Annotated in this window: 62 protein-coding genes and 1 other RNA gene (2 of these 63 only partly in view); 29 read left to right on the top strand and 34 right to left on the bottom strand. The window is 36.4% G+C overall.

Annotation, left to right across the window (positions count from 1 at the left end; translation table 11 throughout):
- Nucleotides 1–875 carry the 3' portion of a methionyl-tRNA formyltransferase gene (gene fmt, locus SOI84_RS01460; protein WP_320674635.1) on the top strand. Its footprint begins 124 nt before the window's first position, so the window shows 875 of its 999 coding nt (coding positions 125–999); its start codon lies off the left edge, out of view; it ends in the stop codon at nucleotides 873–875.
- A gap of 22 nt (nucleotides 876–897) precedes the next feature.
- Here fmt and SOI84_RS01455 read toward each other — a convergent pair whose 3' ends face one another.
- Nucleotides 898–1614 (bottom strand): DUF475 domain-containing protein, encoded by a 717-nt coding sequence (locus SOI84_RS01455; RefSeq protein WP_320674634.1) that lies wholly within the window; start codon nucleotides 1612–1614, stop codon nucleotides 898–900.
- Nucleotides 1615–1713: 99 nt separating this feature from the next.
- On the opposite strand from SOI84_RS01455, the gene SOI84_RS01450 reads away from it, so the two are divergent.
- Nucleotides 1714–2430, top strand: a complete 717-nt coding sequence (locus tag SOI84_RS01450) for a hypothetical protein (RefSeq protein WP_320674633.1) — start codon at nucleotides 1714–1716, stop codon at nucleotides 2428–2430.
- A 123-nt stretch (nucleotides 2431–2553) separates the two neighbouring features.
- Nucleotides 2554–6132, top strand: coding sequence for a transcription-repair coupling factor (mfd, locus tag SOI84_RS01445; protein WP_320674632.1), 3579 nt, complete (start codon nucleotides 2554–2556; stop codon nucleotides 6130–6132).
- 167 nt (nucleotides 6133–6299) lie between these two features.
- On the opposite strand, the gene SOI84_RS01440 is transcribed toward mfd, so the two are convergent.
- The 3 genes from SOI84_RS01440 to SOI84_RS01430 form a co-directional block, all read right to left on the bottom strand.
- Nucleotides 6300–6608 carry a thioredoxin family protein gene (locus SOI84_RS01440; RefSeq protein ID WP_320674631.1) on the bottom strand — a complete coding sequence of 103 codons (309 nt, stop codon included), beginning with the start codon at nucleotides 6606–6608 and terminating at the stop codon, nucleotides 6300–6302.
- A gap of 398 nt (nucleotides 6609–7006) precedes the next feature.
- Nucleotides 7007–8131: an aminoglycoside phosphotransferase family protein gene (locus SOI84_RS01435; RefSeq protein WP_320674630.1), complete on the bottom strand. Its 1125-nt coding sequence runs from the start codon at nucleotides 8129–8131 to the stop codon at nucleotides 7007–7009.
- 49 nt (nucleotides 8132–8180) lie between these two features.
- Nucleotides 8181–9698: a hypothetical protein gene (locus SOI84_RS01430; protein WP_320674629.1), complete on the bottom strand. Its 1518-nt coding sequence runs from the start codon at nucleotides 9696–9698 to the stop codon at nucleotides 8181–8183.
- Nucleotides 9699–9924: 226 nt separating this feature from the next.
- Here SOI84_RS01430 and stpA point away from each other — a divergent pair, with 226 nt between their 5' ends.
- Both stpA and arsS read left to right on the top strand, forming a co-directional pair.
- Nucleotides 9925–11106 carry a glucosylglycerol 3-phosphatase gene (gene stpA / locus SOI84_RS01425; protein WP_320674628.1) on the top strand — a complete coding sequence of 394 codons (1182 nt, stop codon included), beginning with the start codon at nucleotides 9925–9927 and terminating at the stop codon, nucleotides 11104–11106.
- Between the two features lie 79 nt (nucleotides 11107–11185).
- Nucleotides 11186–12133 carry an arsenosugar biosynthesis radical SAM (seleno)protein ArsS gene (gene arsS / locus SOI84_RS01420; RefSeq protein WP_320674627.1) on the top strand — a complete coding sequence of 316 codons (948 nt, stop codon included), beginning with the start codon at nucleotides 11186–11188 and terminating at the stop codon, nucleotides 12131–12133.
- A 34-nt stretch (nucleotides 12134–12167) separates the two neighbouring features.
- Here arsS and SOI84_RS01415 read toward each other — a convergent pair whose 3' ends face one another.
- Nucleotides 12168–12632, bottom strand: coding sequence for a Fur family transcriptional regulator (locus SOI84_RS01415; RefSeq protein WP_320675309.1), 465 nt, complete (start codon nucleotides 12630–12632; stop codon nucleotides 12168–12170).
- A gap of 256 nt (nucleotides 12633–12888) precedes the next feature.
- On the opposite strand from SOI84_RS01415, the gene SOI84_RS01410 reads away from it, so the two are divergent.
- Entirely contained in the window at nucleotides 12889–13461 is a 573-nt protein-coding gene (locus SOI84_RS01410; protein WP_320674626.1) for an isochorismatase family protein, read from the top strand.
- A 1-nt stretch (nucleotide 13462) separates the two neighbouring features.
- Entirely contained in the window at nucleotides 13463–14527 is a 1065-nt protein-coding gene (locus SOI84_RS01405; RefSeq protein WP_320674625.1) for a mechanosensitive ion channel family protein, read from the top strand.
- A 13-nt stretch (nucleotides 14528–14540) separates the two neighbouring features.
- On the opposite strand, the gene SOI84_RS01400 is transcribed toward SOI84_RS01405, so the two are convergent.
- Entirely contained in the window at nucleotides 14541–15566 is a 1026-nt protein-coding gene (locus SOI84_RS01400; protein ID WP_320674624.1) for an SDR family NAD(P)-dependent oxidoreductase, read from the bottom strand.
- Nucleotides 15567–15758: 192 nt separating this feature from the next.
- On the opposite strand from SOI84_RS01400, the gene SOI84_RS01395 reads away from it, so the two are divergent.
- Nucleotides 15759–15962: a hypothetical protein gene (locus SOI84_RS01395; RefSeq protein ID WP_320674623.1), complete on the top strand. Its 204-nt coding sequence runs from the start codon at nucleotides 15759–15761 to the stop codon at nucleotides 15960–15962.
- Nucleotides 15963–15982: 20 nt separating this feature from the next.
- On the opposite strand, the gene SOI84_RS01390 is transcribed toward SOI84_RS01395, so the two are convergent.
- The 4 genes from SOI84_RS01390 to SOI84_RS01375 all read right to left on the bottom strand — a co-directional run bounded on the left by SOI84_RS01390 (nucleotide 15983) and on the right by SOI84_RS01375 (nucleotide 19356).
- Nucleotides 15983–17455: a DUF2079 domain-containing protein gene (locus tag SOI84_RS01390; RefSeq protein WP_320674622.1), complete on the bottom strand. Its 1473-nt coding sequence runs from the start codon at nucleotides 17453–17455 to the stop codon at nucleotides 15983–15985.
- A gap of 443 nt (nucleotides 17456–17898) precedes the next feature.
- On the bottom strand, nucleotides 17899–18366 hold the full coding sequence (locus SOI84_RS01385; RefSeq protein WP_320674621.1) for an MAPEG family protein: 468 nt from the start codon (nucleotides 18364–18366) through the stop codon (nucleotides 17899–17901).
- Between the two features lie 145 nt (nucleotides 18367–18511).
- Nucleotides 18512–18991 (bottom strand): hypothetical protein, encoded by a 480-nt coding sequence (locus SOI84_RS01380; RefSeq protein WP_320674620.1) that lies wholly within the window; start codon nucleotides 18989–18991, stop codon nucleotides 18512–18514.
- A gap of 227 nt (nucleotides 18992–19218) precedes the next feature.
- Complete coding sequence (locus SOI84_RS01375) at nucleotides 19219–19356, bottom strand: hypothetical protein (protein WP_320674618.1); 138 nt, start codon at nucleotides 19354–19356, stop codon at nucleotides 19219–19221.
- A 904-nt stretch (nucleotides 19357–20260) separates the two neighbouring features.
- Between SOI84_RS01375 and SOI84_RS01370 the strand changes: the two genes are divergently transcribed.
- From SOI84_RS01370 to SOI84_RS01360, 3 genes are all read left to right on the top strand, one after another.
- Nucleotides 20261–20644 carry an alpha-2-macroglobulin gene (locus SOI84_RS01370; protein WP_320674616.1) on the top strand — a complete coding sequence of 128 codons (384 nt, stop codon included), beginning with the start codon at nucleotides 20261–20263 and terminating at the stop codon, nucleotides 20642–20644.
- 143 nt (nucleotides 20645–20787) lie between these two features.
- Nucleotides 20788–21129 carry a DUF1499 domain-containing protein gene (locus tag SOI84_RS01365; RefSeq protein WP_320674615.1) on the top strand — a complete coding sequence of 114 codons (342 nt, stop codon included), beginning with the start codon at nucleotides 20788–20790 and terminating at the stop codon, nucleotides 21127–21129.
- Nucleotides 21130–21321: 192 nt separating this feature from the next.
- Complete coding sequence (locus SOI84_RS01360) at nucleotides 21322–21537, top strand: hypothetical protein (RefSeq protein WP_320674614.1); 216 nt, start codon at nucleotides 21322–21324, stop codon at nucleotides 21535–21537.
- A gap of 69 nt (nucleotides 21538–21606) precedes the next feature.
- Here the strand turns inward: SOI84_RS01360 and SOI84_RS01355 are convergent, their stop codons facing one another.
- Complete coding sequence (locus tag SOI84_RS01355; RefSeq protein ID WP_320674613.1) at nucleotides 21607–21861, bottom strand: DUF3104 domain-containing protein; 255 nt, start codon at nucleotides 21859–21861, stop codon at nucleotides 21607–21609.
- Nucleotides 21862–21965: 104 nt separating this feature from the next.
- On the opposite strand from SOI84_RS01355, the gene SOI84_RS01350 reads away from it, so the two are divergent.
- On the top strand, nucleotides 21966–22160 hold the full coding sequence (locus SOI84_RS01350; RefSeq protein WP_320674612.1) for a hypothetical protein: 195 nt from the start codon (nucleotides 21966–21968) through the stop codon (nucleotides 22158–22160).
- A 443-nt stretch (nucleotides 22161–22603) separates the two neighbouring features.
- Nucleotides 22604–22900 (top strand): hypothetical protein, encoded by a 297-nt coding sequence (locus tag SOI84_RS01345; RefSeq protein ID WP_320674611.1) that lies wholly within the window; start codon nucleotides 22604–22606, stop codon nucleotides 22898–22900.
- Between the two features lie 288 nt (nucleotides 22901–23188).
- On the opposite strand, the gene SOI84_RS01340 is transcribed toward SOI84_RS01345, so the two are convergent.
- Nucleotides 23189–23392 carry a hypothetical protein gene (locus tag SOI84_RS01340; RefSeq protein ID WP_320674610.1) on the bottom strand — a complete coding sequence of 68 codons (204 nt, stop codon included), beginning with the start codon at nucleotides 23390–23392 and terminating at the stop codon, nucleotides 23189–23191.
- Between the two features lie 199 nt (nucleotides 23393–23591).
- On the opposite strand from SOI84_RS01340, the gene SOI84_RS01335 reads away from it, so the two are divergent.
- Together SOI84_RS01335 and acsF are read left to right on the top strand one after the other, a co-directional pair.
- The gene (locus SOI84_RS01335) at nucleotides 23592–23792 is read left to right on the top strand and encodes a hypothetical protein (protein WP_320674609.1); all 201 of its coding nucleotides are present in this window, start codon (nucleotides 23592–23594) and stop codon (nucleotides 23790–23792) included.
- Between the two features lie 369 nt (nucleotides 23793–24161).
- Nucleotides 24162–25205 (top strand): magnesium-protoporphyrin IX monomethyl ester (oxidative) cyclase, encoded by a 1044-nt coding sequence (acsF, locus tag SOI84_RS01330; protein WP_320674608.1) that lies wholly within the window; start codon nucleotides 24162–24164, stop codon nucleotides 25203–25205.
- Nucleotides 25206–25306: 101 nt separating this feature from the next.
- On the opposite strand, the gene SOI84_RS01325 is transcribed toward acsF, so the two are convergent.
- Both SOI84_RS01325 and SOI84_RS01320 read right to left on the bottom strand, forming a co-directional pair.
- Nucleotides 25307–25672 carry a 2Fe-2S iron-sulfur cluster-binding protein gene (locus SOI84_RS01325; RefSeq protein ID WP_320674607.1) on the bottom strand — a complete coding sequence of 122 codons (366 nt, stop codon included), beginning with the start codon at nucleotides 25670–25672 and terminating at the stop codon, nucleotides 25307–25309.
- A gap of 25 nt (nucleotides 25673–25697) precedes the next feature.
- Nucleotides 25698–26027 carry a hypothetical protein gene (locus SOI84_RS01320; protein ID WP_320674606.1) on the bottom strand — a complete coding sequence of 110 codons (330 nt, stop codon included), beginning with the start codon at nucleotides 26025–26027 and terminating at the stop codon, nucleotides 25698–25700.
- A gap of 467 nt (nucleotides 26028–26494) precedes the next feature.
- Here SOI84_RS01320 and SOI84_RS01315 point away from each other — a divergent pair, with 467 nt between their 5' ends.
- The 3 genes from SOI84_RS01315 to SOI84_RS01305 all read left to right on the top strand — a co-directional run bounded on the left by SOI84_RS01315 (nucleotide 26495) and on the right by SOI84_RS01305 (nucleotide 27123).
- Nucleotides 26495–26638, top strand: a complete 144-nt coding sequence (locus SOI84_RS01315; RefSeq protein ID WP_320675308.1) for a high light inducible protein — start codon at nucleotides 26495–26497, stop codon at nucleotides 26636–26638.
- Between the two features lie 11 nt (nucleotides 26639–26649).
- Nucleotides 26650–26853, top strand: coding sequence for a chlorophyll a/b-binding protein (locus SOI84_RS01310; protein ID WP_320674605.1), 204 nt, complete (start codon nucleotides 26650–26652; stop codon nucleotides 26851–26853).
- Nucleotides 26854–27015: 162 nt separating this feature from the next.
- Nucleotides 27016–27123, top strand: coding sequence for a chlorophyll a/b-binding protein (locus tag SOI84_RS01305; RefSeq protein WP_414153602.1), 108 nt, complete (start codon nucleotides 27016–27018; stop codon nucleotides 27121–27123).
- A gap of 540 nt (nucleotides 27124–27663) precedes the next feature.
- On the opposite strand, the gene SOI84_RS01300 is transcribed toward SOI84_RS01305, so the two are convergent.
- From SOI84_RS01300 to SOI84_RS01290, 3 genes are all read right to left on the bottom strand, one after another.
- Nucleotides 27664–27879 (bottom strand): hypothetical protein, encoded by a 216-nt coding sequence (locus SOI84_RS01300; protein ID WP_320674604.1) that lies wholly within the window; start codon nucleotides 27877–27879, stop codon nucleotides 27664–27666.
- A gap of 524 nt (nucleotides 27880–28403) precedes the next feature.
- Nucleotides 28404–28586: non-coding RNA, 6S RNA (gene ssrS, locus SOI84_RS01295), on the bottom strand.
- A 5-nt stretch (nucleotides 28587–28591) separates the two neighbouring features.
- Nucleotides 28592–29794 (bottom strand): 5-(carboxyamino)imidazole ribonucleotide synthase, encoded by a 1203-nt coding sequence (locus tag SOI84_RS01290; RefSeq protein ID WP_320674603.1) that lies wholly within the window; start codon nucleotides 29792–29794, stop codon nucleotides 28592–28594.
- Nucleotides 29795–30079: 285 nt separating this feature from the next.
- On the opposite strand from SOI84_RS01290, the gene aroB reads away from it, so the two are divergent.
- Nucleotides 30080–31198 carry a 3-dehydroquinate synthase gene (gene aroB / locus SOI84_RS01285; protein ID WP_320674602.1) on the top strand — a complete coding sequence of 373 codons (1119 nt, stop codon included), beginning with the start codon at nucleotides 30080–30082 and terminating at the stop codon, nucleotides 31196–31198.
- Here aroB and SOI84_RS01280 read toward each other — a convergent pair.
- The gene (locus SOI84_RS01280) at nucleotides 31178–32311 is read right to left on the bottom strand and encodes a class I SAM-dependent methyltransferase (RefSeq protein ID WP_320674601.1); all 1134 of its coding nucleotides are present in this window, start codon (nucleotides 32309–32311) and stop codon (nucleotides 31178–31180) included. The two genes, aroB and SOI84_RS01280, sit on opposite strands and share 21 nt — an antisense overlap.
- 118 nt (nucleotides 32312–32429) lie before the next feature.
- Here SOI84_RS01280 and SOI84_RS01275 point away from each other — a divergent pair, with 118 nt between their 5' ends.
- Nucleotides 32430–33227: a TPM domain-containing protein gene (locus tag SOI84_RS01275; protein ID WP_320674600.1), complete on the top strand. Its 798-nt coding sequence runs from the start codon at nucleotides 32430–32432 to the stop codon at nucleotides 33225–33227.
- A 111-nt stretch (nucleotides 33228–33338) separates the two neighbouring features.
- Here SOI84_RS01275 and SOI84_RS01270 read toward each other — a convergent pair whose 3' ends face one another.
- Nucleotides 33339–34169 carry a TIGR04168 family protein gene (locus SOI84_RS01270; RefSeq protein WP_320675491.1) on the bottom strand — a complete coding sequence of 277 codons (831 nt, stop codon included), beginning with the start codon at nucleotides 34167–34169 and terminating at the stop codon, nucleotides 33339–33341.
- Nucleotides 34170–34236: 67 nt separating this feature from the next.
- On the opposite strand from SOI84_RS01270, the gene nadA reads away from it, so the two are divergent.
- Nucleotides 34237–35205: a quinolinate synthase NadA gene (nadA, locus tag SOI84_RS01265; RefSeq protein WP_320674599.1), complete on the top strand. Its 969-nt coding sequence runs from the start codon at nucleotides 34237–34239 to the stop codon at nucleotides 35203–35205.
- A gap of 8 nt (nucleotides 35206–35213) precedes the next feature.
- Here the strand turns inward: nadA and SOI84_RS01260 are convergent, their stop codons facing one another.
- From SOI84_RS01260 to SOI84_RS01245, 4 genes are read right to left on the bottom strand one after another with little or no spacing between them, the layout of a single operon-like run.
- Entirely contained in the window at nucleotides 35214–36566 is a 1353-nt protein-coding gene (locus SOI84_RS01260; protein WP_320674598.1) for a S41 family peptidase, read from the bottom strand.
- 31 nt (nucleotides 36567–36597) lie between these two features.
- Entirely contained in the window at nucleotides 36598–37824 is a 1227-nt protein-coding gene (ispG, locus tag SOI84_RS01255; RefSeq protein WP_320674597.1) for a (E)-4-hydroxy-3-methylbut-2-enyl-diphosphate synthase, read from the bottom strand.
- On the bottom strand, nucleotides 37821–38435 hold the full coding sequence (locus SOI84_RS01250) for a uracil-DNA glycosylase (RefSeq protein ID WP_320674596.1): 615 nt from the start codon (nucleotides 38433–38435) through the stop codon (nucleotides 37821–37823). Before SOI84_RS01250 ends, ispG begins: the two co-directional genes overlap by 4 nt.
- Before the next feature lie 27 nt (nucleotides 38436–38462).
- A complete protein-coding gene (locus tag SOI84_RS01245) occupies nucleotides 38463–38861 on the bottom strand; it encodes a VOC family protein (RefSeq protein WP_320674595.1) in 399 nt (132 codons plus the stop codon).
- Nucleotides 38862–38949: 88 nt separating this feature from the next.
- On the opposite strand from SOI84_RS01245, the gene SOI84_RS01240 reads away from it, so the two are divergent.
- The 5 genes from SOI84_RS01240 to SOI84_RS01220 are packed head-to-tail and all read left to right on the top strand — an operon-like array spanning nucleotide 38950 to nucleotide 44055.
- Nucleotides 38950–40128: a pyridoxal phosphate-dependent aminotransferase gene (locus tag SOI84_RS01240; RefSeq protein ID WP_320674594.1), complete on the top strand. Its 1179-nt coding sequence runs from the start codon at nucleotides 38950–38952 to the stop codon at nucleotides 40126–40128.
- 12 nt (nucleotides 40129–40140) lie between these two features.
- Nucleotides 40141–41049, top strand: coding sequence for a putative selenate ABC transporter substrate-binding protein (locus tag SOI84_RS01235; protein WP_320674593.1), 909 nt, complete (start codon nucleotides 40141–40143; stop codon nucleotides 41047–41049).
- Nucleotides 41046–41792 (top strand): ATP-binding cassette domain-containing protein, encoded by a 747-nt coding sequence (locus SOI84_RS01230; RefSeq protein WP_320674592.1) that lies wholly within the window; start codon nucleotides 41046–41048, stop codon nucleotides 41790–41792. The genes SOI84_RS01235 and SOI84_RS01230 overlap by 4 nt, the downstream gene beginning before the upstream one ends.
- On the top strand, nucleotides 41793–43343 hold the full coding sequence (locus SOI84_RS01225; RefSeq protein WP_320674591.1) for a PhnE/PtxC family ABC transporter permease: 1551 nt from the start codon (nucleotides 41793–41795) through the stop codon (nucleotides 43341–43343).
- Nucleotides 43344–43380: 37 nt separating this feature from the next.
- Nucleotides 43381–44055 (top strand): GDSL-type esterase/lipase family protein, encoded by a 675-nt coding sequence (locus SOI84_RS01220; protein WP_320674590.1) that lies wholly within the window; start codon nucleotides 43381–43383, stop codon nucleotides 44053–44055.
- Between the two features lie 8 nt (nucleotides 44056–44063).
- Here SOI84_RS01220 and SOI84_RS01215 read toward each other — a convergent pair whose 3' ends face one another.
- Genes SOI84_RS01215 through SOI84_RS01205 form a run of 3 tightly spaced genes read right to left on the bottom strand, consistent with a single transcriptional unit; the run spans nucleotide 44064 to nucleotide 46072 of the window.
- A complete protein-coding gene (locus tag SOI84_RS01215; protein ID WP_320674589.1) occupies nucleotides 44064–44807 on the bottom strand; it encodes a TIGR00297 family protein in 744 nt (247 codons plus the stop codon).
- A 47-nt stretch (nucleotides 44808–44854) separates the two neighbouring features.
- The gene (locus SOI84_RS01210) at nucleotides 44855–45619 is read right to left on the bottom strand and encodes a 16S rRNA (uracil(1498)-N(3))-methyltransferase (RefSeq protein WP_320674588.1); all 765 of its coding nucleotides are present in this window, start codon (nucleotides 45617–45619) and stop codon (nucleotides 44855–44857) included.
- 9 nt (nucleotides 45620–45628) lie between these two features.
- A complete protein-coding gene (locus SOI84_RS01205) occupies nucleotides 45629–46072 on the bottom strand; it encodes a DUF3531 family protein (protein ID WP_320674587.1) in 444 nt (147 codons plus the stop codon).
- 110 nt (nucleotides 46073–46182) lie between these two features.
- Here SOI84_RS01205 and SOI84_RS01200 point away from each other — a divergent pair, with 110 nt between their 5' ends.
- Together SOI84_RS01200 and hslO are read left to right on the top strand one after the other, a co-directional pair.
- Nucleotides 46183–46821 (top strand): ABC transporter ATP-binding protein, encoded by a 639-nt coding sequence (locus SOI84_RS01200; RefSeq protein ID WP_320674585.1) that lies wholly within the window; start codon nucleotides 46183–46185, stop codon nucleotides 46819–46821.
- Nucleotides 46822–46834: 13 nt separating this feature from the next.
- Complete coding sequence (hslO, locus tag SOI84_RS01195; protein ID WP_320674584.1) at nucleotides 46835–47740, top strand: Hsp33 family molecular chaperone HslO; 906 nt, start codon at nucleotides 46835–46837, stop codon at nucleotides 47738–47740.
- A gap of 25 nt (nucleotides 47741–47765) precedes the next feature.
- Here the strand turns inward: hslO and SOI84_RS01190 are convergent, their stop codons facing one another.
- The 3 genes from SOI84_RS01190 to SOI84_RS01180 form a co-directional block, all read right to left on the bottom strand.
- Nucleotides 47766–48461, bottom strand: coding sequence for a CPP1-like family protein (locus SOI84_RS01190; RefSeq protein WP_320674583.1), 696 nt, complete (start codon nucleotides 48459–48461; stop codon nucleotides 47766–47768).
- Between the two features lie 110 nt (nucleotides 48462–48571).
- Complete coding sequence (locus SOI84_RS01185) at nucleotides 48572–50179, bottom strand: peptide chain release factor 3 (protein ID WP_320675490.1); 1608 nt, start codon at nucleotides 50177–50179, stop codon at nucleotides 48572–48574.
- A gap of 99 nt (nucleotides 50180–50278) precedes the next feature.
- On the bottom strand, nucleotides 50279–50968 hold the full coding sequence (locus SOI84_RS01180) for a class I SAM-dependent methyltransferase (protein WP_320674582.1): 690 nt from the start codon (nucleotides 50966–50968) through the stop codon (nucleotides 50279–50281).
- A 116-nt stretch (nucleotides 50969–51084) separates the two neighbouring features.
- On the opposite strand from SOI84_RS01180, the gene nrdJ reads away from it, so the two are divergent.
- A complete protein-coding gene (gene nrdJ / locus SOI84_RS01175; RefSeq protein WP_414153601.1) occupies nucleotides 51085–53424 on the top strand; it encodes a ribonucleoside-triphosphate reductase, adenosylcobalamin-dependent in 2340 nt (779 codons plus the stop codon).
- Between the two features lie 122 nt (nucleotides 53425–53546).
- Here nrdJ and SOI84_RS01170 read toward each other — a convergent pair whose 3' ends face one another.
- The 5 genes from SOI84_RS01170 to SOI84_RS01150 form a co-directional block, all read right to left on the bottom strand.
- The gene (locus tag SOI84_RS01170; protein WP_320674581.1) at nucleotides 53547–53996 is read right to left on the bottom strand and encodes a hypothetical protein; all 450 of its coding nucleotides are present in this window, start codon (nucleotides 53994–53996) and stop codon (nucleotides 53547–53549) included.
- Between the two features lie 84 nt (nucleotides 53997–54080).
- A complete protein-coding gene (locus tag SOI84_RS01165; protein WP_320674580.1) occupies nucleotides 54081–54455 on the bottom strand; it encodes a hypothetical protein in 375 nt (124 codons plus the stop codon).
- A gap of 228 nt (nucleotides 54456–54683) precedes the next feature.
- Nucleotides 54684–55070, bottom strand: coding sequence for a hypothetical protein (locus SOI84_RS01160; protein WP_320674579.1), 387 nt, complete (start codon nucleotides 55068–55070; stop codon nucleotides 54684–54686).
- 197 nt (nucleotides 55071–55267) lie between these two features.
- A complete protein-coding gene (locus SOI84_RS01155; RefSeq protein ID WP_320674577.1) occupies nucleotides 55268–55897 on the bottom strand; it encodes a DUF4335 domain-containing protein in 630 nt (209 codons plus the stop codon).
- Between the two features lie 2 nt (nucleotides 55898–55899).
- Nucleotides 55900–56343 carry the 3' portion of a DUF3038 domain-containing protein gene (locus tag SOI84_RS01150; protein ID WP_414153640.1) on the bottom strand. 138 nt of this gene lie beyond the right edge of the window, so only the last 444 of its 582 coding nucleotides appear in the window; its start codon lies beyond the right edge, outside the window; its stop codon occupies nucleotides 55900–55902.

The raw sequence follows: 56343 nt of genomic DNA, 5'->3' as shown, positions 1-56343 counted from the left end.
GTAAAATTTCATCTCCTATAAAGATCGAAGCTGTCAAAAACGAGATTCAAGTCTTTACTCCTTCATCAATTACAAAGGATCTGACTATACAAAAGGAACTGCAGGCATTAGCAGCAGATCTATATGTGGTTGTTGCATATGGTCAAATTCTTCCGGCTAATGTGTTGGCATTTCCAAAGTATGGCTGCTGGAATGGTCATGCTTCATTATTACCTAATTGGAGAGGAGCAGGCCCAATACAATGGGCGATTATAAAAGGCGATAAACGAACAGGCGTCGCAATAATCGCTATGGAAGAAAGCTTAGATACAGGACCTATTTTAATTCAAAAAGAAATAACTATTCAACCTAATGAAAACTATTCTCAATTATCTAAAAGGATGAGTAAACTAAACTCTGAACTTATGCTCGAAGCTATTGAGAAAATAGAAAATTCCATTAATAATACCCAAAATGAAAATTATCTTTCCCTGATAGAATTGACACCCCAAGGCGATCTCGGAGAAGAGCCGTCTTATGCAAGAATGATAAATAAGCAAGATTACTTGATTAGTTGGGATTCAAGTGCCATTGATATACATAGACTAGTTATGGGGCTCTATCCAAATGCATATACAATTTGGAAAGGCAAAAGACTTAAGGTGTTGACAACAATTTTGTTCGACTCCAACTCAAATTATCAGATTGATTCAAAGGAACAATACGGTACAATTGTTAAAGTAGATAATCAACAAGGAATAAAAGTTTTGACTGGAAATGGTGAGTTGTGGATTACAAAAGCCCAATTAGAAGGCAAGAATACATTATCTAACAACGAATTAATACAACAATTAAAAGGTATGGAGCTTAAATTATTTGGAAAATTTGGAAAATAACAATTTGAAATTTCTGGAAGCTCTAGCCTTCTGTAATATTTTTCTTGGAAAAACCCCAAACGAATAATGTAGCTATGAGAATCATCATCTGCCATTCTGAAAGAATATACTGTGGGGTTAGTAATTGAACTATTTGTTTTAACCCAACAATTCCAACAGCTATGTAACCAGCTAATTCAAGGTGACTATATTCTTCTAACCATTTAATAAATAGGCCAGAAGTAAATCTCAATGCAATTACTCCTATTATTGCCCCAGTAACAACTAGTACAATCTGATCACTTATTGCAACTGCCGCTGTCACACTGTCAATCGAGAATGCAAGGTCAGTCAACGCTAAGAAAAAAATGGTTTTGAGCAGACTCTCTGATTTAGCTTGATTGGTGTTTTCATCATTCTCTATGGTCCCTATAGGACTTTGTTTATTTAAACTTGAAATAAATAATGATAAAAGATAAATTCCAGAAATAAGTTTGATAAACCAGTATTTTATAACCAATTGGGCTGCCAGAATCAACATTATCCTCAACAACAAAGCAATAACTATTCCTATATCTAAAGCACGTTTTTGAAGTTCGGGTGATCGTTGAACTTTAGCTATTACAGCAAGGGCTACCGCGTTGTCTGCTGACAGAACAAGCTCCAGAGATATTATTATGGGTAGTAATGGAGCTAACTCTGCCCAGCGATCAACCCCATCCAGAATAGGGATTAGCGAATGCAGGGACGCTGAGTCCATTTATTATAAAAAGGTTTATTTCCGTTAAGAGCGCATGAATTACGCAAATAAGGAAACAAAGGACAATTTAGGTTAGAAAGAGAAGGAGCAAAAACAAGAATGATCATCCAGTCAGAAATTTGCCACATTGACACTGATACAAGAGTGGTAAAGGTTACTGCAACAAAAAACGATATCTTGCTAGGCAGTGCTCTTGGGGAAGGCTCAAATATCGAGATTGCAGAGGATCACGCAATCTCAAGGTTGCTAGCAAGATTAAAATCAAGCCTTAAACCACCTCTAAGTGATTTAAATCCCACAAATATGAAATTTAATTCGTCAAAAGCTAACAACGATCAATTGGATAAAAGACCAGCTCACAAAAATACAGTTAAAGAGACCAAATTTAATTCTTCTAATAAACCTCTTACTACGGATAAAACACTTAAAGAACCAATCAACTGGAGCGAAGAACTTAGTAAAATAGAAATTGAGATCAAACGTTTATCATGGGACAAGGAGAAAGAAGATGCATTTTTAGAAAAAAACTACAATTATAAAAGTCGCAGTAGAATTACAAACTATAAAGACCTAATAAGATATTTAGATGATTTACAATCTATTAAAATAACCAAAGATATACATCCAAATGAACCTCAACCCAGTAAGGAGGAAATTATAGATGAGTCTGACAAATTGATAAATCAACTTCAATGGAACGAAGAGAAAGGCAGAGCATATCTTAAAGAAAAAATGAATACAAATTCAAGACACACCCTGTCAATTAGTCAATTATTAGAATTTAATAAATTACTACGATTACAGATTAGTGAGTAAAGGCTTTACTTCTATTATATCATCATTAAAAATAACCTTCTCTAAACCTTCTAAAATCCTGATATTAATGTATAGTGATCAATACCTTCAACTCTAAATTCCTTTAAAAATTTATATCTCGAAATGGGCATAACATCATTAGTCAATCATCTTACAAAGGTTGGATTAACAAGTGAGTTAATACAACGAATTGATCGAGAAGATCGGCTTATTATTAGAGGTGGGTCACGAGCAGTAAGAGCTGTTACAGTGAGCGCTATAGCAGAAAAGATAGTATGTCCAGTTTTTATCGTCTTACCAACCATGGAGGATGCAACGCGTTGGTCAGCTTTAATGAACACAATGAACATACAAACTTCAATGTTATATCCCACAAGTGAGGGTAGCCCATATGATGATTTTGACACGATAAATGAAATTGTATGGGGTCAAATGCAGGTTTTAGGAAATCTAATAAGCTTACATGATAATAGCAATAGTATTATAATAACAACCGAGCGAGCGTTACAACCACATCTTCCTCCAAAAAAAGACTTTATTCAATCTTGTCTCAATATTAATAAAAATCTTTCATTGGATATTCAATCCTTAAAGCAAAGATTTCTAGACCTTGGATATGAACGATGTGAAAATACCGATCAAGAAGGTACATGGAGTAAAAGAGGAGATATTATTGATGTTTACCCTGTTAACAGCGAGTTGCCAATACGAGTTGAATACTTTGGTGATGAAGTTGAACGAGTACGCGAATTTGATCCCCTAACCCAGAAATCTTTAGATGATGTTGACTCTATAATAATCACTCCAAAAGGGACAAATTATTTAATAGCAAACATAGTCAAGCAATCCTCTAATTCACGACTAAATCAAATCATAGATAACCAAACTATCGAAAGCTTACAAGATGGACAGATGCCAAAAGGTCTTGGTAAATACATAGGTTATGCATGGAAGAAGCCTTCATCCCTACTAGATTATCTTCCTGATAACACAAGAATTATAATTGATGAACCTAACCAATGTATGGCTCATTCCAAAAGCTGGTTAGACCACGTTAACGGACATATACAAGAACTCTCATCTCGCACCAAATCACAAGTTAATGACTCTTCCAAAAAGCTCCACTTCAATCTACATAAAACTTTCGAAAGCTGTTTGAAAGATGTATCTAAATTTCCTGGTTTTGATACAGCAGAATTATTAGAAAAAGACAATAGATCGAACTCTTTTGATTTGTCAGCAAAACCAATACCCTCTTATCCTAACCAATTTGGAAGACTCTCTGAAACTATTAGTTTATTAAAGCAAGATAATACAAATATATGGTTGTTATCTGCTCAACCTAGTAGGACAGTAACGTTACTAGAAGAGCATGGCTGTTCCTCAAGTTTTATACCAAATACTAATGACTTTTACTCTATAGATTATTTATTAAAGGATTATACTCCTGTAGCATTAAAGCATGGAGGTATTCAGGACCTAGAAGGTTTTATTTTACCTGCATGGAGAATAGCAGTTATAACTGATAAGGAGATATTTGGTCAGACAACCCTTAACCATACAGGGTATATCCGTAAAAGAAAAAGGGCTCAAAGTAAACAGGTAGATCCCTATAAAATGTCACCTGGCGATTATATAGTTCATCGAAACCATGGAATTGGTAAATTTCTAAAAATAGGTAAATTATCAATTGGTGGTGAGGCTAGAGATTATCTAATAATTCAATATTTAGATGGGACTTTAAGTGTTGCAGCCGATCAATTGGGTTCACTAGGAAAATATAGAGCAACAAATGATAAAGAACCAAAACTTAATAAAATGGGTGGCACTACCTGGAACTCAATTAAGGAAAAAGCAAGAAAATCAATTCAAAAGGTTGCAATTGATCTAATCAAACTTTATGCAGAAAGGGAAAAAGTCAAAGGTTTAGCTTTCCCTCCAGATGGTCCTTGGCAACGCGAATTAGAGGACTCATTTCCGTATGAACCAACTTCAGATCAAATTAAAGCCGTCAGCGAAGTTAAAAAGGATATGGAAATGGAAAAACCCATGGATAGGCTCGTCTGTGGCGATGTGGGATATGGAAAAACCGAAGTAGCAATTAGGGCCATCTTCAAGGCCATTACTTCAGGTAAACAAGTTGCACTACTTACACCTACTACAGTTCTAGCTCAGCAACATTGGAGAACAATTGCCGAGCGATTTGCTCCATATCCAATAAAAGTTGCATTGCTAAGCAGGTTTAGAACTCTGAATGAAAAAAAACGAGTAATGACAGGATTAAAAGTCGGTGATATCGATGTTGTAATAGGAACCCATCAAATACTTCATAAGAATATTGAGTTTAAATCTCTTGGATTACTAGTAGTTGATGAAGAACAAAGGTTTGGGGTAAAACAAAAAGAAGCAATAAAAATAATACGTAAGAATATTGATGTTTTAACACTATCCGCAACTCCTATCCCCCGAACACTCTATATGAGTCTCTCTGGCGTAAGAGAAATGAGTTTAATTACAACTCCACCTCCGTTGAGAATGGCTATAAAAACACATCTCTCTCCAATAGATAGTGAAGTTATTCGAAGTGCAATAAGACAGGAAATAGATCGAGGTGGACAGATTTTCTATGTAGTACCTCGAGTGGAAGGTATAGCCGAAGTAGCGGAAAAACTTTCAAAAATGATCAGTACAATGAAAATAATTGTCGCTCATGGGCAAATGCAACAAGGTGAGCTAGAGAATGCGATGGTGGCATTCAATAATGGTGAAGCAGATTTGATGTTATGCACAACAATTATTGAAAGCGGCTTGGATATTCCGAGAGTAAATACAATTATTATAGAAGACTCACATAAGTTTGGTTTGTCTCAACTTTATCAATTAAGAGGAAGGGTTGGTAGAAGTGGTATTCAGGCTCATGCATGGTTGCTGTACCCTAATTCATCTCTACTTACGCCAAAGGCACGTCAGAGACTTAAAGCAATTCAGGAGTTCTCTCAACTAGGTAGCGGATATCAATTAGCTATGAGAGATATGGAAATAAGAGGAGTCGGAAATATCTTAGGGTTAGCACAAAGTGGACAAATGGAAGCTATTGGATTTGACCTTTACATGGAATTACTCCAGGAGACTATGGCTGAACTAAAAGGTCATGACATTCCTAAAGTTGAGGATACCCAAATCGATTTGAAAATAACGGCTTTTATCCCATCCGATTGGATTGCGGATAATGATCAAAAATTATCAGCTTATAAAGCAATATCGGAATGTAGAAGTAAGGAAGATCTACTCGAATTGGCAAGATCCTGGTCTGATAGATACGGTGCATTACCGATTTCAGTGTTATCATTGTTAGATATGATGGAGTTAAAAATACTTGCTAAAGCATGTGGAATACAAAGAATAAAGCCCTCTGAAGCAAATATAATAATGGAATCCCATATGAATGAGGCTACCTGCAAAAGTCTTAAAAAGAACTTACCAGAACATATTCAAGGAAGATTTGTGTTTACAAAAGGGAAGATAATCAATGCTATAATAGTTAGGGGAATTGGTAGATTGGACGCGAATCAGCAAATTGAACAGTTAAAAGAATGGATACACATAATTTATCTAGGGATTCCACAAGAAGATAATGTAAGTTTAAAACAACTTGAGGAAAACCAGATTAAACGTAATATGAATGTTCTTTCTATTAATTAAATAGATTATTAATTACGAAGATAAGAAAAAGTTATATTAAATAATTAAATGCAATTATTGATCATAGTTAGATGCTAGAAAATATCGGCATGGACTTAAATTACCTAAAAGTTACTCCTTATATGTAATCACTAAATGAACAGGTTAGTAAGTATTTACTAGGGTATTCATGAAATAATTTGCTTCAACATTTCCCTGAATTGTCCTTTAGGATGTCCACCCTTAATCTCACCAATAATAGAAAAATCAGAATCGAGATCTTTTACTAATAAGTAGGTTGGCCAACCCATGCCTTCCTTATTTGGGTATTTAGCAAGTAAAACTTTTCGATATTTTCTATAAGTTTGGGTATCCTGAAGCATGACACTTATGAAGTTTAGACCTAATTCTTCAATGACCTTTGAGTCATAGTGACTCATGCGATGGCATGTACCACATTCTTCAGAACTAAACTTTAGAACCTGGATTTGTGTCATGAGTGCTTATAATTTTTTAAACATTAAAAGATTTATTTTCAATTGTCAAGATCTTATGAATCTAGCGATAGAAGGCATGTGCATTTAAGAATGTGTATTCTAGTGGAAAATAAACTGACTTTCTGTAATACTATAGATCATCGAAATCTAATTATGGCAAGACGGAGAAGAAGAAAAATCGCTCTTAATAATCCCCTGGAAACAAGGATTGCTAAATACATCTTAGATACCGATATCAAAGTTCTTTGGGACTCATACGCTGTTAATATAATAAAAATAATTGCCATGCTTTGTCTTTTATCAATATCTATATCATTGTGTGGTATTAATTCTAACCTCAATCGCAACCTAGAAGTATATATTCAAGAGACTCAATAACTTTAACATAATATATGGTTCTATATATACCTAAGAATATTCTTGTTAATCTCACTTAAATTAGCATTAATCGTTAATAGAGTATTAAACTGAACTTCAGATCTCTTAAGGTTCTGTGTATTATATTCTATACTAAAAACTTTATTACCTATTAAATAATCCGTTAAAAATCTAATTCCAAGCTCATAAATAATTATTCTCATAAATAATGAGATGTTTAACATATCATATTTCGTTAGGATAAATTTCCTTCGTTTAAAATACCCTCTAAGGAAAGCATCAAATAATGACATGTCGAAAAAATTTAAAGTTAAATTTTTCGCATCTTCACCATGTGGATTACAGATTGATCGAATACAATCTGCTATATCTATTAGCGCAGGTCCATAATAAAATGTGTCTAAATCTATAATTGCGGAAACTTCATCGGTTTTTAAATCAAAAAGAAAATTGCTAACTTTAGGATCCCCATGAATAGCCATATAGGTTAGTTTGTTGCTATTTAATGTTTCATCCAACTCTGTAATTAATTCTTGATTGTCGATTATAGTTCGATTTGCCCGAAGAACTCTATCTCTAATGCTAAAATTTAGGTTATCAAACGAAACTGAATTAAATAATTTATAGTAAGTCTTTAAATATTGTTTAGTGTTATGGAAATCTTTTATTGGTTTCAGAAGCTTATTTTTGGGTAAATCACAAAAGACACCGTGAAAGCTATGGAGCGAATATCCAACAGAATAGGCCTGCTCAACTGTATGGATTATTTCCAATGAATAGGAATCCTGAATATAGTGAAATAGACGCCAAAAGATTGCTTCTACCTGACAAAGTGATTTAGAACCATTCGAGTTTATGTATGTAGGTATACAAAATGAGATTTGGTTATATGGCATTGAAATTACCTTGTAATTAAAGTGTTTAATTGCTTCATTCAAATTCGACATCAAATCATAGGGTCTGTGAAATACTTCCGAGTTTATTTGTTGAAGAACATATTTATTTCTAGTGTCACCGAAATCTATTTCTATAAGGTAAGTTCCATTTATGTTTCCAGACCTAATTTTATCAATTGATAGTATACGATAGCTTTTTTTTAAAAAGAAAGTTCTTATTATCTCGGCGAATTCGACGTTGTTTTTCATAACTTATCAATATTCTAAAAATTAGAGGCTGTCATTTCTAATTGTATATTTAATTCAATGTTTCTTCTATACATTCAATAGCTTTCAAATGTGGAGCAATTATATTAGACGAGTTACTTTGATTTAGTTCAGTCAATTCTTTTGCATCGCTTTGAATTAACTGATTAGTCTTTACAGCCTGGATAATTAACTCTAAGGATTCTTTTTGATCTATTGTATAAAGAGCTTCGCCATACGCTTTACTAAAGTTTGGTCTAACTGATTCTTGACAGAAGTTGCTAAGTTCTCTACTCTTTGTAAGAACATCATAAATCAGTGGCTTTATCTCAGGCTTTCCAAAGATAGAGAGGTATAGTAAATTAATCATAGACGAATCATGGAGTTCTATTCCATATCGAGTGAATATCTTTGGCCATAATCTCAAGGCTTTTAAACCTTCTAATCCTCCCTTTTGTAAACCTTCAGCTTCACACCAAGCTTCAAACTCCGAGAGGGATATTGGTAATCTTTTAAGGGATAGTATATATTTAGAGAGAATTTGACCTGCTTGAAAATTCCGAGTTGGTTGTCCGGATACTGGTAAGTCCATACTTCCTCTAACATCTGCAACCATTGCGGTAAGTTGGGCGAATGTATGATCCCTAACCATCTCACTTTCTGCCTCTCTTTGTAATGAAGCCTGAATTCGATGGACCCCATACCCCAATTCTGTTAATGGTATTGGTTGGTTATTATAAAACTGATTGCGTTCTTTTCTTGTCATAGATACTGTTGCTGCCTGGTCTAAGCACTGGTTCAAAAGAAGAGTAAGAACTGAAGGCAATATGCCTGTATTATTACAATGATATTGATATGCAAATCCAGCAAATATGGACGAAATATTCTTAGCTGCCTTAATATACTGTCCTTCAATATTATGAACTCCTGGTGAAACCTGAATGTTAGGTGACAATTTATCCAACATTCGAGCCCCTATTAACGCCATAAGAGAATTGGGATGGCAAAAGTTTGCAGTAAAACTATCTAATGGATTCCGTAATGAGCCATGCCTATGAAACCCTGAGAAAAAAGCAAGGTTTTGAAATTTCTCAGCAAGAACATAAGATTCTTTCGTTTTGTCATCGTATGCAAAGGAACCTGCTAAACAACCTAGAAGAACATCCTCTCTACCTAATTTCGTTCGAAAATAGCAAGCTTCTTTAATGTCCTTCTCTACATGATTGCTATTACTACTCAGAATGACTAACTCGCAATTCTCAATAAGATACTCGAGATTATTCGTTATCACTTTTTTTCCTAAATTATGTTGAGATCTACTCTGCACAACTTTTAAATGGTTTTCATCCATACCTTTGATATTATTGGGAGTAAACCCCCCGAGCAACGATCTACCTTTTCTAGGGGCAAGAAGTAAGTTATTTGCGTTAGTCTGCATTGCAGAGTTATAGGCCAAAGATCCGGCGTAAGGTCCTATACTGTAAAAACCTATTTTAGCTTTATCTAGTTGTTTAATCCGTTTTGAGATTGATTCATTTGTATGACTGTATGTAAAAAAACTGTTCTTCATTTGAATAAAGTTAAGGTTTACGGTGGAGAGTGTAAGGATTGTTTTGTTCGTCAATCATGATCCAAGATGATCTATGCAACGGAAAATTCTTTAAATTCCCAAAATTTGTGATTGACCGAGTTTAGTCATCATGATAAATCAATTTTAATATAATTTGAAAGTTCTTGCCATCTGAATTTTATATTCCTTACATACTATGGTATAAGGTACTAATGCTTGTAGTTACATGAAGGAAAACGATCTCCTACAAATATTGAAATCACAAAAAGACCTCCTAATTATTCAGGACATAGACGGAGTATGCATACCATTGGTCAGAGATCCAATGAATCGATCAATCAATATAAATTACGTAAAGGCAGCAAAAAGGCTGCATAATAAATTTTTCGTATTAACTAATGGAGAACATGAAGGGGAAAGAGGTGTTAATAGATTAGTTGAGCAAGCCTTGATTAATTATCCCGACGAAGTTATAGGTTATTACCTTCCAGGTCTAGCAGCAGGGGGAATTCAATATCAAGATAATTATGGGAATCTCACCATTGATGGTGTAAGTGATAATGAAATTATATTTTTAAAATCAGTTCCTAGTAGACTTTTTAATAAGTTTCTCGCCAGATTAAAGGTTATCTTTCCAAGTTATCCCATAAATCTACTAGAGAATTATTCTCGCCAATCAATTATTAATATGCAACTTTCCCCTACGATTAATTTAAATTATATTTTTAATCTTGAGAAAGATAACCTTGATGTTATGAAAAAATTACAGTTATCCATTGTAGATACGATGGAGGAGATCCTAAAAGAAGCCTCCAAGCAAGGTTTATCAAATTCCTTTTTTACCCATTTGGCTCCTAATCTTGGTAAAAAGGGAAAAAAAGAAATTATTAAATCTTCAACCAGAAATGATGTTGGAACTACAGATATACAATTTATGATCAAGGGTTCTTTAAAAGAAGCGGGACTTCTAGTACTTATAAATAAATATATTGAATCTACAAAAGGCAAAAGTCATTTTGGATCAAAATTTAACGTTAGAGATATACCTGAGGAATACAATGAAATATTATATCTAGCAAACCAAATCCCGACAGAAGATATTCCTTTTTTAGTTGGCATTGGAGATACAGTAACATCAAACCTTAACGAAGATGGAACCAATTATCTTAGAGGCGGTAGTGATCGAGGTTTCCTAACCTTAATAAAGGATATCGGCACGCTAAATAATCAACGTAGTCATGCATATCTTGTAGATAGTAGCTTTGGGGAAGTCGATAGACCTAGTTTTATTAAAGATAAACTTAAAGGCATAACTGATGAGAAAGATCGATTAAAATTTGATTTTTTATTTGACCAGGGACCGGCACAATACATAAATTGGTTTATAAAACTGTCACAGAATATTTAAGAATATTTGCACTCCTTTAATTACCATGTATATTGCATCATAATGATTTCCAATTAATAAAATACCTCTTTAAGTTACCATGATATCAAAGCCTACTATCTTCCCCAATATATATAGGGAAAAGCTTGAAACGCTACAAGTCAATCTTGGTTATAAATGTAATCAAGCATGTAAACATTGCCACGTTGATGCTAGTCCCACAAGGACTGAAATGATGTCGGACAAATTGATTAATAAAATACCTTTAGTTTTAGAGAGATTTAACTTTAAGTCCCTTGACTTAACCGGTGGTGCACCAGAACTACACAAGGGATTTAGAGAGTTAGTCAAAAATGCCTATAAATTGAATGTGGAAATCATTGATAGGTGTAACTTGACCATACTTACAGAGAGTGGTCAGGAAGATCTCTCAGACTTTTTAGCACTAAATAAAGTAAGGGTTGTTGCCTCGTTACCATGCTACCAAAAAGAAAATGTTGACAAACAAAGAGGCTTTGGCGTATATGATAGAAGTATAAAGGGATTAAAGCTTTTAAATACTAAAGGTTATGGAATTAATAATACAGGTTTAATCCTTGATTTAGTATACAATCCACAGGGTATAAACTTACCACCAGATCAATCTTCATTACAGGAGGCTTATAAATATGAACTGTATAAAGATCATGGTATCCAATTTAATAACTTGCTCACGATAACTAATATGCCTATTAAACGTTTTGCAAATCAACTGAAAACCAACCAACAATTTGAAGTTTATCAAAATCTCTTAATTGATTCTTATAATCCGAATAATATTCAACACCTCATGTGTAAAACAATGCTTAGCGTTGACTGGAAAGGTAATTTATATGATTGTGACTTTAACCAACAATTAGGCTTAAAGCTTAACTATCAAGCTAAGAACATAGACGATCTTCTTAAGACTGAGGATAAGTTAATAAATAGCCCAATAAATGTAGCTAGTCATTGTTTTGGATGCACAGCAGGTTCAGGGTCAAGTTGTGGAGGTGCATTGCAAGGATAATCCTTAGATTATTAGCTAATTAGCGTTACCCATTTCACTTGCTTTGGCAAACAGGACATAATGCTCTTACATTTAATGTAGATTCTATTAGTTTAAAACCTATACTTTTTGCAGCATCATGACCTGCCTTTAGGACTGATTCACTCTCAAATTCCTCTGTTCTACCGCAACCAATGCATACTAAGTGATGATGATCTGGATGGTCATTACTTGCTAATTCAAATCGATGGCCACCTTCAGAAAGCTCAAGCTCGTGTAGAAATCCCATTTCAACAAGGAGCCTAAGAGTTCTATAAATTGTAGCTAGAGAAACTTTCTCCTTTGCATCGAGCAGTTGATGGTGCACTTCCTCTGCACTTAAATGAATTCCTGCTCCTATTCTTTCAAAAAGATTTAAAACTCGCTTACGTTGTGGTGTAAGGCGTCTGCCTCCTTGATGAAGGCCTATTTCTAGTGGACCAACTGTCGGCCCTAATCTAGCTCTTGTAGACCGAAGCATTGTGAGCTTGCTTTTCTCAATAGTAGCGACTAATGAGACTATAGCCACCATTGCTTAGATTATTGAAATGTATTCTCTAAGTCATTCTATTAACCATAGCTTATTGACTTTAGATGCTATTTATAATTAATTATACTTTAATCAATACAACTATTAGGACATTAGCCAATTTATCCTCCTTCTACTTTAGCAGGTTTCTACAAAGTTAGACAACTTGGTAGATGAATTTCTGCTATAATAAAATATTTAAAACCAAATGAGTTGTTGTATCCGAATTAAAGGTAGTGACGAATGTGTTCTTTTGGTAATTGATGTCCAGGAGAAGTTAGTCAATGTAATTAATGATTCTAATATATTAATATGGAACATCAAAAGATTAATAAATGGTTTTACCCTTCTAAATATTCCTATACAACATACAGAGCAAGCTCCCGATAAATTGGGAAAAACAATCAATCAAATATCACCTATAATGGTAAAAGATGCTCTTAAAAAGACTAAATTCAGTGCAGTAGACTCTATGTTATTAAAGATATTATCTAATTACAAGACAAAAAATATTGTGGTTTGCGGAATTGAAGCACATATATGTGTTTTACAAACAGTTCTTGATTTAATTGAACAGGATTTCAATGTGTTCGTTGTGGCTGATGCCATAGCAAGTAGGAATAATGTAGACAAAGAATTTGCTTTAACGCGTGCCATGTCACAAGGAGCCTCCTTAACGACAACAGAAAGTATACTTTTTGAAATTTGTAACAACTCAATTAGACCGGAATTCAAAGAATTGAGTACAATTATAAAAGAAATACCCTCAAGCAAAAATTGAAATGGAGTTTGTAGCAACTTTTCTATCCAACATACTGAAAGAAGGAACCATCTATAAAACAATACTTACCTCGATCCTTTCTCTTATAGTTGGTGCTCTAATTACATTAATAGTCTCCTCTTTAGCAAAAAAAAGCTTCCTACGTCTAGCAACAAAAACAAAAAGCACAACAGATGATTTTATAGTTAATGTAATATTAGGTTCTATTAAGCCCTTAGGTCTCATACTTACAATTTCTTTTTCATGGGTACTTTTACCAATTAACGATGAAATTGATTACTTTTTTCTAGGAATCACAAAACTATTAGTTCTCTTTGTAGTTGTTAGGTTAGTTAACAGGATTTCGCTAAGGCTCTTAAAAACATGGTCCCACAAAGTTAATGATGATGCAATTGGAGCAATGATAGAGTCAATAGCTCCGATGGTCAGAGCTTCTGTCTGGTTAATAGGAACAATATTCTATTTGCAGAATATGGGAGTACAAATGGCAGCAGTATGGGCTTTGCTTAGTGCTGGTGGAATTGGAGCTGGTTTAGCTCTTAAAGAACCCGTTCAAGAATTTTTTGAATATATAACTATCTTACTTGATAAACCATTCCAAAAAGGGCAATTTATTCATGTAGATAATGTCTGGGCTTCGGTAGAGAGGGTTGGGGTCAGGTCTACCAGGTTGAGAAGTTTAAGTGGAGAAACTATTGTCATGAGTAATAGCAAACTCACTAGTAGCACAATTAGCAATTATGCAGAGATGAAGAGAAGAAGGCTTGTACATAAAATAGGCTTAGTCTATGGAACTACACATGAATTAGTTTCTCAAATACCAATTATAGTTGAATCAATCATTAACAGAGTACCAGACGCCGATTACGATAGATGTAGCTTCATTGGATTTGGAGATTTTAGTCTTGACTTTGAGATCGTATACTTCGTTCCTACGGGGAATTATAAAAGAGCAATGACTGCCCAGCAGAATATAAATATTGAGATAATGAAGGAGTTCAAATCTAGGTCAATTGAATTTGCATTTCCAACCAATACGATCCATATAAACAAACAACTGGAGTAATAGTTATTCTTATCTAAAGCTTAAAATTTGCTATTGGAAGATCATATTCTCTAACTATTCTAAGAGATTCTTTCCACAGATAGTCTCTTAAGTTTTTATCTTCTGCTTCTGTTGAAACAGATGATTGGGAAAATTTGTTTTTCTGGTGCATCAAACCTACTGAATTATTATAATAAGAAAATCCTTTTTTATTGTATAAAGTTGAGGTGGCTAGAGAATACAATAGAAAGCCTGCACCTTCAGGGGTTTCGGTGATTCGTAGAATGTCCCTTGCTACAAAGGCAAATACCCGTTGGCCAAATTCATTGTTTTGCCGACTATATCTAAAGAAACCCGCTCGGGATCGTGGAATAACTAAGCCTGGTGCCCAACACAAAATTGGAATAGGACTGTCTATGTCTTCTAGATAGTCAGATAGTTTCTTTGCAAATAGTAAATTGCATAACTTGCTATCTTTATATGATTTATCCGCGTTAAAAGTAGGAGAACCATCAAGCATAATTATATTTTGATTTGTCATACCAACAAGTCGTCCTAAGGTTGCCCCTTTACCTATACGACCACCTGGTGATAATGGATTATGAACTTCTGAAGAGGTTATAACAACCCTTGGTTCTCCCGAATTCAAAACCAGCTTTAAGAGTGAAAGTGTTAGAGCAAAGTGCGACAAATGATTAACAGAAAAAGTAAGTTCATGTCCCTGAGCGGAAAACAATGGATATGGTGACCCTGTATATTGGAGTCCAGCATTAAGAATTAATGTATCTATAGACTTTTCTCTTCCTATAATACGTTTACTAAAGCAAGAGACTTGGTTTAGATCAGAAAGATCCATTATTTCGAACTCTACATTTGAAATGTCATTAGAATTAAGGCTTCGCTTTAGTAATTTCTTGACATTGTCTTTTGTCTTATCGTCTCTACATGGCAAGATTACCCTGTTACCGAACTTTAAAAGATTAATTGCAGCCTGTAAACCAATTCCAGATGAACCTCCTGTAATAACAACGGTCCTTGACTTATTATGATCAGAATCCATAACAAAATTTTTACATTGTTTTTGCGAGTATATTAGTTAATTAACATACTCTATCTTACGAGTTAATCCTACTTAAGCAGTCAATTTATTTATCACTCTAATATATATATATTCATAACTACATAGAGGAAGACAAAAAAACATGTTTAGTATATATTAGATATTAGCTATGGACGTTTAATGGGCCTGCCAATGAGTGAAAAGAAAGCTGTTGTGAAAACACAGCTTTCTAAACTTCGAAAGGAGCTTAGGGACATGCATGCGGCAGTCACTGAGGAACAAATAATGCCAAATCCTGCCGAAGTCAAAAATGCAATGACGAAGATGGAGGAATTGCTTGAACTAATAGAACCAAAAAAAAACAAGTCAAAATCTAAAGCCAAGAAAAAGACCTGATTACCAAGCAAATCACCATATTACTGATTCTCATAAATAGAGCAAACTCTAAAATACTTTAAGTTACTTACACATTCTTTTTGCTCATCGGGAATAGAGTCAATAATACTGTTCATCTCATCAAACCTATTCTCATTTGGGTTTAGTATCGGGAAGACCAGATAATCGTATTGAGTAAGTGGGTTATAGTTACTGTCTTCTATATTATGAATTAGTTTTCTTGCAGAGAAATGAGCAGCGTGATGATCACTAGTAAGTACAGATGAATCAGAAGGTATTAATTGCTTTATTCTATTAAATTCCAATGCAGCATTCCAACGTGGAAAATATCTATGTTGATAATATCCAATTCTTGAATACCCAATAAAAGCAACAATTGTCAGAATAATCGTTAAATAGTATGCTCTTAATAAATTTGACGAGTTATGTCGAAAATCAGATTTTAAGCAATCAATACAAGCAACTATAATAAAAGGGAGAATTCCAATAGAATACTGGGAGTAAAGTTCCCTCTGAGTTCCAGTATTAGAAATTAAATTAATAAAAAAGAATGGAATAGTACCATACATTGCTGGTAAGGATTTCTTGTTAATTAACGCACTAAAAGGTAAAATTAGGCCAATTATATAAAGCAAGATTGTATCAGGTGGGGCCTCTTCAAATATCTTCCAGGGGGTAAAGAGTAAGGAATTTATTATTGCTATATTTTCGGACCCTAGGTAACCTAATCTACTTTGAATATAATCGCCGCCTGCGGAAGAGAAAGAAGCTGCAAGAAACCACCAGCCAATTGATATCAGCATAATTATAAATGCTACTCTTTTCCTTTCAATAAAAAATGAATATATTGCTAGTCCAGCACCAAAAAGGCATTGAGATTTTTTTGCGAATAAGGATATAAACAAAAGAAGAAATAATCTTATATATCTCCCTTCCCTTATATAAACTAGAGCAAGTAACATAAAAGGAGTTACGAGTACCTCAGGGTGAAAGTTTGCTATATTTACTAAAAAGATTATGGGACTAAATGCAGTAGCAATCGTCAACGAAATACGAAGCTTTTTTGGAATCCCATATTTTTCACACAAATAACTAGAAATCGCGGGAATTGCACCTAACGATGCAGATTGGAGCCCCAGTAAAGTATAGGTAGACGGTAAGAGTTTATAAATTATCCCAATTGGTAGTAGCAATAGGGAAAAGTGATCTTGCAAAGGGGTTATCCCTCTAAGACTGCTTATGCCATTTATATCTCCATTTGATATCAACCATGAAAACTGCTCAAAGATGCCTAAGTCCCAAGCTGAACTGCCAAGAAGAAAATGTTTGAGGGAAGAAAATATAAACAAAATACAGCTCGTTATTAGCCATATGCCTATAGGAAATTCAGCCATAGATTTCCATCTTTTACTTTTTACAACCTTATCACAAGCATTTTCAATAAACTCTAGCCTAACAATTAATTCAATAATCACTACATCTATATTCTTCAACCCTAGACAAAAATCCTTCAACTAGGAAATGTTGTAAACTTCTAAATGAAAAGAAATTTTCCTTAAGTAATATTATTTCGACAAAGGCACATTAACCTATTCAACCACTGGACAATCTCCATATGCTGGATATGATTATATAGTTCTATTTTAAAATTCAAGTGAAGCTAAAAGCCTGCTCTTTAATCCTTGCATCTGGTTTATTGCTTTCTTTGACTTCCATAGTGCCCAACGCCAACGCAAGCGATGGACCAAAGGGTTTCCCAATACTACAGAAAGGCAAAATTTTCAATGGCTATACACGTGGTCTTGGATTTGGCAAAGATCATTGTTGGGAACTTATCTACGGAGAAAAGTGTACAGTTAAATAAACTTCTAATATTTTTCTAAATATATTGCTTAAAATTTAAAGTCTAATAAATAATAGGGAATTATTACTACAACTAATAATTCCCATATTTTAATATCCATCTTAATCCCTCTGTATATATTATTCCAGTACATATCATTCCACTTCCCCAAAACAATGCTCTCCCTATTGGAACATTTAATAGATAAAAAATTATATATAACAATCTAAAAATAGGGTATAAAATAGCAGCCTTTACAGAGATTCCAGTTAATTTATTCCCTATCATCAACTCTGTGATCAACGCCATTAGAATTGCTGGCGCATGAAGTGTAAATGATTCAAAACTATTCTTATGTGCCCAAGTAGCACGCTTCCCCCACTTTGGCATTTGATTAAACAATGTTCGAGGTGTTCTAATATCCCTAATCAAATCAAGTGAATTCCTATATCTAGCTATTGCCAAAGGTATGATTGTTATAAACACCAATACAGCAGATGCTATCAATGAGTAAGTGAATGGATTATGTTGTATAACCAGAAAAATTTTATTAATACCCATATGAACTACTCTTTAAAAATATAAAAAATGATCATTCTTATAAGGTCTAGGAAGTACTACTAAATGAATGGCCACATGTAATCTTTTTCATAATAATTTTTCAGTTCTCACATTTGTTTTCATTGTTGGGGCCATACAACTGGCCCTAATTGTCATTAAAGGGGTCAACCTCATAGGGCTTTTTCTCTGAATCACCAGTGGTAGCATCTACTTCTGTGGCTGAATTGACTTGAGAAGTAGAAGTTGGATTTGGTTTCATTTCACAAACTTCAGTAACTGCGGTTTCGGTCGGTGAATCAACAATTTGATCAACAGAACTTGTTTGGAGGGACGGTGCAGCTTTTGTTGTCTGGTCAATGGTAGTAGGGGTCTCTGTCTTAGGCGTCTCTGTCTTAGGCGTCTCTGTCTTAGGCGTCTCTTCCTGGCTTTCACTAGAACTTATATCATCAATCAAATCCTTTAAAGCACTAAAAAGCTTTTTTAGGTTTCCAAATAGCTCTTTTAAATTCTGAAAAATAGTTTTGAGAATTAACTTTATTTCCTCTGCCTTTGGATTTTTACTAGTCCAAAGAATTACAGAGCCAACCCCTGAAACGATAATAAGAAGGAGAAGTAGAACAGCCATGGAAGAACTTTATACACCTCTTCAAAGATCCACCCAAAAACCAGCAAAATCAAGTGCGGAGAACGCTAAAGCGGCAGCAAAATAGGTATAAATGCTCATAAAAGAATTCTTGGTTGGTTTTTGCTTCTTAGAGGGGAAACAAAAGTGTGGGCTGAGTAAAAGATCAAAGATGTGACCCTTAAGCTTTCTTCCAACAAAACATAAGGCTTTCTACCAAATAATGTTTATTAGGCGGCCTTCGACGGCATTTGCCTAGCTTGGTCCTCTTCAAGGGCTACTCGTACAGCTTCGGCAAGAGGTGCATTGCCTTTGGCCTTAGAGGTTGCCAGGGCCTCTACTAATCGTAATTTTTGAATTTGATCCATTGAAAACGTCCGTTTTCGTTTCTGAAAGAAATCAAGACACACATATCTAGCGCATGGTTGCGGATATTGCTAGTAGTTGTTGGATTTTTATGAAGAAAAAGCCAAGGAATGTCGATATAGGAAGAGTTCTGAATAAAAGCCTTGGGTTCATCCACCACTTGGCTATCACAAAGCATATTTCCTAATCCCCAGTTAACTTTTACCAGATTGTTAACCGGGAGTTGATATATAGAAGGGGAGAGATCCCTTTAATATAATTGAATCTCGCAAACCTTTAATGATCGGAATATTACCAATCTACTTTTAAAATATTATAAAGTTACAGTTCCCTAATTTCGCAATCTACTGCACCCATACTCCCTCTACCTCCCTAAATACGTTAGAAAAAAGTGCAATACCAACAAAAAGTAAATGACAAGATTAATAGTGGAATCATTAATAAGCTCTACTCCAGTGTGGTTAGGTGACCTTATTGAAAACCAGAATGTCAGGCGCAATTTAATTGATAAAGATCGCAAACAACTCATACTGTATTTCTAAGCCTGTTCATGTTCATACCAAACCAGGTCTGACAAATTCCATTAGAGGAGAGTTCCAATGGGTGCTATGCCCACAAAAGACTTTATCTCTTATTGCAGGAGATATTTTGTTACATCCTATTGTGATATTCTTTCATTCACGAAAGTATAGAATATAAGGGGCAGTTATCCTAGTTAAAAATTCTGGATTGAAGGCCTGTTGCTAACACAATACACAACAAGCACTGCTATTAAGCAAATACATGGCAGAAATCCAGGTATAAAGTTGACAACATATTTTTAGTTCCACATTATTTATAAGAACTGATTCAATACAGGTTAGTATTCCACATACTACTCTACCCTCTAACCAAAGATTATTTAGCATGAATTACTTGAAGAAGCCTTTATATACCTTTCTTGCCCTATCATCTCTTCTAAGTAGTTGTACACTTTTAAATAAATATGAAAGTTTTTTTGATTTTGATAATGTAGAGACAAAAGTCACCCAACAAGAAATAGTATATATTTATTGCGATGAAGGCGACATTCAAGAATATGTTGATGATGGCTGGAAGATTATTGATTCAGAAACAGAAGAAGTTCCCTGTAGCTGGAAAGTTGAAAGATCAAGGCCGGGTTGTAAACTTGAAGACAAAGGATGCAAAATAAGCGTTCCAGATAAGATTGGAAAGCAAGTAAAATATATTCTCGAAAAAGAAACTATAGTTCCTAAAGAAAAAGAAGACGGAAACCAAGAAATTCAATAACAGATCACTCAATCAATACCCCAATTAATCCAACTAATCAAAACAAATATATTATTGTTCCAAAATAAAAGTAGCATCCCCTCAACCCCACACTTATATTAAACTTACTGATAAAATCTTATTACTTACCGCCACTGATCTCTATGGCTTATGTTCAAAAGGATTCTTTATCTCCTTGCATACAAACAAGTAACTGTGTACTTGACGAATGGGAATTCAAGAAAGTTGATGATGCATTCTTAAACCTAAAAACTATTATTAAAGATCTTCCAAGATGTTCCATTTTAAAAAGTTCAGATAATTACATGCATGCTGTCGTAAGAAGTCTTATCTTTAGGTTCCCAGATGACCTGGAAATTCTAAGGATACCAACTAAAGCTAGGATACAGATCCGTTCTTCATCCCGGATAGGAGTATCAGACCTTGGTGTCAACAGGCAAAGAGTTGATTATCTTTATACACAACTTCAGAAATCTGGTTTTTAGACTTAATTTGATTCTACAAATCACTGAAAATATTTATCTTGTTCAAATTTGACTATTAACGGTATATAGAAAAGACTATTAACATCCTCTCCCCCCCCCCATCAAACATCTGCTACACCCCTGTGATTATGTTACATACCTTGCAAAATATCATAAACAAAGGATCATTATACCTAGAAGTTCAATCATTACATGGACGACAAAAACTGGAAAGAAGAATACAAAGCCTGGAAGACCCTCAGCACTTCACAAATATTGCTTCTTGAGCATGGAGCAAAAAGCCTTTCTCAATCCTGGTTGCTTAATGAAATGTGGTGTGAATGGAAAGGAATAAAAAAACTCAAGGAGACAGAGCTCCCCTCCCTTAACACACCTTGTAGAGACCTCAACAAAGATCCCTGGGAATAGACAAAATAAAATGCCCTTCTATAACCAATCATTTTAAAAGCACTAGAAATATCTTATCTTTCAAATCACCTAATCTTTTGGCCTAAGTATCCCTTTAACCAGATCAGCATTAATGGTCTGAATCATCCCTGTGTCCACATTAACCACCTGAAAAAGGCTGTTAACAGAAGGGTCTCGTGCACCTCCGACGATATGGATAACATAACCTAACCACCAACTATCTTGACTTCCCTCCTTAATAGGCAAACCTTCTTCGACGACAATGATGTCACCAAGTTCAACAACAAGGAAATCAGGAGTAGAACCAGAAGAGACAAAAGCCATTCCCCCTTTTTAGTATAAATGTACTACCATCATAATCGTTTTACGTCTTTCTGAATAAGTAATCCCGCTCATGCAGAAACTCATTAAGTGCGCTTGTGTATGGGATGAATAAAAGATCTCCTCCAATGCTAAAAGCACTGTTCGCCGGAATGCTAGAAGTCTCAAGTGCCTACTATGGGGACTCAATAGGTCTTGCTCCCATCGCTCTAGCAACCCCAAAGCTAAAAAAACAAGACTTCTGGAATCAAGAATGCCAACAGCATCCAACAAGAATTGCCTGTCTAAATTACGAATCTTAAAAACACATCGCGCCCTACAGAATTAGTCATACCAAGCATGCGAATACAAACACAACAGTACGTCCATTAACACGAAGCGACTAAAGAAGTAGTTTTTTTACTATGTATTCCTGTTAGGTGAAGCTTGCTGAGAGCGGGGTTGTTCTGGCTCCTATCAAATCCACATACAGGAACCCTTGTAATGCAGATAATCCAACTGTGCCTAGCAGCAAAAAAGGACCTTCCTCAAGGAAAATCAATTTTCAAGATCTAGAAAAGATGGATTCAGTTTATTTAGTAATAATTAAGCAAGTAGAAGAATAGGTCTCTCTTCTGAAATATCAAGGGAGACAGCGAAAAGCTATTCAAGCAAACTTTCGAAGGGGGCCAAGCTTCGTTGAAGAATCACACAACATGAAGTCATGCTCTTTCGCAGATAACATGAAGTCTGGTTCGCAAGACTCATGACAATTTCCAAAAAAGAAAACCTAAGACTAATGTTAGGGAATCTAATATTAGCAATTTGGTTAGCAACAGTTCCTACAGCGATAACTTATGGAGTCTTTGGCCTACATGGGCTAAATATATGTCGGGAATTAAACAAAGAAATACCTGTTACCTCAAAACACGAAGTTAAAGACTTGTGCCAACGTAAAGCCTGGGAAACAACACAAAGCTATATAGCATTAATAGGCTTCTTTATAACTTTGCCAACATGGTATTGGTTTTATTACAATATGAGAATGAAGCGAATGAATTAAATCAAAACTTGAGTAACGGCATAAACAAAGGCTAGTCGAAGTAAATTTAATTATATATTAGTAGATTCCTGTGTATAATCATTCATGAGATAAACGTACTGATATTAGCAATTACTTTATAAAGACTATAAACAATAGGGAAACGATAATGTAAAGATATTCGTGGAAATATAGAAATAATCTGGATTGCCCACATGTAAACAAAGAGCTCCCATAATGGTCAGCGAAGGAAAGTCAACTAAACACAATCCGACAATCTGCTTGATTGACTGATTTATGTCTTTATCCTTAGTCGTCAAACTGAGGTTTTGGCTTTTTCTTCGTCTTTCCAGCAAGTAGTTGATACAAGGCTTCCAGAGAAGCATGTACCTCCTTCAACTCTGTAACCTCTGGCAGTAAGCCATCGTCTTTAAGCATCTGGTCTAAATCCCGAAGTTCTCGGCGAATATGCCGCAAATGAGAGCAGACCTCTTCTCTCTTACTGGTTGACATTACTCAATGACTGTCAATTTAGAAAAGATTACTAAATCATGCGAAAGAACAAGAACTGCAATCAACAGGCTAATGACCTCAACTCTTCGACATAAAGGCCTAGCAAAGCCTTTAGCTCTTTATGGGTATGTATCGCTAGTCACTGCAAACACAAACATACTTCGATAAATTGTGTGGATAACAACGAATTCCTTTATCGATGTCATATGAGCCTGGGAGTACCGAATGCCGGCTTCTGATCGAAGCCAAAGAAAATCTTCTTAACGCTATGAAGGCAATAAAGAATTTGGAGAATATGGACTCAGTTCAGAAAAAATTGATGGCTGTCTACAATGAACTTGAAGGTATGCACGAACTTCGACGAAAAAAGGAAAATTCCACTTTATCAGTAGATAGTTAAAGTAGTTTATGCTTTATACAGGGAACTAAGGACATCCTGATGATTTCTATTTTGGAGTGAGGGTTTGTCTCATTCCTATGATGAAATACCAATCTAAGAAGAAAATAAATAAAGGCATTTAGAATGCCTTACGAAGCACTGATACCAATTAAATACCTTGTAACCACAAAGCTTAAAGGGAGCTTTACAAGCTAAGAGCCACCACCTCCCTTAGTTCTGAAATCAGAATAAACTTTTTTAGTTAAAGGGGACTTTCAAAAAGAAGCAAACATCTCACAGCAGCGTGGGCATAAATTATGTAGCTAGTTATTGAAATGCTCAATAAACAGACCTAAGGGCATAGAATCAGAGATCGGATAGAGAAAAGCAATGACAGCAACTGCTTCTAGTGCCCCTCCTACTTTGGGAAGGAACGAGCTGCCCCCTCATCTAGACGAGAACCTTCTAACACCTCGTTTCTATACAACAGAATTTGATAAAGCTGCAAAGACCAATCTCGAAATAGCCCGATCAGACTTTGAGGCTATGTTCAAAGAGATGGAGGCTGACTACAATCTCAAACATTTTGACAGGAAAGCCTCGCTAGAACGTCTTAACGAACTTTCCCCGGAAGACAAATCAGTCTATGAAAGCTATTTAGTACGTTCAGTAGTCTCTGAATTCTCTGGTTTCCTTCTATTTAAGGAGATTTCAAACAGATTCAAAAAAGCTGGTCAAAAAGAATTAGGTCAATTTTTCCAGTTCTTAGCTAGAGATGAAGCAAGGCATGCTGGATTCCTTGGTAGAGCACTCAAAGCAGAGGGAATCAATATTGACCTGCCCAACCTCCCTAAGAAAAGGGCTGCAACATTTTTCCCTCTAAGTTGGGTTCTTTACTCATTATATCTATCTGAAAAAATTGGATATTGGAGATATATTTTGATCAACCGACACCTCAAAGCAAACCCGGACAAGGCATGTGCCCCTCTATTCGACTTTTTTGAGCCTTGGTGCCAAGATGAAAATCGGCATGGAGACTGTATAAATATGATGATGAGGTGCTGGCCAGGAATGACTAAAGGCATTAGAGGAAAAATACTAAGTCGTTTCTTCCTCTGGACAGTATTTCTTACTCATACTCTTACTGTCTGCGAGAGAGGAGAATTTTATGAGTTATTAGACATTGACCCTGTTCTATTTGATGAAGAAGTAATCAAACAAACAAATAACACTTCCAAGAATGCCTTCCCATGGGTATACAACTTTGAAGACGGAAGGTTTCTAGAAATGCGGTTGAAAATCCTTGAATCATTTAGGAACTGGAGAAAAAGTTCAGGTCTCTCTAAACCAGTTGCAATGGCAAAGTTTGTCTCTTTAATCTTAAGACAGTTTGCTCTTCCAATGGAAAAAACCTCAGCCGTTAGATATGGATAAATTTAGTTGAAGAAGTGTTTAATATATATCACTATCTATATTTAAAGTGAAGTTTTTTTGAAGAAAGATTACTAAGTTAATGAAATTAACAACAGAATGGTTTACATATCAAATGGATTACCTTTTTTGGACTTAATTTCTCTAAATTGCTTACCAAATTGCATTTCATAGACCTCATCTTCGTCTTGAGTTTCGACCTCAAGGGGGCCATAGGCTTTTGCTACACATAGCAAACCGTAACCACGGTCGCACATTTGAGAAGACAATCCAATCCCAGAAGTAGGGTCCATCTCCCCCTTCAAAATTCGAACAGCGCAGGTAGTACAACAACCATTTCTACAAGAGAAAGGAAGGGTTTCACCTTTGGATTCGAAATAACGAAGAATTTCTTCGCCATCAGGGACTTCAAGGACTATGGTTCGACCTTCCTGTCGATGATGGACTGTGATTTTGTGTCGAAGTGTCATATCAACATTAGTGGCAAGAAAATTTCTACTTACAAGCTATATCTCTAGTGATTGGAGGAGGCGGTAATTCAGTTGCTAGAGCGCGTAGCTTTTCTATGTCCAGCTGAGCGTTGAAACATTCACCTCCTAGACGTAATTTCAGCCAATTTATCGCGGTCAACTCGGTAGCCACAACCCCTTCGACATCTTTGACCGAAAGTTGGAATTGCTTAACCAACTCAGGAGAGAGATACCAAAAAGCGACGTCGTCTCCTTGACGATTTCTTCTCTCTTTAACAGTCTCCCTTAACTGGCCATTAGCACTTAATTGGCCTACAGGCGCTATTAGCACATAGACAACATCTGGCTCTGACATGGAAAAGCCTTGAGCGGGATAAAACTACATTAAACCCTAGTCCAGCAAGGAACTTTAAAAGGCTACGCTATGGGTTATATGAACTCTGTTAAATACAAGTCAATAGAAATAACGACAGAGTTAACGATATCTTTAACAAAATTCACCGGCTGAAAGGCAACTTCTAAATATGTATCGGTTCAAAATTAGCGATTAAAAAGGTAACCAAAGGAGTTATTTTGTAGATTAAACCTTACAAAGTGGGGCTAATAAGGAAGTTAATTCTGCAATTGGCAAGTCATTTGTAGAAATATAAGCCCAAATATAAATTAAAACTCGTTGCAATAAGAGGTAATAAAGGGGTATTTGATATGTATTTAGAAAATATCTTTGAAAACATGTCACGCTTCTCAATAAAGTGCGTTACAGTTCTTTACAGGCCGGATCAGTTCAGGCCATTCACATTAATCACCAAAAAGAGGTTAAAAGTGCAAGTCTCTAAAAATCAACCTAAGGTCGAGGAGCAAAAAATCATTGCCGAGCGTGTCAACGGCTGGGCAGCAATGATGGGTTTCTGGGCTGCTGTTGGAGCTTATCTAACAACAGGACAAATCATTCCAGGGGTGGTTTAGTAACTACTGCTATGAACTCATCACCATATATAACAACTGAAGAAGGTGGGAGACAAAACATGTTCGCGATTGAATCGCGTCCCTACCAGGATCCCAACTACTCCGGTTATGCGAAAGAAGCAGAAATTGCCAATTCCCGTTGGGCAATGATCGGTTTTGTTGCAGCATTAGGTGCATATGCAACTACAGGTCAGATACTTCCTGGAATTTTTTAATTAACAAATTCCAGGAAGATTACTGATTCCAGTAAAAAACAAAAAGAGCCAATTAAAGCTGACAAATCATTGTCAGGTCATTAGCTCTACAGGGCAGTCAAATGATTACTAAAAGGTAATTGAATGATTTGTCTAAATCTATTCACAAAAATCTCTAACAAAATGAACGAAAACGCTGAAATTCAAAATGGCCGTTTCGCCATGATAGGAATCGTAGCTGCTCTAGGAACCTATGCCTTAACAGGGCAAATTCTTCCAGGCATTTTCTAGGAACACTAATCAAATAATTTCCCCATAAATATTATGGGGAAATTATTTTCTCCCCCAAAAAAAAATGGAACTAAATCCTTTCAAACCAATTAAGCAGCTTGTTAACAAGCTATACAAGAAAAAAGGTTAATCAGGTTATAGAACATATAAATGATTAACCAATCGAAAGTACAAAGCTTAATTAATGAAATAAGATTCTATTGAATATAAGCAAAAACTGCTTATATTCAATATTTCTATATTTTTTATTCTTACTATTAGAGCAAAATTTTAATGAATAACAAGAAACAACAAATTCAAATCAAGACATCTCAGCTTTCACTGCCACAGCAAAATGATCAGAAGTTTGTAGTTGTGACAAGTATGATAATAGGTTTAAATATTATGCTTATGTATTACGTAAGTATTTATTGGCTAAATCCTCAATTTCACATATATATATCTGGAAAGCCACTTTAAGAAATGAGTAAATTAATTTAACAAAATTGTGATTAACCTATTAATTAATACTAATAATCTATTAACTTAATAAATATATGACTAACCTATCGTCAACTGTTCATATGCGGCATAGTGTTTCATTTGTTTATCTAGTGAAATAAGGGATAATTTAATAGAATCTAGTTCTCTCTCTAAATTTGAACGTCTCGCCTGTAACAAAAGAAACCTTCGTTTCATCTCACTTCTCCGTCGATCTCGAAATGTATCATGAGACCTCTCATCATGTGGATGTGATGCTGATGTTTTTGTAAACATAGGTTTTGGGGCTTCCATAAAACTAACCTGTTGTCGTTAAAGGGAAAAGCATGGGAAAGAATAGATCAATAAAAATAGATTACTAATCCGGTCTACCTACAAAAGTCGACATCTGTAAATCAGTGTTAACACGGGAGTGTTTATGCGCAGGTCATAATGCTCTTTTATTTAAGTGATATTCTTGCTTATTACTAAGTATTTAAACTATCCTAAGAACTTATAGGATAAATCTAAGGTAGAAAAATGCTATTATATATTGAGTAGAAACGCAATCAACTTATACAATGAAATTAGTACCTATGCCTTTAACCTAGTAAATCAATTAGTTTATTAAAATTAATTTGTTCGGAATTAAGTGATGAATTTAACTAATCATTCGCACTATTTCGCACTATTCTGTCTTCTTAAGCATTGAATATACTTAAATACTATTCCGTATAGACACATAATTTGATTGATAAAAATTTAAATGACACTAGGTCCGAACTTGGGAGGATTGTTCCTTGCCGCAGCTCTTATGGACCTAGTGGACCGCTGTGCCATGTGACCCCAGCAGCATCGACCTGGAGAAACCAGAAGAGGTCGCAAAGTGGAGCTTCGTTTCCGATGCAAGATCGGTCTACGTCACTGTCACGACAGAAACCTCAAGTCGAAAGAGAGTCAGATCAGAGCACTAGAAAAGGCCATCACCAACACAACAGCCTTTGCTAATTTAGAGGGAATTCATATTTAATGGTGGCCATATAGATCGGATTGCCTGGATTGCACTTTCAGCTTCTCGTCGACGAGACATTGAATCTTTCCCCTGTAACAACACAGTGACATGACCGAGCTTCCTGGCAAATATTTCCTTTTCCTTGCCATACCAATGAAGAAAGGAATTGTCCAATGCCTCTAATTCCAAAAGACGTTGTTTTAAAGGTTTGAAATTTCCTTTTGGTAAACCTAATAAATTAACCATCAGAGCTCCAGGATGAACTAGCTCTGGATTGGGTGGGACTAAGTCCGCTGAGATGCATAGTTGTTGATCAAATTGGCTGCTATTACAGGCTTCTATGGAAAAATGGCCAGAGTTATGGGTGCGTGGAGCAATTTCATTAACAAGCAATCCTTTCGATCCGTAGAAAAACTCAATCCCTAATACACCCACATAATCAAGTTCTGTTAATAAGGAACAAGCAATGTTATAGGCAAGTACCTCAACTGAGTGGTTAACTTCAGCAGGAGCTAGAACCCAATCACAAACTTGATTTGTCTGATGGGTTTCAACTAAAGGGAAAGTCCGTATTGTCCCCGCTCTATCTCGACTACAGACAAGAGCTAACTCATTTTCATAAGGAACCCAGCTTTCTAAAAACCAATGGTTTTGATTTACAGAACGTAGGAGAGTTTCTAAATCATTCGAATCTTCTATGACCCTGGTTCCTTTCCCGTCATATCCTCCCTTAGTAGCCTTTGCCATAACAGGATATGTCCAGCCTGGGGGAAGTTCTATTGGGTGATCTATGATCGAAGCAAGACTGGTCCATTTTGGCCCTGGAATATTTAACTTCTGAAGTAATAAACGCTGCGAAATCTTGTCTATTAAAGGCTCAATTGCCGTTAAGGCAGGGTAAAAAGTTGCACCTTCTTGTTCCAATGAGCGCAATTTTCGAACATTTATCCATTCGTTTTCAAAAGTCACTCCTTTGCAATGTTTTACCAAATCTCGAGTAGCAACAGCATCAATAGGGTTCGCCAGAACTAGTTTTGTGGCCTTAGCGGTAGCAGGATCTTCTATAGATCCAGTTTGAACAACCACATTGACATCACGAATAATCGCTGCTTCAACAAGCATTTGAGCTAGTTGGCCACCGCCAATTACTCCAATAAGAGTTTTATGAATTGAAGGGGTCGAGATCGATAAGCTACTCATGTATAAAGAAAGTATGCCGAATAGAAGAACGACAAGCCAGTCATATTTATAAATATTTGAAAGGCAGTAGGGCTAGGAAAGTGAAGAAATCTCAAATAGAGATAAATGGAGATAGGGAAATAAAATAGTACTAAATATGCTTTGATCAACCAATTATAGGTTCTACTAGCCTGACAAAGCTGCTGTATATATCCAAACGAATACCAATAAAGCATTAAGCTAAAGTATAAGTACAACCTAAAATTCTTTAAAAGTTAGAAAAACCTCGATCATCATTGCGAATTCATGACAAAAACAGGCAACCGTATCAATGTTCCATTGAGTGATCGATCATATGAAGTCGTCATTGGTGAGCCTGGTTTAGAGGGGCTTGGAGAAGAAGTCAAAAAAGCAGGATTTAAATCTGATACAAAAATCCTAATAGTCTCTAATACAGATATTTCGGAGCATTATGGACAATTATGTATACAAACACTTAAAAAGAGTAACTTTAATCCAAAACTAATTCTTGTAGATTCCGGTGAAAAGAATAAAACATTAGAAAGCATTACTATGATCCATAATGCAGCATATGAGCATCAACTAGAGAGAGATTCTCTAATGATTGCACTAGGTGGGGGGATAGTTGGAGATATGACAGGGTTTGCAGCAGCTACATGGTTAAGAGGCGTAGCATTTATACAAGTACCAACAACCTTACTTGCAATGGTTGATGCATCAATTGGCGGTAAGACTGGGGTTAATCATCCAGGCGGTAAAAATCTTATAGGAGCTTTTCATCAACCTAAACTAGTTTTAATAGATCCAATGACATTAAAGACACTTCCCTCAAGAGAATTTAGAGCTGGAATGGCGGAAGTTGTCAAATATGGCGTCATTTACGACTCTGTTCTATTTTCAAAATTAGAGCAATTTAAATTCATAAATGAATTCTCAGACCTCAGCAATATACAGATAGAAGATATTCTCAAAAGGTCTGCCAATGCAAAGGTAAATGTAGTCGTTTCAGATGAGTTAGAGGCTGGTCAAAGGGCAATTTTGAATTACGGCCATACTTTTGGTCATGCTATTGAGAAAATATGTGGGTATGGAAATTTCCTGCATGGAGAAGCTATTGCAATTGGGATGGTAGCTGCAGGAACACTTGCAATTCAGAAAAATTGTTGGACACAAGCGGAGGCAAATCGGCAATTAACATTGCTAAAAAACCTTGGCCTGCCAACATCTTGGCCAGAAATCAATTTCAATGAATTTTGGAAATCACTATTAAGTGATAAGAAAGTCAAAGAGGGGAGGATTCGATTTATCCTTCCAAAAGGTTTAGGTGGTGCTCAGATAAGGGATGATGTAAGTAAAGATGAGATAATGTTATGTATCAAAAAATTAAGCAATAGGTTCTTCTAAGAACAGGGTTCGAACACCAGATCTGATGTCACTAGTTTGATTATATAGACTTTTTTGAAAGGCAAACCAGTAAAAAGAACCAAGACCGGAGGGACAAACTAATCTTAAAAGTTCTTCTCTCTTAGAGAGGGCTATCTTTAAGTCTTTGTTTGAAAATTTCTGAAGTGAATATAATTTATCTGCCAGACCTAACGCCAGTAGCGCTTCTCCTTGCTTCACGTGTCCAAGAAAATCCCAACCACTACGCTGAGCAAATCCCAAGAGAGTCTCTATACATAAATGTGCTGTGAGATCGCAAAATCCAGGATCAACTAGAAAATCCTCGTTTGCTGTTTGCTTTTTATATGCTAATAGTGTTCCAGAAGTACGTTCTGGAGAATAATAATGTTTAGCTTCAAGGCAATAGTCAACAACTAATAATAAACCCTGTTTAATCGATTGGAACGCCATTGAGAACCAATTTTCAAGTTCACAATGCCATTCACTACACCAACCTTCTGGCACATTTTCAGGTGGAATTGTAATCCCAAAAAACTTTTTAGCATCTATAAGTTGTGCAGATAATGTAGGTGGGATTGGAAGTTTTGTAAGGGCTAAAGAGATTTGATTATTATCGTTATGCAAGCAAACACCCTGCCTCCAAAGACTACCATTTGACCATATAAATCTTTCTACAGGTAGAGCATCCAGCATCTCATGAGCAATCAGAATTCCAGTTATAGGATTTTGGTAAATTTCCTGAAATGTTCTCCAGTGAATAGGAATATCTATAACAGATGCAAGTTTTTCTTTTTGATTGGATATCATAGAGATATTATATTCAATTAATACAACCTCAAGCCTTAGTAGAATAGATGGGTATATTAGTCTCAATTCTGAAATCATATCGGCCAATAGGGTGCCTTCTCCAGGACCAATCTCTACAAGAGTAATTCGTTCATTCTCACCAAGATGCTCTTCAATTTGTTTAAACCAGTCCACTATTTGAATTGTTAATAATTTAGCAAATTCCGAACCTAGGGATGGTGAAGTAACGAAATCTCCTTGTTTTCCTATTCGTAGTTTTGAAGATCCATATGCCCCATGCTCAGGATCATTAAGTGCATGGGACATATAATCTCTAAATGGAATATTACCTCCCGCCTGAGAAATCTTCTTGTTCAACCAATTTGGGCAACTATTCACAGAAGGTCAGATAATCAGACAGAATACAATAGAGAAAGATAATCTTATGCGTGTCGAGCAGAGGCAAAGATGCTTTACAGCATTGCTTTGCCTAATCCTATCGTTGATCCTAAGCCAGGCCGCTTTCGCCTATGACAACCCTGATTTACTACCAGACCATCAAACATCTGTGATAGATCTTGCTCGAGTCCTTACAGAGCAACAAAGAACTACATTAGATAACTCACTGCAAGAATACGAGAATGAAACCGGTTGGAAATTAAGGGTATTGACTCAATTCGAGAAAACACCTGGACTAGCGGTAAGGGATTTTTGGCAACTAGACGAGCGAAGCGTACTTGTAATAGCTGATCCAAGGGGGGGTAACCTTCTGAATTTCAACGTAGGCGATGCTTTATTTGCGTTAATGCCAAGATTATTTTGGGTTGAATTACAAACAAGGTATGGTAATCAATATTATGTGAGAGATAATGGAGAAGATGGCTCTGTCTTGGGAGCTATTAATGCCATAGAGACATGCCTCGACCGTGGTGGATGTCAGCTGGTTCCAGGATTACCCAAAGAGCAATCTCTATGGTCTTTAGTAACATCAATACTTGGAGGTCTTATAGCCGGCTTTGCCGCCTTTCCTAAAAAAGAAGGTGCTATTATTTCTTGGGGATGGTTAGCATTATTTTCCCCTTTATGGATAATGCTCTTTGGTATATTTGGTATAGCTCCAGTAATAACAAGGACAACTGAATTACTACCCGTTGCGAGAAATTGCTTAGGGTTTATAGGATCAATAATAGCTGCCTATTTAGTAGCACAAGCTATCCTAACCCCCAAAACTAATAGTGAATGAAGATATTTTATATACAAACAACCTAAAACCTCAATTTAGCCCTATCGAAGATAGATATCCAAATATTAAAAACAGAAATTCAGAAATCACATAAAACAGGAGGAAATATAATTAACCTATCTTTTTATCAAGCAAAGTCTCTTGATAAACAATCCTTCCATTACTAGCAATCCAAAGGTGTGCTGCAAATATTACTTTCCCTTCAAGAATATCAACCTGAGAAAAACAACTTAAGATGTTTCCATCTCTATCTTTAACTCGACGAGGTACGCAAGCTGTATTTAAATAGAAAGTTCCAAATTGATCTTTGTAAAAAGTTTTCCTAATACCTCCTCCTCGGTAAAGTTGATGATGCATATGGCCGAACACAACTAACTCAGGATTGCGAAATTCTCTAATTTTGTCTATTGCCAAGGCTAAATCTTTATCGCCCCAATCAATTGCAGGTTTTTTCCAATCTCTCCCACAAATTGAATTTGAGTCAGAACCAAGTCCTGTAGGGCCAGAATGAGCCAAGATAATTAATGGGATATCCTCTTGAGCCCGCTTCGTAGCAGATACAATCCTATCGACAGACTCTTCAATTGTTATAGGACCAAATACATTTTTAACAGCTTCAGATAGATGAAAACCTCCTCCTCCGCTGCAGGGTCTAGCTCCTACAACAGAGACACCCAATTCCTCCCAGTAAAGATGCTTCCATCCACAATGGAGCCCTGCTAGTAGTCTTAATTGGGATTGAAGAACATTTCCTGATGGATCGCCACCCCTATCGTGATTACCTAGGATTACAGCCTTTGGGAAAGGAAGTTGTGTAATAGATTTGGCAATTCTGATATCACCATCACTAAGGTCACCAACAAACAAAACGAGATCTGGATGAAGCGCAGAAAGGACCAACTGGTCCTCTTCACCCCAAACTCCATGCAGATCACCCGCAATTACAACTTTAAGAGAAGACAGCTTGAATGGTTAAGCTCTTAAACAATTCTGCCTTAGATTTCTAGCAATGAAAGCAGGAACAGAAAATAGGACAGTAGAGGTCCCCAAAAACAAGCCTGAACTCATAAAGGCTATTGACGTTCTTAAAACTGAACGTAACGCAGTAATTTTGGCCCATTATTACCAAGATAATGATATTCAGGATATTGCAGACTTTGTAGGCGACTCACTCGAGCTATCAAGAAAAGCGGAAAAAACAAATGCTGATGTAATTGTCTTTAGTGGTGTTCACTTTATGGCAGAAACAGCAAAAATACTAAACCCTGAAAAGACTGTATTGATTCCAGATCTTGATGCAGGTTGTAATTTAGCTGATGACTGTAACTCGGATGATTTCGCGAAATTTAGAGCAAAATATCCTAACCATTATGTTGTTAGCTATATCAATTGCTCGGCTGAAGTTAAGGCTCAAAGCAACCTAATATGTACTAGTAGTAATGCTGTTGATTTAATCAGAAAAATTCCAGAAAATATACAATTAATCTTTGCACCTGATCAAAACCTAGGAAGGTGGGTACAAAACCAAAGTGGTAGAAAACTTACTTTATGGCCCGGTAGTTGTCAGGTACACGAAAATTTTAGCGAAGAAGCACTTTTAAAACTTATTATGGAATATCCAAAAGCGGAAGTATTGGCTCACCCTGAATGCCAACAAAATCTATTGGATTTGGCAGATTTCATAGGATCTACGAGCAAATTACTTGCAAGAAGTGATGAAAGTTCTGCTGATTCATTCATTGTTCTTACGGAACCTGGAATTCTGCATCAGATGAAAAAAAAGCAGCCCTCAAAAAAGTTTCTGGAAGTTCCTGGCATAGATGGATGTAGTTGCAATGCCTGCCCCTACATGCGCTTAAATACTCTTGAAAAAATATATCTCTCTCTATTAAATATGAAGCCAGAGATTATTATAGACGAAAAAATAAGGAACAAAGCCATAGCACCAATTAAGTTAATGTTAAAAATGAGTAAATAATTCAGATTTTAATTTAAAGTATATACAAAATTTGAATTAGCTGAATTCAAAGTAAGGCCTGTATTGTTTTCTATTATTCTCTTAACTAACAAATTTTCCGCTATCCGGTATTGCGGATCCTTATTTGTACCAAGTTGATCTACTGTAAGTGTTTCTAATTCTTTTGTTGATAATCCAACCTCAACATCAGGTTTAATTCCATGCTTATGAATATCTCTTCCTAAGGGAGTAAGGTATCTCGCAATAGTAACTGTAAGGCCAGACCCGTCTGACAAAGCACGAACAGATTGAACAAGGCCCTTGCCAAATGTTTTCTTACCAACAAGCAAACCTCGTTTATTATCTTGAATAGCACCTGAAAGAATTTCACTAGCACTTGCTGATCCTTCGTTAACTAAAATGATGATTGGTCGCTCTGTTAGTGCACTTCCATTGGCCTTCCTTACGTCCTGTATTCCTGTCTTTGTTAATGTGCTAACTATTGTCCCTTTATTCAACCATTGACGTGCTATATCTACACTTGCTTCAAGAAGACCTCCGGGATTACTTCGTAAATCCAAAACATACCCTTCAGCACCTTTTGATTGAAGAATATTAATTGCATTTCGCATTTCCCGAGATGCATTTGCACTAAACTGCCTTAACCTAATATATCCAACCTTGAATCCTGACTGTGTAATATTAAGATGACTATTTAGTGAGGTTATTTCTATTTTTGCCCTAATCAGTTCGACTTTCACTTTGGCTCCATTTCTCTCGAGACCAAGCGTTACAGAAGTTCCCTCTTTACCTCTAATTAGTTTAACTGCAGTCTCAATAGACATATCTTTAGTTGATTTATCATCAATCTCAGTAATTACATCTTTAGGTAATACACCTGCTTTAAATGCCGGAGTCCCTTCAATTGGTGAAACAACTATTAATTTACTTGTCTCATCATCTACAGAAAGTTGAATACCAACTCCAGAAAGCTGGCCAGAAGTATCTATCCTCATCTCCTTAAATTGCTTTGGATCGAGAAACCTTGTATAGGGATCGTCTAGTCGTGCAAGCATATCATTAATAGCATTGTATGATTGAGTTCTATCAACATATTTTCTAGAGAGAATTTCCTTCCTAATATCAATCCATTTAACAGAATTATAGTTGCCTGATGCATCTAAAAAATCCCTATAAATTATTTGCCATACCTGATCAATTAGTTCTTTTGGACTATCTTTAATATTTACAGAATTACTATTTGGGAACTGAAAAAAAGGTGCTGAATATAATATCTTAGGATGAAAAGAACTCAGGCCTAAGAAAACTAAAATTAAATTTCTAGCGGTCTTTCTCTTGAGAATAGGAAAAATTGAACTCATAATTATAGGTATTGTTTTGAAGCCTAAGAAATTAGTGATTAGTAGGATCGAACCATTTTCCATCATCTTTTATTAATTGAACTAGAGCATTTACGCCATCTTCTTCTGCAACCTTGCGTATCTCCTCATGTCCTCTATAGAGAGAAATTACACCTGGCCCTTTTCCTACATAACCATAATCTGCATCGGCCATCTCACCAGGGCCATTAACTATGCATCCCATTACAGCAATATCTAGACCTGTCAAATGCTTCGTGGCTTCACGAACCTTATGAACAACTTCCTCAAGATTAAAGAGGGTTCTGCCACAGCTAGGACAACTGATATATTCAACCATTGTTTTGCGGAGGCCAATAGCCTGCAAAATTGAATAGCAAACAGGTATTTCTTTCTCAGGTGCCTCTGTAAGAGAAACACGAATTGTATCTCCAAGACCCTCAGATAATAATGTAGCAATACCAGCTGTACTTTTTATTCGTCCATAATCTCCATCGCCTGCCTCTGTAACTCCTAAATGCAAAGGATAATTAAAGCCATGTTTATCCATAGTATCGGCCATCAATCTATAGGCAGCAAGCATAACTGGTGCCCTGGAAGACTTCATTGAAACAATGATATTGTGATAGTCAAGTTGGTCACAGATACTAATAAATTCCATGGCAGATTTAACCATACCTAAAGGTGTATCTCCATAGGAAAAGAGCATTCGCTCAGCTAATGAACCATGATTCACACCAATTCGTAGTGCTTTATTTTGTTCTTTTAATAACAAGACTAAAGGTTTAAATCTTTCATAAATCATTTCCTTTATGGAATCAATCTCTTCCTGTTTAAATTCAGTTCTAGAAGGGTCAGGAGTTTCAAAAACAAACAAACCGGGATTGATTCTTACCTTGTCAACATGATTAGCAACTTCTAAAGCTATTTTCATCCCGTTATGGTGTACATCTGCTACCAAAGGTACATTCATATAGGATTTTTTAAGTTTATTTCTTATTTCACCTACAGCCTTCGCATGGGCCAATGAAGGAACAGTAAGTCGAATAATTTCGCAGCCAGCTTCATGTAGCAGTCGAATGGCATTTGTAGAGCCTTCAATATCCAAGGTGTCTTCATTGATCATTGACTGGACTCTTACAGGATGATCGCTACCTATTGAGATATCGCCTACAGCGACACTTCTAGTTGGTCGACGTCGGATCGTTGTGTCATAACGCCTAGAATCAATATCGAGATCCTGGTGAACAAGTTCTGTCATTGTGAGTCTCTCCTTTCTGTATTAAACGCAGAAATCCCTATGGAACAATCATAGGTATTTATTTTATTCCTAACTTCTATAAGATCACTACGAGTAAGCGATTTAGGTGACTCTTCCTTAACAGAAGGATTCCGTAGAAGATAAGCAGGATGAAAAAGCGGCATTACCCATCTCCCCTTCCACAGTCTCCATTCACCACGAATTTTTGTAATTGACTCGCTGGTTTCAAGAACCGCTGCTACTGAAGTTGAACCTGCTAGTGCAATAACATTAGGGTTGACAAGCTTAATTTGCCTGTCCAACCAAGATCGACAGGCTGCTAATTCAGACTTACTTGGGCGTCGATTATTAGGTGGTCGACACTTGATCAAATTGCAAATATAGACATCCGATTCGGTGTTAAAACCAACACTCTCCAAAAGCTGATCTAACAACTTTCCTGATCTACCAACAAAAGGAATTCCAAGCTCGTCTTCTTTAGAACCAGGTGCTTCGCCTATCAACATAAAATTAGCAGACGGGTTGCCCCTACTAAAAGCTATCTTCCTACGGCTTTTAAAGAGGTCGCAAGACCTACAACTACTACAAGCTTTAGACAAAAAGTCATCCACAAACTCACATCTCTTTCAAAGGTAATTCTATGGGGTCAAAGTGTTTCCGGAAGGGACTACAAGAAGAAACAAATTACCCTCTGGATCAGCAATCCAGGTTTCCGCCCCAAATTCATCAAGAGTAATTTCGCTACAAAGTGCGGCTCCCTTTAAGAGAAGTTCCTTACACCAATTATGTAAGGCATCGATAGGGTTGGTAGATGGGGGCCGATAGAGGCATATGGACAAGGCGTTTCCTTTGAATGGTTCAGACTTCTTAGTGGATGGCTTATAAATTTGCATCTTGAAACCAAGTGAATTTGTCACTTGCCAGTGACTCTTATTAAATCCAGCAACAATCTTTGCATCCATTGCATAGGAATAGAACTCAGCTAGCTCATATGGCCTAGCAGCTGCTAAAAGTGATGTGACAATTGGTTTAACCATTTAGTCTTCCAATAGGAATCAAAAGAATTAGAAAGGGACATTCAGGCAGGATAGTTATTATTCGCTCATCTTTAAAGATGTGACGTCGATGGACGGTCGCAAACCACTCTCCCAAAGGGCATTAGCTCTTACTCCTTCCCTTACGCTAGAGATAAGCGCTAGAGCAAAGGCACTAGCTAATGATGGACGTGACATATGCAGCCTAAGTGCAGGAGAACCAGACTTTCCTACTCCACCATTTATTGTTGAAGCTGCCATCAAAGCACTTAAGGATGGCTTAACAAAATATGGTCCTTCTGCGGGCGACCCTGAGTTAAGAGAAGCTATAGCCCATAAAATCACTAACGTAAATGATATTCCTACATCACCAAATCAGGTATTAGTGACGAACGGAGGTAAACAGGCAATTTATAATCTATTACAGATAATAATCAATCCATCTGATGAAGTAATAATACCCGCCCCGTATTGGCTTAGTTATCCGGAAATGGTTAAACTTTCTGGAGGCAAACCAATTATTTGTGAATCAACAACATCACAGGGATTTGAACTAAATATAGAAAAACTTGAAAGTTTAATTACCACTAGGACAAAATTATTAGTTCTTAATTCCCCGGGTAATCCGACTGGAAGAGTAATGAACAGAACAGAGTTAGAAAACATAGCCAATTTATTAAGACATCACCCAAATATATATATTCTTTCAGATGAAATTTACGAATTTCTACTTGCTGAAAACCAGACGCATAATGGAATAGCAACGGTAGCAAGAGATCTAGAGGAAAGAACCTTTATAGTCAATGGTTTTGCAAAAACATGGGCGATGACAGGATGGAGAGTTGGTTATCTTCGAGGAAATATTGAATTGATTAAGGCCGCATCTGCTCTCCAAAGTCAAAGCACAAGTAACGTATGTAGTTTTGCACAAAAAGGAGCTCTAGCTGCACTAACAGGCCCAACATCATGTATTAAGTACATGGTCGATTGCTACAATCAACGTAGAAATATTCTAATTTCAGGTCTTAGAAAAATTCCTGGAATAAATCTAGTTTCACCAGATGGTGCATTTTATGCTTTTCCTGAACTCCCTTTAGGCACGGAGGACTCTGTTACTTTTTGCAAAAAGGCATTAGAACATCAAGGATTAGCTATAGTTCCAGGGGCCGCATTTGGCAATGACCGATGTATTAGAATATCTTGTGCATCTTCAATAGGTAATATAGAAGATGGGCTATCTAGACTAAAAAGATCCCTATCAAATTATTAATCTAAGAACTTAATGTTATCAAAGGCGCTACAAGCAAAGAGAAACTTTTTTGTTTCTGGTATTATTTTGCTCCTAATATCAGGTACATTGGCAAGAGCCGAAAAGGCTCTACTTATCGGTGCTATACCAGACCAACATCCGGAAAAGTTAAATAGAATATACAATCTTCTGGCACAAGAAATGTCTAAAGAGTTAAAGGTGTCAGTTAAATATATACCTGTAACCAATTACACAGCTGCGGTAAGTGCCTTTAGAACCAAAAGTATTGATCTTGTCTGGTTTGGAGGTCTAACTGGAGTCCAGGCTAGATTACAAAGAGGAGGCGGTCATGTTATTGCACAACGAGATATAGACAGCAATTTTAAAAGCGTTTTTGTTGCCAATAAAGGAAGTAAAATAGAAAAGATAGAAACTATCAGAGACTTAAAGAAACTGAAAAGTAAAAGGTTCACCTTTGGCTCAGAAAGTTCTACATCTGGCAGACTTATGCCACAATATTTTCTGAAGTTAGCAGGAGTTAATAATAATGACTTTGCAGGAGGGTCCGCTGGATTTAGTGGAAGTCACGACTCAACAATTACGTTGGTTCAAAGTGGTTCGTACGAAGCAGGCGCTCTTAACAAGCAAGTTTGGGATTCAAATTTAAAAAGTAAGAGATTAAGAATAGACAAATTGTCTGTGATATGGACCACACCACCTTATGCAGATTATCACTGGCTGGCCCAACCTGACCTAGACTCAAAATTTGGAATAGAATTTAAAGTAAAATTAAAACAATTCTTCCTAAATTTACATAAAAAGAATTCAGATTCTTCTACAAGAATAATGAAACTATTTGGGGCCAGTAAATTTATCTCCGCCGATAAAAAACAATATAGGTCTATAGAAGATATTGGTAGAGAGCTTGGAAAGATAAATTGAGTACACTAATAGAATTAAAAAATGTAACTGTAAATGGTAAAAGAAGACCACGACTTACCGATATTAATCTAAGTATAAATGATGGAGAAAGAATAGCCCTGATTGGAAAGAGTGGCTCCGGAAAAACAACCCTAATATCAGTCACTAATGGATTAATTAAACCTAATGAGGGTGAAGCTTACTGGAAAGGAGAAGAGATATCAGAACTAAGCCAAAGAAAACGAAGTCGGATTGGAACCCTATGGCAAGACTTACGGTTAATAGAGGAATTGAATGTATGCCAAAATATCAATTCAGGTGCCTTAAATAGAAAGTCAATTTTATGGGCAATACTTAACTTGATTGGACTACCTGAAATTGACGATTGCATTAAGTGTTTAATAGCTGTAGGGCTACCTAAAGAGGTTATTTTTTCAAATATCAATGAGCTTTCCGGTGGACAAAAACAAAGAGTAGCTATCGCAAGGCTTCTGAGACAAAATCCAGAATTGATATTAGCCGACGAACCCTTTTCAAGTCTAGATCCCCAACTAATTAAAAATACATTGTCAATTCTAATTGGCTCAAATGAGCATAAGAAAGATGAAGCGGTAAACCCAACATCAGTACTTATAAGCCTACACAGACCAGAATTAATTTATACATTTGATAGAGTAATAGGACTTGACTCGGGCAAGTTAGTCCTAGACAAGCATATAAAGGATATAGATCTGGAGAAAATAAACCTGTTTTACACAAAATAAATGAGACGGGTTAATTTTACAGCTCCAATAATTGCTTTATTACCAGTAATTGCTCTGATTCCAATTAGTATAAAAATACTCCCTTCAATACACGCAGGAGGCATTCCATCAATAATTGATTTCACATCAGCAGCTCTTAATCCTTCCATTAACCCTTCTGTTATAGAAAGCTCATTTAAAGGGTTAGGCGTTACATTTTCAACTGCATTTATTAGCTGGTTAACTTCTGTTTTAGTTGGAACCTTGTTAGGTATTTTTAGTTCATCATTAACCTGGGAAATATTAAATTCTCCCTACTGGGTAGTAATGATCATCAAAAGATTATTAAGTATTCCAAGATCAATACATGAATTACTATGGGGTCTTTTACTAATTCAATTTATTGGTATTAATAAATGGGTTGCTATTATAGCAATAATAATACCATTTTCTTCCTTATTTGCAAGAGTTATTAGCGACCAAATTGATACTCTAGATCGCAATCCAATTTATGCACTTCGTTATTCTGGTGCTTCTCCAATAAGTATAATGATTACTTTCTTATACCCTAAGATATTACCTTTGATTATAAATTATTCAGGTTACCGTTTCGAATGTGCATTAAGAGGTGCCACTTTATTAGGTATATTTGGATTGGGAGGAATTGGAACTGAACTTGAACTTACACTAAGATCGCTGGAGTTTAGAGAAATGTGGACATCTATCTGGATATTAGTAATGCTAATATTTTTGGTAGAAAAAGCACTCACCGTAACAAGAAAAAAACTTCGTGTATATCCTCAGATAAAAATTAAATTTGGTTTAATTTTATTCATATCAACTCCTATTCTTTTATTTATTTCTGTCTTTATTTACAACAATGTTGTTGACTTGCCTGGCACAATTGGTTGGCACCCCATAACACTACCTACAATTTCAGGTTTAAAAGAAGCTCTCTATCAATTACCTATTTTTGAATTGATATATAAAACTTTAACTCTTACTATACTAGCTGCCTCAATATCAATTAGTTTGCCACCATTGATTATGATGATATGGCCGGGCTCAATTGGAAAAAATGTATATGGACTTATTTGGATACTATTAAGAACTATACCCACTCCGTTAATAGCATTATTACTTCAACTAATTACTTTTCCCAGCCTAGAGTTAGGGGCATTAGCGCTTGGAGCTCATAATGTTGGAATAATGGGACGACTACTAAAAGACGGAATTGATGATCAAAATGACTTAACAGAAAAGGGATTGTTCTCAATTGGAGTCAGCCAAAGGGTTAAATGGTTATATGGTAACTTCAGCCCTCAAAGTCCAAAATATCTTGCTTATTCTGCTTATAGAACGGAAGTTCTTCTAAGAGAGACAGCAGTGGTGGGTCTAATAGGTGGAACGGGCTTAGGCTGGCAAATAATTGAATCACTAAGTTCCTTTAACTGGAACCAACTAACAATTTTAATCTTCCTATACGTACTATTAACTATGAGTGGAGAAACTCTTTCTAACCTATTATCTAAAATTTGGATGGAGAAGGGAAAACCGGCTGAATCATATTGACCTTTTCAAGCTTGACAAAGTAAGTTTTACTATGGGAATGATTAATGCACCAAGAAAGCTAATAGTAATTGGAGATAGCGGTGTTTACGGCTGGGGTGATAGATATGAGGGTGGATGGTGCGAAAGGCTTCGGAGAAATTGGATGTCAACTCCAAATGCTCCAGTTGTCTATCCACTAGGAATACGCGGTGATGGATTAGAAAAAGTTGCTAGAAGATGGAAACATGAATGGCATTTACGTGGGGAATTACGTCGAAAATATCCAGAAGGATTACTTTTATCAGTTGGGTTAAACGATGCAGCCAGAATAGGGAGACTGGACGGTAGGTTCCAACTGACGAAGGAGGCATATCTTTTTGGGTTAAAGCAATTAATAAACGAAATAAAGAAAGAAACAGAAGTTTTGGTTTTAGGTTTAACCCCTGTCGATGAAGAATTAATGCCTTATGCAGGTTGCCTATGGTATTCAAATGAAGCTATATCGGAATACGAAGCACAAATTGAGGAGGCCTGCTTAGAAACGAATGTGCCCTTTCTATCTATTCATAAGGCAATGTTAGAAGAGCCACATTGGCGAACGTGGATTGAACCTGATGGTATTCATCTTAATTCAGATGGACACTATTGGATCTATAAAAGAGTTTTAGGTTGGCCAGCGCTCTTAAAATGGGCAAACCTTGAGGTCATTATGGAAACATCCCATGTAAACTAAAATAGTAGTTATAGATATATAATAGCTAATATTATCGCTATAAATGCAGCTATAAAAGTTTGTATTCCATTTATCAACTCATTAGTAAGCCAAGTAAACCTAGATTGCAATGTTGCTCCTAATATGCTCTCGATTAGAGTGGCAATGACACCCGCAATAAAAACTATAAAAAAAGCCTTTTCAAAAGGAATAATCTCTAAAAAGGCCATTACACTAGTCATCACAATGCTTCCTAGAAAACTTGCCAAGGTACCATTAACACTTATTGCTCCTTCTGTACCAGGTGAAACAGTTTGAAAGTTTGTTATCAAGTAAGCCCTTTTACCCCATCTTTTACCAATTTCACTCCCAAAAGTATCTGCAAGTTTAGAAGAAAAACTTGCAGCAAAGCCTATTCTAACAATAGATTCGTCTCCAACTCCTAGACCAATCAAGATAGCTAAAAGTGCCCCTATAAAAGCAGCTCCCCAAACGTTTTCCGGGCCTCGTTTACCACCTCTCGACTCAGCTAATCCTTTACGTGTCTTATATAAAAATCCGACCTTGGTAACCAATGATCCGAGGATCAAATAGGCGACAACGGCTAGCCATCCATTAACCCCAAGACAACCCCATAGTATGGTCCCAAGAATTCCCGAATGAATCCAGCCTGCTCTAGTTAGAAGGGGTAATCTATGGAAAGATAAAATCAATATAGTATTGATCAGGAATGCAAACGACCATTGATGGTATGTCGAAAAAAATGAAACCATAAAGCTATAAAAGCGACATTAATGAAAAGCTCTCCTAAATAAATCACTTATTTAAGATTTTTCAACTCTATACGTCTCCAACCAACCATGATTTGTGTCGCAGCAATTGCTGCTGTTGAAGTCGTAAGAATCTGATCACTAAATTCAACACTCTCAAGACCTAAGGACTCAACCAAGGAAACTTCTGATGCACTCCACCCTCCCTCAGGACCAATAACCACCCATGCCTGTTCAATACTATCTTCGAGGTTATCAAGCCAGGAAACTAGTTCTTTTAAACCACTAATTCTTGTTTGAGCGAATGCTATAGGAAATCTTTTGCCACAACATTTTAGCCAATCTGTAGCTTTGCTTTGTGATAAAAGATCTGGTTGCCAGAGTCTTTCTGATTGCTCGACAGCCTCTCGAATAATCGAGTTCCATCTGGATTGACGATCAATATAAGAAGGGTTACTTCTGTCCGAATTTAAAGGTTGAACAATATCTATGCCCAACTCACAACTCATACGAAGAATATCGTCAAATCCTCTTTTTGGAACCACAACAGCAAGGCCAAGTTTTGGCTTAGTTCGAGGTATGTGAATAATGGGAGCGTCAATAGCAGTTAAAAAAAGGACTGTTTTCTTTTCCTGAAAAACAGCTTCCCAAAGATTACCTAAGCCATCGACAATATTAATAATGCTACCTTTTCTAAGTCTAAGAACCCTATATAGATAATGGATTTCTTGACTATTTAATTGTAGCTCTCTAGTTGAAGCTTTTATAGACTTCAATCGTATGGGTTCAATCAGGAGACGTCTAGATTCTGACAAAATATACTTTTATGGTTCAAAAATTGCGTCAGGGTGCTCGTCAATATCCCAACTTTCATTAACACCTCCTATTACTATTTCTTCTAAATCTAGAAGTTGGCTATCAGTATGAGAAAGTAAATTAATCAAGATATCTATAGATATTGAATCACAAGTTCCAAAATCTACCCAAAACCTTGCCCAAGAATCTTTATATTCGACTTGTCCAAGATTATGCATCAATGCTGGAATAGCTAATGAAGCCTGATCATTATCATAATTCATAAAACTCAAATCGTTTGATTCTTGATGAGCTTGAAGATTTTCTGCATTAAACCCACCTAAACGTCCGATCACATACCAACTATCAAGAATTCCGTCGAGGTATTTTCGCTCTCCATGACTAGGTACATGTGCAAATCGAAGCCATAACCAGCAATTAAAGGGGTCGACTTCTCGAAATGTTACTTGCATGTCTCAATAGGGGTAATCATCATTAAAACTCAAAGTGGAGGATAAAAATACCTAAACTAAAAAATAGCGGAGATGGTTCTTAGACGAAATAGTTCTGTTGAGAAAATCCAATGCTGGAATTGAAAGACATTTACTACAGACCTGCTACATCAAGGTTTCCTATCCTAAATGGTTTATCCCTGAGTGTTATAAACGGGATCCCAGCAGTTGTAGCAGGCAGTAGCGGATGTGGAAAGACCAGCCTTATTGAAGTTGTGAGTGGCATTGCTAAACAAGAGAAGGGTAACGTCATTTGGAATAACAAGCCTCTAAATCCAAGACAAAGAAGGTGGTTATGCGGTGTAGTTTTTCAATTCCCAGAGCGTCATTTCCTTGGGCTAACTGTTGCTCAAGAGCTTCGACTAGGTCACAAAAGACTCAGTAGTCAAGAACAGACAAATTCCCTTAAAGAAGTAGGCCTTCCAGACATAGACCTTAGATTGGCCCCTGAGAAACTAAGTGGTGGTCAACAAAGGCGACTTGCACTAGCAGTTCAATTGCTTCGTAAACCTAAGGTATTACTTCTCGATGAACCAACTGCTGGCCTAGATTGGTCAGTTAAGGATGAAATACTAGAATTGCTTGCAAAACTATCTAAAAGCAAATTTTTGATAATAGTTACTCACGAACCTGAGTTGTTTAAATCATGGAATGCAAATAGGTACGAGCTTCGAGGAGGAAATCTTTCAATCATGAAAAGATCCGATTAAATGGAAAACAAAAATGAATGATCGATTAGTAAGAGCCACTGCAGCAAATGGTGGAATTCGTCTTGTGGCAGTAGTTACAACTCAATCAACAAAAATGGCACAAAAAAGGCATGGGCTCTCTTATCTATGCACTGCAATACTTAGCAGGTCAATAAGTGCAGGGTTACTTCTAGCAAGTTCAATGAAAGTTAAGCACGGTCGAGTAAATATAAGGCTCAGCTCTGATGGACCCATAAATGGCTTAATGGTAGACGCAGGTAGAGATGGAACTGTCAGAGGGTATGTAGGAAACCCTTCGCTTGAATTAGATTTAGTAAAAGATCAGTTAGGAGAATACAAATTTGATTTCCAATCGGCTTCCGGGAAAGGCTACTTACATGTAATAAGAGATGAGGGTAAAGGTGCTCCCTATACCAGTACAGTTGAACTTGTAAGCGGCTGCATCGGAGAAGATATTGCTTCTTATTTATTACATTCAGAACAAACACCATCTGCTGTATTTGTTGGTGAGAAAATAAGTAATAAAGAAGTCACCTGTGCCGGTGGACTTCTTGTCCAAGTACTTCCTAAAGCTGCTCAAGAACCACTTTTAGTTTCTTTACTGGAAGAACGTTGTAGAGAGATTACATCATTCAACGAAGCATTAATAGCATACCAAGATAATCTAAGGGACTTATTCGAAGAAGTATTCCCCGAACTTGATCCCATTGACGAGAGTAAACAACCAAATAGTCAAGATGTTAAATTTCAATGTAATTGTAAAAAAGAAAAAAGCATAGAAGCACTTAAGCTTTTAGGTAAAAATGAATTAGTTTCTATTCTTAGCCAAGAAAAATCTGCTGAAATAAAATGTCATTTTTGTAGCAAGATATATTTAATAAATGAGGAGGAGTTGAAACATATTATTGATGGCTATTGATAATGTTAGAGTGCTTTTTATGGCGTTAAGCAAGAAATAGGGCGCCAAGTAAAAGTAAAACAAGTGCAGGAAATGCTTCTAACTGGTCATGGGAAAACATCCCTCCATCAGCATATTGTGAATATAAAGAGTTAGATAATAGCCCACCAATCATTAATCCTACTGAAAGCAAAACAACGCTCCATCCAAGGGAAGGCAATATCCTTCGTCCTCGTTTAATCTGACTAATTACAACCGCTAAAACTGATATTGGCAAAATTAGATCTACCGAGGAAGAGTCCGATAAATATAAAATAATAAAAGCAAGAATCCCTATCCCAAGTCTGACAATCAATCCTTGTCCTTGGGATAATTCTAATGTTGGAAATAAAGAAAACAAACTATTGTCATCAGAAATAGCTTCGATCCGAGGAAATTTTGGGAGGAAGGGAATTACTTTTCCATTTTCATCTTGCCTGTCTGTTATTGCTTGCTCCTTTTGCGAAGCATTAGCAGCAGCTGTACTTACCTTTCCCAACTGTCTCTGTTTAAGGCTGCTCATCAAAACTGAATCATAAGAAGCTTCTATTTGTGCTCTTGCTTTTTGGTCCTCTCCAACCTCTTCCAATTTTTTTTCTCTTGCTTTTTGGACCTCATCAAAACTGGCTCCAGGCTTCAAGCCCAAGTTTGCATATGGGTCTTTCGAATCTGGATTTAAACTAGAGTCGGTCCCAGATGACATGAGTAAAATAAGGAATTCTGTCTGAGGTTGATAATCTCAGTTTTATGATATTAGCCAATAGCGAGTAACAACCGTAGAGAATTGGAATAAAAGCTATGTTATTGCATAACTTAAAGGCTTATAGGTTCAACTCCGCTAACTACAGGAGCAACAGAGCTTAGTTCAAGTTCTATATGGTCTTCTAAAAGTTGATTTAGGTTCCAATCGTTTTTAAACAACAGAACAGGCCTAGACCAAGCATCTTGAACAATTTTACAATTAAAAATACGTCCTATTTCATCTAAAACTTTCCACCCTCCGTTAACCCACCTTGCCAACTGATATCCCATAGGTTCCAAACGAGTCTCTACTCCATATTCATTTTCCAATCGATGCTGTACAACCTCTAATTGCAACTGACCAACAGCCGCAAGAATGGGATCTCTTTTACTTTCATCCTTATCATACAAAATCTGAACTGCTCCTTCTTCCCTTAGTTGATTTACACCCTTCCTAAAATTTTTAAAAGCCGAAGGATTGGGATTACGTAACCAACTAAAAATCTCAGGACTAAAACAAGGTATACCTTCATATTCGACTTTTTTCCCTTTATAAAGGGTATCCCCTATAGCAAACATTCCAGGGTTATTTAAACCAATAATATCGCCAGGGTATGCATCATCAACAACAGCTCTTTCTTGTCCAAAAAGTTTCTGAGGACGTGAAAGTTTAATTGTCTTCCCAGTACGGGCATGATTTACTGTCATATCTTTTTCAAAACGACCGCTACATATACGCAGAAAAGCCACTCTATCTCTATGTTTCGGATCCATATTGGCCTGCAATTTGAAAACAAATCCACTGAAATCTGAAGACAATGGATCAACAAGACCCTCACTTGATAACCTCGAGGATGGTCCTTGCGCCATATCTAGAAAAGCATCTAGAAAAGGTCGTACTCCAAAATTTGTCATTGCAGACCCAAAAAAAACTGGAGTTAATTCACCTGCCTGTATCAGTTCATAATCCAACTCGGAACCTGCTGTTTCTAATAAATCAAGTTCTTCTAAAGACTGACTAAGAAGCTCTTGCTCAACTAAGGATTTCAGTTCTGGATCATCAATATTCAAGTGTTTTTCTTCGGATTGCCTTCCTCTTTCAGCCCGAGTGAACAGTATTACTTCTTTGCTTCTCCTATCAATGACACCTCTAAATAGTTCTCCACTTCCTATAGGCCAATTAACTGGCCAACAAGCTAATTTTAATTCAGATTCTATTTCATCTAATAGCCTTAGTGGTTCTTGCCCTGGCCTATCCATTTTGTTGATGAATGTAAAAATTGGTATATTTCTCATCCGGCAGACTTCAAAAAGTTTTCGCGTTTGAGGTTCTAAACCTTTTGCAGCATCTTCAAGCATTACAGCATTGTCTGCCGCTGCAAGTGTTCTATAAGTGTCTTCTGAAAAGTCCTGATGGCCGGGTGTATCAAGAAGATTAATTGTGTTGTTGCTATAATCAAATTGTAGAACAGTTGATGTAATTGAAATACCTCGTTGCTTTTCTAATTCCATCCAATCAGAAGTAACTTTTCGTTGCTCACCTCTTGCTTTAACTGCACCTGCCTGCTGGATAGCACCTCCATATAAAAGTAGTTTTTCTGTAAGAGTGGTTTTTCCAGCATCTGGATGGGAAATAATTGCGAAATTTCTTCGTTTACCTACAGCATTTGCTAAGGCCATAGCCAATTCTTCATCAGAAGAGTTCTGTTTGAATGATTGCTCAGGGATCACGACATTGATGAATTTGGTTGTAGTTGTTGATAGGTAAACTTGAGCATCTTATAATTGCCCAAAAACTTCTAGATAGCGATCACCTGAAATAATGACCTCAAGCTTCTCTAAGCCGTGCACCAGGAGCTGTTCTTTCACCTCATCCAGTGTAAAGGAGGCGCGTAAAGAAGCCAAATAATCACTTTTAAGTATGTAGTGGCAATCTGGAAGATATTTCTTCTGTAATAAAAGGATTTGTTCTTCGTGAGATGGTCTAACTAAATCTCGATGAAAAACATATGCGCCCGAAGACGAAAGCGTTTTTATAACCTCCCAAAAAGCAGCTGGATCTGGATAATGATGAAGAAGACTATTACTTACAAGAATGTTTGCAGTGGCACTGAAAGTAGATTTTCTTATTTTCTCAAATGAAAGGAATATATTTCTATAATCTATTTTTTGAATAACTTTTGAAGACTTCAACTGTCGTTCCCTTGCAATTGAAAGCATCGCTTCAGAGCCATCTACACCTATGACTTTGGCCATAGGCCATCTAGCAGCAAGACGCTCTGTAATATTTCCCGGTCCACAACCTAAATCCATAATTACGCTCTTGGGACCTGGGTTTCTAGAGTTTTTGAGCAAAAGCTCCTCTAAACGAGCCAAAAACAAGAAATCTGTATTACTAAAATCAGCTTCTGCATAAACCTTTGCCTGCAAAGGGTTTTCCATAAGTGGCGGTTCAGGTATACGCTTCATAGACGGGGGAATTTTTCTTTACAGTATCTAGCCAACACTGCTAATGGTGTAACTGAAAGGTTGCAACCACCATTAGTGGCGTTAGCGTGCTTTTACTGATTAGGCATAACGAATCCGTGACCATTACCTCAAACAGACCAGAAATAAAGACCTCAACACTTGGTCCTGAAAAAAACCTAGCTGAATTCCCTCTAACCGCACCAGCCGCAAACCCCGTTTTTTATCGGACATATAGTCGTCGATTAACATCTGGTAGAGAAAGCTGGGATGAGGTTGGTTTACGTAATCTCGAAGGTCTTAGGAAACTAGGAAACCTTAGTGAAGAAGAAATAAGTCTTATGGCCAGAATGCAATCAGAGAAGAAAGCTTTACCTTCCGGCAGATGGCTATGGATTGGCGGTACTCCCTGGATTGGAAAAGAAGAAAATTTCTCTGGCGCATATAACTGCACATCTACCAATCTTGTTGATTGGGAAGCCTTTGCACTCATGATGGACCTAGCAATGATGGGATGCGGTACAGGAGCAATAATTGAACCACACCTTATAGAAAAGCTTCCTGTTATTATCAATCCAATAGAAATAAGGTCAGTTTCGGAGATAGGTATTACAGATAAAGATAAACGTAAAGAGAAAACAACACACCAAATAGTCGACAACTCTGTATATATAAAAGTTGGAGATAGTCGAAGAGGTTGGGTAGATAGCTATCAATACCTACTTAATCTTTGCAGTGACAAAAGATTTAATGGTAACAAGATTTCTGTAGACATTGACCTGAAAGATGTAAGACCCGTTGGAGAGACCTTAAAAGGGTTTGGTGGAATGGCTAATCCAGTAAAACTAAAAGATCTCTACTCCCGAATCGCAAAACTACTTTCCAAAGCAGTTGGCCGAAAACTTACTTCTGTTGAATGTTGTCTTTTAATTGATGAGGCAGCCGTAACAATCGTTGCTGGCAATATCAGAAGAAGTGCAGGAATGAGACAGTTCTCCGCCGAAGACAATTTTGCAGCAGATTCAAAAGAAAACCTTTGGCAACAGGATAGTGAAGGAAATTGGAGGATAGATCCCGAAAGAGACGCGTTAAGAATGGCCAACCACACAAGGGTGTACCACACAAAACCTAATAAAGAAGCAGTATTGAAAGCTGTTAAAAAGCAATTCCAGTCTGGTGAAGGTGCTATTCAATTTGCCCCTGAAGCGATAGCTCGCTCCAACTCTGACTTATTAACAACACCTGATCTCCATAAAGAGTTTGTCGATATTTACTGTGAGCAAGGAAAAGATGAAGCTAGTAAATGGCTTGAAACTAATTTTGGCCCTATATCAAAACCTGAACTTGAGCACAGGCTTAGTAGATATGGGCTAAATCCCTGTGGAGAAATTCTTGGTGCCGACTTTCATTGCAATTTAGCTGAGGTTCACCTTAACCAAATCGATCCATCAGACAAAGAAGGTCAAGCAGATGCATTTAAAGCTGCTGCACTCTCAGTCGCTTGCCTTCTAAATCACAGATTTGAAGTTGAAAGATATAGACAAAGTAGAGCATGGGATCCAATTGTAGGGGTTAGCTTTACTGGACTTTTCGACTTTTTTGTACATGCCTTTGGTACACAATGGCTTACCTGGTGGGAAGCAGGCAGACCAGAGAATGAGGAAGGAAAATATTTCAAAAAACAAGAGTCTGCTTTTCTCCAGAGTTGGAAAAACACTGTCAATTCAACAGTCTGGAGCTATTGCGACAAACATGGACTTCGCAGACCAAATAGGTGCACAACCGTTCAACCTGCTGGCACAAAAAGCCTTCTAACTGGTGCTGCCCCTGGCTGGCATCCACCAAAAGCTCAACGGTTTCTAAGACGTATAACATTCCGCAAAAATGATCCAGTTGCGATGGCATGCATGGATTACGGATACAACGTTGTACCTTCTCAATCTGACAAAGATGCTGATGGCAGACTCCTTGACAATCCTTTTGATCCCAGATGCACTGAATGGCTTGTAGAGATTCCAACAGAAGTAAGTTGGGCAAATTTACCAGGTGCAGATTTGGTCGATATAAATAACTTCTCTGCTCTTGCACAATTTGATTTCTACATGCAGGTACAAAGTAATTACACTGAACATAACACTTCCGCAACAATAGAGTTTAGAGAAAATGAAATAGAAGGACTTGCAGATGCAATACACAACACAATTGATAAAGGAAAAGGTTATATTTCGGCAGCTCTTCTAGCAAGATTCGATGCAAATGCAACATTTCCAAGACTTCCCTTTGAACCAATAGATGCAAAAAAATATGAAGAGCTTCAATCCGAAGTAATCAAGAGAAGAGTAAGCAATAGTTTCTTTGACGCCCTAAATAGATACGACATTGGAGAACTCACTGAAGCGGGTCCAGCCGGATGTGATTCTGACAAATGTCTATTGCCATTAGAAAAGCCGACAAAGTAAATAATAATATTTCGAAAAATCGAGCTAATAATCTTGTTCTACGTTATAAGCAAAATTAAAAATTAAATATGTGTAGAGATAGGGATCAAAAAGTATACATAAAGATTGTCTTAGAAAAAGAATTAGTGGATATAGCTACTGATTGGAAGTGTTAAAATTGCTGTTGAGATTGCGGAACTCATAAAGCCAAAAATCACGAACAATCTTACGTACCCCTTCTTCCGTTGGTTTTGTCTATGTAAAATAAACATTATTATAAGAACAATAGTAGATATAATGGCCAAGATAGATGATGTAAGAAGGTCTGCAAAGAATTCCAAATTTGCCGTAAATTTAGAAAGTGCAAGCTTCAAATCAAATGAATAACTGTCGTCGGGAAAATTAATCTCATGATATAATAAAGAATAGCTAATAATTGTTGAGAAGAGGCAACTTCCAAACGTTATTGCAAATACAGGCTTGCTTAAACGATTCATTGTTAGACTAAATGCTACAAGAAGTAATCCTAAAAAGCTTGAAGCAACAAGAGGAAGAACAGGGATCAGCCAAGAATATTCAAAGATCTGGGTCATGTGTAAACAACCTTATTGGTTATCAACTATAACAGCCTGACAAAAAGATTATAGGAAGCATGCTTAAAACTAGAAAAGACCACCTTAATCTATTTGAGCCAAGTTGATTGATACTCCTCCAAAAATACAAGTTGAAATAAAAATTGGAAAAAGTAAAAAGCTTTTATCATAAAAAGGTAATTTAAAAAGAAGGTCAACAAGTCCGTTCATTGAGCCTATAAACAAAACAACAGAACAACTCATTAGAATAATTTTGCTTAAAGGGAATGAGATGCCAGGAAAATTCATGAAACTAGCAACTTTCCTAGACCCATATAAGATACAACTAAAGCTAATTATTAAAGTTACTCCAAAAGGAACCCATAGAAATGTTCCTCTATTAAAGATTCCTAACCAGGAATATATCGCAAACAAAAAGCAAATCCATGCAGTTATTCGAAAGAAAAGCGAATTATTCATCTGAGACTTGTTATGGCATCAAGAAGAGACGATATATAATACCAATATCTAATGAAATCAAATCCTGGATTATCAGGATCTAAATAATTGGTATATTAAACTGTTCATTAATTTATCATCTCTACAATTATTCAATTTTTAGAGTCAACATACAAAGCTTTAAAAAAGCAAATTTCAGTTTCTTTGATCGAGATAAACTAATATTGCCAAGTTAGCCTTTTCTATAACTTATCTGTTAGTCAATTTCCTGGCCTTTTTAGATCTTGATATAAGTAAGGAGATAATCCTCACAAGTCGCCAAAGCGAACCAATAAGTAGCAAAAGTCCCAAAACGACCAAACCTGCTATAAGTGCTATTGAACCAAAAAGAGTCAAGGCGTCTAGAATCTGTATAACTCCATTTAGCAAATCCACTGCGGCCTTGCTAATAATTGCCGCAAAATCATAGTTTCTTGGCAATGTATTCAGGAACAAAAGAAGCCAGGAACCCGATAAAAGCATTAAAAGAGCTTCCAGGAGAATCCTCCAAGTTGGTTTTATGTCTGAACTTTTCCTCCTTCGGAAAACGTCTCTTTTGAATAGCTTTCTATCTTTTCGCTTATTGAAGTTTTTCATAATCAGCATTATTAAAAGTCATTCATGAAATAATTAGCTTTATACATGTTTTAACAGCTCAGCAAACAAAAACAAGATCGAAAAATAAAACTCCTCTGATTTTTTACTAGGACCATGTGTCAAATATTACATTTTAAATTCTAAACAATTTAAAAGAGAAGGAAAAAGAATATAAAAAGATTATATTGAGGAACTTCTTAACGTGAAAAAACTTTTTCCTCTTTATTAACCGGACTGGAGGTTCCATCAAGTCGTTTAGTTTCTGGAGTTAACTCAACGGAGAGTAGAAGGGTAACAAATGTTGCAAGTAACAAGGCTGTTCCGCCAAGGAACGGAGGGCTAAGCCTTTGAAAAAGGGGAATACGATCAACAAGTTCCTTACGGGAAAGCGGAGCTTGAATAGGAACATCCCAAGGAATAATTACCCTAGAATCCATTCTTAATTCATCTAAACACCTAACTAAATCTGAAAGTTCGGCATCGTCAAGATAAAGCATAAGAGGGTCAACACCGGGTTGACTACTTCTTAAAAGGAGCTGATGTATTTGATCATGAGAGCAAATTTGAACTGTACTTTTTTCATCGCCAAAAGACCTTCTAACACCAGAAAGCAAATACCTTGCATAAGGTAAAACCCTAAGCATCATTTCTTGAAGATGCTCTCGCTTACCTTCTAAATCAGCACTCCCAACTAATTCAAGCTTCCAAGAAGAAATGATTCCAATTTGACCCTCATGTTGACCTAATGATGTATCAGGGAATCCTTCAATCTCAAGCCTTACTGATGTTTGATCGTAGCGAAAAGCCTTCTTAAACATGTTTGTCATGGTCATGGAGTTGGATCTAAGAGACTTGCTCGAAGGCGATCAACACCACCAGGACCTGAGGCGAGAGCTAATGTTCTAACTAAATCCTTATGAATAGTTATTGAATCAGAAGCATATAACAAACGTTTCACACCTCCTCTACGAGGATTCATCCTTTCTTTAATTAATTCGGTCAAGCGCTGTTTCATAAGAATCCAGCGTTGAGAATTTATAGTCTCAGGTTCCTTAGAAGAGAGCAATTGATGAATTAATGGGTAAAGCCGATTTGCCATTGAACATAGAAGGAGAATTAAAGCTTCTGACTCCAAAGAGCTAAGGGAACCCCTTCGAGTAGTTCGTCTTAATGGGTTATGACATCTACGCTTCCAAAGTTCAACACGATTAGGGAACAATTTCTGTAGCCCAAGTTCCTCACAAGCAAAAACCATTGCCTCACTACCATTAAA

It is taken from the genome of Prochlorococcus sp. MIT 1341, from assembly GCF_034092415.1.
Classification (GTDB): domain Bacteria; phylum Cyanobacteriota; class Cyanobacteriia; order PCC-6307; family Cyanobiaceae; genus AG-363-P08.
Note: the sequence above shows the minus strand (reverse complement) of the source record. Positions and strands in the feature narration are given on the sequence as shown.

Bases quoted from the DNA above. Each gene is read 5' to 3' on its own strand.
- SOI84_RS01455 (WP_320674634.1), bottom strand. From the start codon at position 1,614: ATGGACTCAGCGTCCCTGCATTCGCTAATCCCTATTCTGGATGGGGTT.
- SOI84_RS01450 (WP_320674633.1), top strand. From the start codon at position 1,714: ATGATCATCCAGTCAGAAATTTGCCACATTGACACTGATACAAGAGTG.
- mfd (WP_320674632.1), top strand. From the start codon at position 2,554: ATGGGCATAACATCATTAGTCAATCATCTTACAAAGGTTGGATTAACA.
- SOI84_RS01440 (WP_320674631.1), bottom strand. From the start codon at position 6,608: ATGACACAAATCCAGGTTCTAAAGTTTAGTTCTGAAGAATGTGGTACA.
- SOI84_RS01435 (WP_320674630.1), bottom strand. From the start codon at position 8,131: ATGAAAAACAACGTCGAATTCGCCGAGATAATAAGAACTTTCTTTTTA.
- SOI84_RS01430 (WP_320674629.1), bottom strand. From the start codon at position 9,698: ATGAAGAACAGTTTTTTTACATACAGTCATACAAATGAATCAATCTCA.
- stpA (WP_320674628.1), top strand. From the start codon at position 9,925: ATGAAGGAAAACGATCTCCTACAAATATTGAAATCACAAAAAGACCTC.
- arsS (WP_320674627.1), top strand. From the start codon at position 11,186: ATGATATCAAAGCCTACTATCTTCCCCAATATATATAGGGAAAAGCTT.
- SOI84_RS01415 (WP_320675309.1), bottom strand. From the start codon at position 12,632: ATGCTTCGGTCTACAAGAGCTAGATTAGGGCCGACAGTTGGTCCACTA.
- SOI84_RS01410 (WP_320674626.1), top strand. From the start codon at position 12,889: ATGAGTTGTTGTATCCGAATTAAAGGTAGTGACGAATGTGTTCTTTTG.
- SOI84_RS01405 (WP_320674625.1), top strand. From the start codon at position 13,463: ATGGAGTTTGTAGCAACTTTTCTATCCAACATACTGAAAGAAGGAACC.
- SOI84_RS01400 (WP_320674624.1), bottom strand. From the start codon at position 15,566: ATGGATTCTGATCATAATAAGTCAAGGACCGTTGTTATTACAGGAGGT.
- SOI84_RS01395 (WP_320674623.1), top strand. From the start codon at position 15,759: ATGAGTGAAAAGAAAGCTGTTGTGAAAACACAGCTTTCTAAACTTCGA.
- SOI84_RS01385 (WP_320674621.1), bottom strand. From the start codon at position 18,366: ATGGGTATTAATAAAATTTTTCTGGTTATACAACATAATCCATTCACT.
- SOI84_RS01380 (WP_320674620.1), bottom strand. From the start codon at position 18,991: ATGGCTGTTCTACTTCTCCTTCTTATTATCGTTTCAGGGGTTGGCTCT.
- SOI84_RS01375 (WP_320674618.1), bottom strand. From the start codon at position 19,356: ATGGATCAAATTCAAAAATTACGATTAGTAGAGGCCCTGGCAACCTCT.
- SOI84_RS01370 (WP_320674616.1), top strand. From the start codon at position 20,261: ATGAATTACTTGAAGAAGCCTTTATATACCTTTCTTGCCCTATCATCT.
- SOI84_RS01365 (WP_320674615.1), top strand. From the start codon at position 20,788: ATGGCTTATGTTCAAAAGGATTCTTTATCTCCTTGCATACAAACAAGT.
- SOI84_RS01360 (WP_320674614.1), top strand. From the start codon at position 21,322: ATGGACGACAAAAACTGGAAAGAAGAATACAAAGCCTGGAAGACCCTC.
- SOI84_RS01355 (WP_320674613.1), bottom strand. From the start codon at position 21,861: ATGGCTTTTGTCTCTTCTGGTTCTACTCCTGATTTCCTTGTTGTTGAA.
- SOI84_RS01350 (WP_320674612.1), top strand. From the start codon at position 21,966: ATGAATAAAAGATCTCCTCCAATGCTAAAAGCACTGTTCGCCGGAATG.
- SOI84_RS01345 (WP_320674611.1), top strand. From the start codon at position 22,604: ATGACAATTTCCAAAAAAGAAAACCTAAGACTAATGTTAGGGAATCTA.
- SOI84_RS01340 (WP_320674610.1), bottom strand. From the start codon at position 23,392: ATGTCAACCAGTAAGAGAGAAGAGGTCTGCTCTCATTTGCGGCATATT.
- SOI84_RS01335 (WP_320674609.1), top strand. From the start codon at position 23,592: ATGTCATATGAGCCTGGGAGTACCGAATGCCGGCTTCTGATCGAAGCC.
- acsF (WP_320674608.1), top strand. From the start codon at position 24,162: ATGACAGCAACTGCTTCTAGTGCCCCTCCTACTTTGGGAAGGAACGAG.
- SOI84_RS01325 (WP_320674607.1), bottom strand. From the start codon at position 25,672: ATGACACTTCGACACAAAATCACAGTCCATCATCGACAGGAAGGTCGA.
- SOI84_RS01320 (WP_320674606.1), bottom strand. From the start codon at position 26,027: ATGTCAGAGCCAGATGTTGTCTATGTGCTAATAGCGCCTGTAGGCCAA.
- SOI84_RS01310 (WP_320674605.1), top strand. From the start codon at position 26,650: ATGAACTCATCACCATATATAACAACTGAAGAAGGTGGGAGACAAAAC.
- SOI84_RS01305 (WP_414153602.1), top strand. From the start codon at position 27,016: ATGAACGAAAACGCTGAAATTCAAAATGGCCGTTTCGCCATGATAGGA.
- SOI84_RS01300 (WP_320674604.1), bottom strand. From the start codon at position 27,879: ATGTTTACAAAAACATCAGCATCACATCCACATGATGAGAGGTCTCAT.
- SOI84_RS01290 (WP_320674603.1), bottom strand. From the start codon at position 29,794: ATGAGTAGCTTATCGATCTCGACCCCTTCAATTCATAAAACTCTTATT.
- aroB (WP_320674602.1), top strand. From the start codon at position 30,080: ATGACAAAAACAGGCAACCGTATCAATGTTCCATTGAGTGATCGATCA.
- SOI84_RS01280 (WP_320674601.1), bottom strand. From the start codon at position 32,311: ATGTCCCATGCACTTAATGATCCTGAGCATGGGGCATATGGATCTTCA.
- SOI84_RS01275 (WP_320674600.1), top strand. From the start codon at position 32,430: ATGCGTGTCGAGCAGAGGCAAAGATGCTTTACAGCATTGCTTTGCCTA.
- nadA (WP_320674599.1), top strand. From the start codon at position 34,237: ATGAAAGCAGGAACAGAAAATAGGACAGTAGAGGTCCCCAAAAACAAG.
- SOI84_RS01260 (WP_320674598.1), bottom strand. From the start codon at position 36,566: ATGAGTTCAATTTTTCCTATTCTCAAGAGAAAGACCGCTAGAAATTTA.
- ispG (WP_320674597.1), bottom strand. From the start codon at position 37,824: ATGACAGAACTTGTTCACCAGGATCTCGATATTGATTCTAGGCGTTAT.
- SOI84_RS01245 (WP_320674595.1), bottom strand. From the start codon at position 38,861: ATGGTTAAACCAATTGTCACATCACTTTTAGCAGCTGCTAGGCCATAT.
- SOI84_RS01240 (WP_320674594.1), top strand. From the start codon at position 38,950: ATGGACGGTCGCAAACCACTCTCCCAAAGGGCATTAGCTCTTACTCCT.
- SOI84_RS01235 (WP_320674593.1), top strand. From the start codon at position 40,141: ATGTTATCAAAGGCGCTACAAGCAAAGAGAAACTTTTTTGTTTCTGGT.
- SOI84_RS01225 (WP_320674591.1), top strand. From the start codon at position 41,793: ATGAGACGGGTTAATTTTACAGCTCCAATAATTGCTTTATTACCAGTA.
- SOI84_RS01220 (WP_320674590.1), top strand. From the start codon at position 43,381: ATGATTAATGCACCAAGAAAGCTAATAGTAATTGGAGATAGCGGTGTT.
- SOI84_RS01215 (WP_320674589.1), bottom strand. From the start codon at position 44,807: ATGGTTTCATTTTTTTCGACATACCATCAATGGTCGTTTGCATTCCTG.
- SOI84_RS01205 (WP_320674587.1), bottom strand. From the start codon at position 46,072: ATGCAAGTAACATTTCGAGAAGTCGACCCCTTTAATTGCTGGTTATGG.
- SOI84_RS01200 (WP_320674585.1), top strand. From the start codon at position 46,183: ATGCTGGAATTGAAAGACATTTACTACAGACCTGCTACATCAAGGTTT.
- hslO (WP_320674584.1), top strand. From the start codon at position 46,835: ATGAATGATCGATTAGTAAGAGCCACTGCAGCAAATGGTGGAATTCGT.
- SOI84_RS01190 (WP_320674583.1), bottom strand. From the start codon at position 48,461: ATGTCATCTGGGACCGACTCTAGTTTAAATCCAGATTCGAAAGACCCA.
- SOI84_RS01185 (WP_320675490.1), bottom strand. From the start codon at position 50,179: ATGGCCTTAGCAAATGCTGTAGGTAAACGAAGAAATTTCGCAATTATT.
- SOI84_RS01180 (WP_320674582.1), bottom strand. From the start codon at position 50,968: ATGAAGCGTATACCTGAACCGCCACTTATGGAAAACCCTTTGCAGGCA.
- SOI84_RS01170 (WP_320674581.1), bottom strand. From the start codon at position 53,996: ATGACCCAGATCTTTGAATATTCTTGGCTGATCCCTGTTCTTCCTCTT.
- SOI84_RS01165 (WP_320674580.1), bottom strand. From the start codon at position 54,455: ATGAATAATTCGCTTTTCTTTCGAATAACTGCATGGATTTGCTTTTTG.
- SOI84_RS01160 (WP_320674579.1), bottom strand. From the start codon at position 55,070: ATGAAAAACTTCAATAAGCGAAAAGATAGAAAGCTATTCAAAAGAGAC.
- SOI84_RS01155 (WP_320674577.1), bottom strand. From the start codon at position 55,897: ATGACAAACATGTTTAAGAAGGCTTTTCGCTACGATCAAACATCAGTA.